The organism is Enterococcus sp. AMC1086 (assembly GCF_058216575.1).
The window spans coordinates 3,228,500-3,286,170 of sequence record NZ_CM177100.1 but is presented as its reverse complement, the minus strand read 5'-3'; the positions used below and the strand labels follow the sequence as shown (position 1 = coordinate 3,286,170).

The window sequence follows — 57,671 nt, the reverse complement described above, 5'->3', positions numbered from 1 at the left end:
AGGAAATGCTAAAAATTATGAAAAAGAAGGAGATATGAGTGATGCTGTCGATGATTTTAATTCATTTAATCCCAATAAAGTGAAGACGATAGATACCAAATATGGTCAAGGTCTGCAAGGGGTACTAGATGATGGCACGACTATATCTGTTAGACCTGGGAGTGGAACAGGCGGGTCTACTTTAGAAATAAAAGTCCCAGGGGTGAAAATTAAAAAAGTCAGATATAATAAATAGAGAAGAGGTCTTTTGGTTGGAACATTGGAGAGAATTTAGTTCAGAAAAAATAACAAATGATGATTATGAAGTTTATGAAATCAAAAGAAATGAAAAAGGCACAATAATTAAACTTACTGGATTTGAAAATGAATTACATTTATATTTTAATTTTGTTGACTCTTTAAGATTTACAGACGAGGGCAGACGAATTGCAACATATAATGATGTCGAAAGTCTACAAAAATATAGAGAAACATTTATAGGGAATCCTTTATTTAAGGTAGAAAAATCCGAATATATAAATTGGTTAAATATAGAAAGTGCAGGTTTCATGGGTGATGTACAACATTTTGCTGTAGTTACCAGGAATGATATTGTTGATATAGTGACTAGTCAGCCACCAAAAATTGTATATGTAGAAGTATAAAAATAGTTATTGGGATAACAGCTAAAATTTGACCTTTTTATACTGTAGTGAGCTTGGGACATAAGTCTTAAGACAAATAAAACAGAAGACCGAAAATCATAAAAATGATTTTTAGTCTTCTGTTTTTTAGTTTCTTGGGAGAATTATTCTTGTTTGATAGCTTATTTAGCCTATATTTTCTCAAATTTACAGCCATTAGCGCAAGCCCAATTTCATTGTGTGCCTGTTGTTTCCCTCGAACAGAGAACCGAGTGAACCCTAAACAAGCCTTCAAATGTCCGAAAGCTGGTTCGACGTCAATTTTTCGTTGACGATAGAGTTTACCTGTTTCTTCTTCTGAAAGCAGCTGTTGAATTCTTGCTTTAAAGTATTCCCAATTCATGTTCTTTTGAATCTCACGATTCTTGTCACTCTTCGCTTTTGTACACTGGCTTCGAAGAGGACAATTCGAGCAGTCTTCACATTCATACCGTTTTAAATAACGTTTAAAGCCATATTTATCTGTACGAATAGAATAGTTTCGAAAATTCATTTTTCGTCCGTTTGGACAAAGAAACGTATCCTCTAATTCTTGGTACGGCCAGTTTGCTGGAAGGAACGGATTTTGTTTAAACTTTTTCTTCTGTTCTTTATGGTACATGGCATAAGTGATGAGTGGTGTTCGCTCGTGATCCTCTAAAACCGCTTGATAGTTTTCTTCTCCTCCATAGCCGGCATCTGCGACAATATAGTTTGGCAGATCAAAGAAACACTCTTTTAAAGTGGTTAAAAAAGGGCGCAATGTTCGTGTATCTGTTGGATTTGAGAAAAGATCATAGCCTAAAATATACTGACTGTTCGTGGCGATTTGAAGATTATAACCTGCTTTCAACTGACCATTTTTCATATGATCGTTTTTCATGCGCATAAAAGTGGCATCTAGATCAGTTCTAGAGTAACTGTTTCGTTGCCCTAAAATCTGTCTATGTTTTTGATAAGCGAGTTTTCGCTCTTTAAAGTCTTTGAAAAGTTTCCTTAATTTTTTTGGAACTTTTCGTTTAGAACGAATTGATTTGCGCGTAATTCCATCCTTTGCTTGTTCGATTTTATCTGTAAACTTTTCTACAACATGCGCGAGATTTTCTTCAATCTTACCTAATTCAGTGACAGATAATTCTTTTTCGGACTCGCGCTCAATTTCAGGAATAATTGTATTTTTCAATAGTTCATCATAAAGAAAGGTTGATTTTTCGGTGAGTTTTTTGTCAAAGTTATCAATGGATTTTCTCCAAACAAAGGTATATTTATTTGCGTTGGCTTCAATCTTTGTGCCATCGATAAAAATAGCTTCTTCATCGATTAATTGTTCCTTGACTAATTGACTACGGAATTGGACGAAGCACTCCCGAAGGAGTGCGTTCACTAAGGGATTCACACGGAAACGATTGATCGTTCGATAGCTAGGCTGATAACTTTGAGTGAGCCACATCATCCGGATACTATCTTTCGTTAGAGCTTCAATCTTTCGACCAGAAAACACGGATTGTGTATAGGCACATAAAATCATCTTCATCATCATTTTTGGATGATAAGAAGAAGGGCCCATTTGATGATGAAAAGGAAGAAAACGTGCCTCGGGGATACTTTCCACTAATTGATCAATAACAAATGCGATATCATTTTTTTCTAACTGAAAACTAAAATCTAGAGGAAGAATGACTTGATTTGTGGTATAATTTTTAAACATAAGAACACCTCACTAATTTATTTGAGTAGTTACTTTTATTTTAGCAAAGGTGTTCTTATTTTTGTACAAAAAAATAATCCAGATGCCAATTAAGTTGATTGGTATCTGGATTTTTCGTTAGGACTTATGTCCCAAGCTCTTTTTTTTGTATAATGCATGGACTGTTTCTATCCCTTTAATTGTAGCTGATGAGGTCCTTATGGACCGGTATAATTTTGTGTCTTTTCTTGATAGGTCGATGGTCCTGTTCAATGATAATATTCATGTATTTACTGGTTCGATGAGTAAGTAGAAGTGGAATTACCTTCTGATTTGAGCTGTTTAAACGCGCAAGAGAGCGAGGGTGCCTTATCCGTGACAAGAACCCCTGGGTTCACCAAATTTTAACTAGCCGTTTGAAAAAGCGTAAGCTGCTTGACTGTCGCGTTTCTTACGTAACCAAATGTCTAGTGTCACCCCAGAAGAATCAATTGCGCGATATAAATAATGCCATTTTTCCTTCACTTTAATGTAGGTTTCATCCATTCGCCAAGAATCGCTTGCCGTGCGATTTCGTTTTTCCCAAAGGTAGTAAACAATTTGACTATATTCTTGAACTCATCGGCAGACAGTTGTATGGCAGCCGTCAATTCTACGTTCAGGAAGGATTTCTGAAACATCAATTGCTATTTTCTGCACGTAAGAACGTTTCTTTGATTTTTAACATGTCACTCACAGCGTTTGCTGAAATGTGTTTTGCTTCCCACTGCTCTTTTGACACAATCCACACCTCTTTATTTAATTTAGCGGTCGAACATAGTCTGGGTCACTCGATAGTCTCTATCGGTTCGGACGTGGCAGGAACGTACACTTCATACGTCAGTTCAAAATAAGACGATTCTGCTCGTGTAACGAGCCAATTTGTTGCCCAAATTTCCGCTAATTCATTTGTAAAGGCTTGTTGCTGACTAATGACTTGCTGATCGGCAACACTCAATTCATTTTTTTAGTTTGAAGAACTTGATCCATTTCTTTAATGGCTTTTTGGTTGTCTTTATATTCTTCAACGGTCAAGTGTTTCTGCTCACTATTAAGAATATGAGGTAAAGTTTATGAATATAAATATTTTAACAATTTCAGAATGGAAAAAAATTATAAGTACAAAAAAAGAATTTGAGGACTTAGATAGCTCATTGAAATGTAAAAAAATAAATGACATTAAATACAAAATTTTATCTAACGAGAAAATTTGTACGGATTAACTTCAATCTAATCAAATTTTCATATTGACTTAATATTTATTATTTGCTATATTTTGATTACAGTATAATCATATTTAATACTGAATGAAAAAAAGGAGTTTATAATTATGAGAAAAAAAGTACTTATTGGTTTAATGGCGTTAGGATTAGTATTTGGGTTAGGTTTGAGCATATTTGGTAATTTGTCGGGTGATAATATTGCTCATGCAGCAACAGACAACAGGACTCGTCGAGTTGAAATTGGTTATGACATAAAATCTGTTTACACAGAAAATGGAAAAAAACTTAATCCACCTAGACATACGAAATACAATGTTAAATATGCAAATGTGAGTATCCATGCACGTTATCAAAAAACTACTTCAAAAGTAATCAGTAATTTTCCTTTAGTTAGTCGTTATACAGTTATTTATAAATAACTATTATTTAAAATTTTATAAAGAGCTTGGGACATAAGTACTAACGAAAAATCCAGATACCAGTCAAATTGATTGGCATCTGGATTGTTTTTTTGTACAAAAATAAGAACACCTTTGCTAAAATAAAAGTGACTAAACAAATAAGTCAGCGAGGTGTTCTTATGTTTAAAAATTATACCACAAATCAAGTCGTTCTTCCTCTAGATTTTAGTTTTCAGTTAGAAAAAAACGATATTGCGTTTGTCATTGATCAATTAGTTGAAAGTATTCCGGAGGAACGCTTTCTTCCTTTTCATCATCAAATGGGGCCTTCTTCTTATCATCCGAAAATGATGATGAAGATGATTTTATGTGCCTACACACAATCTGTATTTTCTGGTCGCAAGATTGAAGCCTTGACGAAAGACAGTATTCGCATGATGTGGCTTACTCAAAGTTATCAACCTAGTTATCGAACCATCAATCGTTTTCGAGTGAATCCTTTAGTGAATGCACTCCTTCGGGAGTGCTTCGTCCAGTTCCGTAGCCAATTAGTCAAGGAACAATTAATCGATGAAGAAGCCATTTTTATCGATGGTACAAAGATTGAAGCCAACGCCAATAAATACACCTTTGTTTGGAGAAAATCCATTGATAACTTTGATAAAAAGCTTACTGAAAAATCAAATTTTCTCTACGATGAATTGTTAAAGAATCAAATTATTCCTGAAATTGAGCGAGAGTCCTCAAAAGAATTATCTGTCACTGAATTAGGTAAGATTGAAGAAAATCTCGCGCATGTTGTCGAAAAGTTTACAGAAAAAATCGAACAAGCAGAGGATGGAATTACGCGCAAATCAATCCGTTCTAAACGAAAAATTCCTAAAAAATTAAGGACACTTTTCAAGGACTTTAAAGAGCGAAAACTCGCTTATCAAAAACATAGACAGATTTTAGGGCAACGAAACAGTTACTCTAGAACTGATCTAGATGCCACTTTTATGCGCATGAAAGACGATCATATGAAAAATGGTCAGTTGAAAGCAGGTTATAATCTTCAAATCGCCACGAACAGTCAGTATATTTTAGGCTATGATCTTTTCTCAAATCCAACAGATACACGAACATTGCGCCCTTTTTTAACCACTTTAAAAGAGCGTTTCTTTGATCTGCCAAACTATATTGTCGCAGATGCCGGCTATGGAGGAGAAGAAAACTATCAAGCGGTTTTAGAGGATCACGAGCGAACACCACTCATCACTTATGCCATGTACCATAAAGAACAGAAGAAAAAGTTTAAACAAAATCCGTTCCTTCCAGCAAACTGGTCGTATCAGGAATTAGATGATACGTTTCTTTGTCCAAACGGACGAAAAATGAATTTTCGAAACTATTCTATTCGTACAGATAAATATGGCTTTAAACGTTATTTAAAACGGTATGAATGTGAAGACTGCTCGAATTGTCCTCTTCGAAGCCAGTGTACAAAAGCGAAGAGTGACAAGAATCGTGAGATTCAAAAGAACATGAATTGGGAATACTTTAAAGCAAGAATTCAACAGCTGCTTTCAGAAGAAGAAACAGGTAAACTCTATCGTCAACGAAAAATTGACGTCGAACCAGCTTTCGGACATTTGAAGGCTTGTTTAGGGTTCACTCGGTTCTCTGTTCGAGGGAAACAACAGGCACACAATGAAATTGGATTCGCGTTAATCGCAGTAAATTTAAGGAAATATAGGCTAAGTAAGCTAGAAAACATGAAGGATTCTCCCAATAATCTAAAAAATAAAAGACTGAAAATCATTTTTTACGATTTTCGGTCTTTTATTTTAAGGTTTTTGGGACTTACGTCCCAAGCTCTTTTTTTGCTTAAACCAATAACAATTGATCATCTTTTAATTCAGTGCCACTATTTTTTTGGAACATGTCCATCAATTCATTAACAGTTAAATCTTTTTTCTGCTCGGCAGGCACATCTACCACGACGTTTCCCTGGTGAAGCATAATCAGGCGATTACCGTAGCGGATTGCATCTTCCATGTCATGTGTCACCATAAAGGCAGTTAGATTTTGCTCTTGAATCAATTTTTCAGTTAAGGCCATAACGGTGATTGACGTTTTAGGATCAAGCGCTGCGGTGTGTTCATCTAACAAAATCAATTCCGGACGAATTAAGGTAGCCATAAGTAAGGTAATCGCTTGACGCTGTCCACCAGATAACAAGCCAATTTCAGCTCCTAGACGATTTTCTAAGCCTAAATTCAAGCTAGCTAGTTGTTCTTTGAAGAAATGGCGGTCATTTTTACGAACACCATTTCCCAAGCCACGTTTTTTTCCACGTTTCATAGCAAGTGCCATATTTTCTTCTACAGTTAAACGAACAGCGGTCCCCATTTTAGGATCTTGGAAAACACGACTGATTTGTTTTGAACGAGCCACTACACGTTGTTTTGTGATGTCTTTGCCATTCAAAGCTACCTGACCTTCTTCAATTGGTAATGTTCCAGCGATACTGTTTAGTAAAGTAGATTTACCAGCACCGTTTCCGCCGATGATCGTAATAAATTCGCCTTTATTGATAGTTAAATCGATTCCTTTTAGGACATGGTTTTCATTGACTGTTCCGCGTTCAAAATATTGATGTAAGTTTTTTATTGTTAATACTGGCTGCATCAATTTGTGCCTCCTTTACGTTTTCCTAGTTTAGAAAAACCTAATTTTTTTTGAATCAGTGGTGAAGATAAACAGATAACTAGAATGATTGCTGAGAATAATTTCAAATCTGCTGGATCAACACGAAGTTCTAAAACGCAAGCCAGGATGAAACGATACAAAATAGCACCGATTACAATCGTGATCAAACGCAAACCCAAGGATTTATTTTTAAAGAGAACTTCAGCAATAATGATTGAAGCAAGCCCGATAACGATTGTTCCAATACCAGAATTTAAATCAGCAAAGTTATTATTTTGAACGAGTAAAGCACCTGCTAATGCGATACATCCGTTAGAAAGCATATAGCCGATGATTTTCATATTGTCTGTTTTAATTCCATTCGCTTCACTCATGTCGATGTTGTCACCAGTCGCTCTAGTTGCTAAGCCAATTTCTGTTTTAAAAAATAAAACAAGTAAAACGATGACTAAAAGTACGATGAGCGAACCAACAAAGATCGTACTGTTGACTTTAGTGAAACCTAACGACTGCGCATGAGAGAAAATAGAATCGGTCCCAATCAAAGAAATATTTGGAGCGCCCATGATTCGTGAATTGATACTGTAAAGTCCGGTCATTGTGATAATTCCTGCTAATAATGCGGGAATTTTTAATTTTGTGTGCAATAGTCCAGAAACAAGACCAGCTAACATACCAGCAATAAAAGCAAAAAGTAATGCGACAATCGGCGCTATCATAGAATGAATATCAAATAAAGACTGGATCGGCGCAGGCCAAGTAGCGGGATCTTTTGTTAAAATAACTGCGGCTACAGCACCACCTAAAGGGAAACTTCCTTCTGTAGTCAAATCAGCAATGTCTAAAATACGGTAAGTCAGAAATACTCCAATGGCAAGTAAGGACCAAAGCAGTCCTTGGGATGTTGACGAAAGTAATATGTCTATCAATAAAATCAGCTTCTTTCAATAAAATTTATGTAGAGCATGAGAAAAAAGCGTTTAGCTTAGAAAAGTCAATTGCTTTTTTCTCACTGTTTATTCAGGTATTAAGGTGCTTTAATGGTATCTGGATCGATATCTAAAGCTTTTGCCATATCTTTATTTACGAAAAGCTTTAAGTCTTTTGCTTTTTCAACAGGCATGTCAGCAGGTTTTGCTTCACCCTTTAGAATTTTCGCTGCCATAACACCTGTTTGCTTGCCTAGTGATTTATAATCGATTCCCACAGTTGCCAATCCGCCTTCTTCTACTTGTTCTATCGAACCTGCAATGACTGGAATTTTGTGTTCTTTGGCTACTTCACCGATGACAGCTGCTGCTGAAGCGAAAGTATTGTCTGTTGGAATATAAATTGCATCAACATCTTTTGCTAAGCTTGTCGTTACTTGCTGTACGTCATTTGTTGAATTAGCTGTTAAAATTTTCGCTTTGATGCCAGCGTCTTTCAAGGCCTTTTCGGCCATATCCGCTTGAATTTTAGAATTTGCTTCACCGGCATTGTACATAATACCTACTGTTTTGGCATCAGGTACGATACTTAATAACAAAGCTATTTGTTTGTCGATTGGGACGATATCTGTGGTTCCAGTCACATTCCCCCCAGGTTTCTCATCTGATTTGACTAATTTTGCACTAACTAAGTCAGTAACTGCTGTGACTAAAATCGGGATATCTGTTGTTTCGTTCAATAATGATTGGGCGGCAGGCGTTGCGATTCCTAGTAGTAAGTCTGGTTTTCCTTTGACTAATTTTTCACTCATACTTTTTAACTGTGCTTGATCATTCTGGGCATTGCTGTATTCAATGGTTAAGTCTTCGCCTTCTTTAAAGCCATTTTCAGCTAGACCTTCTTTGAATCCTTCGAAAGCAGCATCAAGTGAGCCGTGCTCAACGGGTTGCAAAACGCCCACTTTTTTAGTATCACTATTTGTTCCGCTGTCTGTTTTTTTGCCATCTCCACATGCTCCGAGAGCCAATAATGCTACTGCTGATACGATACTTAGTCCGACTAATTTCTTTTTCATTCTGATTCCTCCAATTGTAGTTGATAAAACAAAAAATCCATTCAGACAATATGCCTAAATGGATTGATAAAAGTCGTAGGTAAACACTTCTTCTTTCGCCACTTAGGATTGTCTACGTGGCTGCTTGTTCAGTACAAAGCGCTCTAGCCATCATAGATACAAAAACAGGTTTTTGCTGTTTGTACCCACGATTTCATGAATACAAAACTATCTAAAGTAGCTAAAGTAAGCTATATTCAGTTGTGCGTTGATAGAGTGTGTCATAAAAAGTCCCCCGCAAATTGAATTGTGTTTAGTATAAAGGAAAAGTAAGTCTGCTGTCAACTGATTATTTGAAATTTTCTGAACATTCGTGTAATAGACTAGAAAAAGACGATATAAATGGTAAAAGTTTGTGAATAGCTTAGATTAACAGGAAGAAGTCACACGAAAGTGGATATCTTTGTGAATTTTTACGTGTTCATGCTAAAATTTAGTTGTCTAAATAAATAGTAAATAATTAGGAGGAATTATATGATTTCAAAAAAATTGATTACATTCGGAACATTAGCAGCAACAGTATTAGTTTTAGGGGCATGTAGTAGTGATAATAAAGATTCTAAAGATAGTTCATCTGACAGCAAAATGGAAGAAACATCAATGAGTTCAAGTGTAGATACTGTAAGTGGTGCTTCAATCAGTGACAAACCAGAAGTAATTGAAAAAGCGTTAGGCAAAGATGGAAATTGGATCGTTGCTGCAACAGCAGATATTACTTTTGATAAAGATGTGACTGTTTCTGGAGAATTTCATGATAAAGGCGAAACATCAGGCGATATTTATAGAAAACTAGCATTATACGCACAAGACTCAGATCATAAAGTGACGGATGAATATACACTGACTGTACCTAAAATGACTGTTGAAACAGAAAACTTCAATATCGTGAATGGAACAGTTAAAGGAGATATCTTAGTTAAGGCAAATGGTTTTGTTTTAAATGGAACAAAAGTAGATGGTAAAGTGACATTTGAAAAAGAAGAGTACAAAACTTCTGCTACTTTAGATAAAGAAGGCGCTGAAGTAACTGGCGATGTAACAGTTCAGTAAGTAAGATTAGTTGAATAATCAAAAATGAGGCACTCGATTTTTATTGAGTGTCTTTTTTTTAGGAGATTTAACTGTTTAAAACTTCCGAAAATCCTTGACTTTTACTATAGAAAGAAGTACAATTTATAGATGCAAAAACTATCTGAAAAATGACAAAGCAGGAGCGAAATATTGTCCGTTCCGGTTTTTAATAGGGAAACAAAAATAGAAACGCACGAGAAATTTTCAAGAGCACATTCTATTTTTGGTTTTTTTTTGCCTAAAAACTGCAAAAAATGCTCAGTGTTACGAATATTTAATATTTGTAATATTTATGAAATATTTCGGTTAGTGTTTTGATAGACTTTTAATTAGAGGAGTGAAGAGCTTGGCTGGACACGTAGTAAAATACGGAAAACACCGCGAACGTAGAAGTTTCGCCCGGATCAGTGAAGTGTTGGAATTACCCAACTTGATCGAAATTCAAACAGACTCTTATCAATGGTTTTTAGATGAAGGGTTAAGAGAAATGTTTGAGGACATTTTACCGATCGATGATTTCCAAGGTAATTTATCTTTGGAATTTGTGGATTATGAATTAAAAGAACCTAAGTATACAGTAGAAGAAGCGCGCGCACATGATGCAAACTATTCTGCACCGTTACATGTCACTCTACGATTGACCAACCGTGAATCTGGAGAAATCAAATCACAAGAAGTGTTCTTCGGTGATTTTCCTCTAATGACTGAAATGGGAACATTCATCATCAATGGAGCAGAACGTGTTATTGTTTCTCAGTTAGTTCGTTCACCGGGTGTTTATTTCCATGGAAAAGTAGATAAAAATGGTAAAGAAGGCTTTGGTTCAACAGTGATCCCTAACCGTGGTGCATGGTTAGAAATGGAAACAGATGCCAAAGACATCTCTTACGTACGTATCGACCGTACCCGTAAAATTCCTTTGACTGTATTAGTTCGTGCCTTAGGTTTTGGCTCTGATGATACGATTTTTGAAATTTTCGGTGAAACACTAAGCTTACGTAATACGATCGAAAAAGATTTACACAAAAATGCAAGTGATTCTCGTACTGAAGAAGGCTTGAAGGATATTTATGAGCGTCTTCGACCTGGTGAGCCCAAGACAGCAGATAGTTCTCGTAACTTGTTAAATGCTCGTTTCTTCGATCCAAAACGCTACGACTTAGCAAACGTTGGTCGTTATAAAGTCAACAAAAAATTAGACTTAAAAACTCGTCTATTGAACCTAACTTTAGGAGAAACATTGATCGATGCTGAAACTGGTGAGATCATTGTCGAAAAAGGAACGGTATTGACGCACCAAGTAATGGAAACATTAGGTGAACATATTGATAACGGCCTAAACAGCGTAACCTATTACCCAAGCGAAGACGGTGTGGTTACTGAACCAATGACGGTTCAAGTAATCAAAGTTCTTTCTCCAAAAGATCCAGAACGCATCGTTAATGTAATCGGTAATGGTTATCCTGATACAAGTGTGAAGACTGTTCGTCCAGCAGATATCGTGGCTTCAATGAGTTATTTCTTTAACTTACAAGAAGATATCGGTAATGTGGATGATATCGATCACTTAGGGAACCGTCGTATTCGTTCAGTTGGTGAATTACTGCAAAATCAATTCCGTATCGGTTTAGCTCGTATGGAACGTGTCGTTCGTGAAAGAATGTCGATTCAAGACACTGAAACACTAACACCACAACAATTGATCAATATTCGTCCAGTCGTAGCAAGTATCAAAGAATTCTTTGGTTCTTCTCAGCTATCACAATTCATGGATCAAACAAATCCTCTTGGTGAGTTGACACACAAACGTCGTCTATCTGCCTTAGGACCTGGTGGTTTGACTCGTGACCGTGCCGGCTATGAAGTTCGAGACGTTCACTATTCCCATTATGGCCGTATGTGTCCGATCGAAACGCCTGAGGGACCAAATATTGGGCTGATCAACAGCTTGTCAAGCTATGCCAAAGTCAATAAATTTGGTTTTATCGAAACACCTTATCGTCGTGTTGATCGTGCAACAGGAAAAGTAACTGATAAAGTAGATTACTTGACTGCTGACACGGAAGATCACTATATTGTAGCGCAAGCAAACTCACGTTTAAATGAAGATGGGACATTTGCTGAAGAATTAGTAATGGCTCGTTTGCAAAGTGAAAACCTTGAAGTAACGATTGATAGAGTCGATTACATGGACGTTTCACCTAAACAAGTAGTTGCTGTTGCGACAGCATGTATTCCTTTCTTGGAAAACGATGACTCCAACCGTGCTTTGATGGGTGCCAACATGCAACGTCAAGCAGTACCATTGATCCAACCTCGTTCACCACTTGTGGGAACTGGTATGGAATACAAATCAGCACATGACTCGGGTGCCGCTTTACTATGTAAACATGATGGGGTCGTTGAATATGTGGACGCATCAGAAGTACGCGTTCGCCGTGACAATGGCGCATTAGATAAATATATGGTAACAAAATTCCGTCGTTCAAATTCAGGAACAAGTTACAATCAACGTCCAATCGTTCTTTTAGGCGAAAAAGTTGAAAAAGGCGATACATTAGCTGATGGACCTTCTATGGAAGAAGGCGAAATGGCTTTAGGACAAAACGTCCTTGTCGGATTCATGACTTGGGAAGGATACAACTACGAGGATGCGATCATCATGAGCCGTCGTTTGGTGAAAGATGATGTCTATACTTCTATCCATATTGAAGAATATGAATCAGAAGCTCGTGATACAAAATTAGGTCCTGAAGAAATCACGCGTGAAATTCCAAACGTCGGGGAAGATGCATTAAAAGATCTTGACGAGATGGGTATTATCCGTATCGGTGCTGAAGTTAAAGATGGTGACCTATTAGTAGGGAAAGTAACGCCTAAAGGGGTAACTGAGTTATCTGCTGAAGAACGTTTACTACATGCAATCTTTGGTGAAAAAGCACGTGAAGTTCGTGATACATCTCTACGTGTGCCTCACGGTGGCGGCGGGATCGTTCATGATGTGAAAATCTTTACTCGTGAAGCCGGAGACGAATTATCTCCAGGGGTAAACATGTTAGTTCGTGTCTATATCGTTCAAAAACGTAAAATCAACGAAGGCGATAAAATGGCTGGACGTCATGGTAATAAAGGGGTCGTATCCCGTATTATGCCAGAAGAAGACATGCCTTTCTTACCGGATGGCACACCAATCGATATCATGCTGAATCCATTAGGGGTACCATCACGTATGAATATCGGACAAGTACTAGAATTACACTTGGGTATGGCTGCTCGTCAGTTAGGTATTCACATTGCAACACCAGTATTTGATGGTGCCAACGATGAGGATGTATGGGAAACAGTTCGTGAAGCGGGTATGGCTCGTGATGCGAAAACAGTTCTTTATGACGGACGTACTGGTGAACCATTTGATAACCGTATCTCTGTTGGTGTGATGTACATGATCAAATTGGCCCACATGGTCGATGATAAATTACATGCCCGCTCTATTGGACCATATTCACTTGTTACCCAACAACCACTTGGAGGTAAAGCTCAATTTGGTGGACAACGTTTTGGGGAAATGGAAGTATGGGCACTGGAAGCATATGGTGCAGCTTACACATTACAAGAAATCTTAACGTACAAATCTGATGACGTAGTGGGTCGTGTGAAGACATACGAAGCAATCGTCAAGGGTGAACCAATTCCAAAACCAGGCGTGCCAGAATCATTCCGCGTATTGGTAAAAGAATTACAATCACTTGGATTAGATATGCGTGTATTGGACATTGAAGAACAAGAAATCGAATTACGTGATATGGATGACGATGATGATGACTTGATCACAGTTGATGCCCTAACAAAATTTGCCGAACAACAATCAGCGAAACAATTAGAAAAAGAAGCAGCTGAAGCGAAAGAAGCTGCAGATGCAGTTCTTGAACAAGAAATCGAAACGGCTGAAGATACAAAAGACTAATTGTTTAGAGTCTTATTAAAATTGTCAAGTTAGTTTTGTTTCATACTCACTTTGTAGAAAGAGAGTTGAGACAGTTGGTGGAAGAAAATGAGTATTAAAAAATACTGTATTTTTCTTCTCACCCTAACTTTTCCTATCAAGAAATGGAGGGAATCCCTTTTGATCGATGTAAATAAATTCGAAAGTATGCAAATAGGTTTAGCTTCTCCAGAAAAGATCAGAAGCTGGTCTTACGGCGAAGTAAAGAAACCTGAAACGATTAACTACCGTACGTTAAAACCTGAACGCGAAGGGTTGTTCTGTGAACGCATTTTCGGCCCAACTAAAGACTGGGAATGTGCCTGTGGAAAATATAAACGTATTCGTTATAAAGGTATCGTTTGTGACCGTTGTGGTGTAGAAGTAACTCGTTCTAAAGTTCGTCGTGAACGCATGGGACACATCGAGTTAGCAGCACCTGTTTCACATATCTGGTATTTCAAAGGTATTCCATCTCGTATGGGTCTTGTATTAGACATGAGTCCTCGTGCCTTAGAAGAAATCATTTACTTCGCCTCTTATGTGGTAATTGATGCTGGAGATACATCTTTAGAGAAAAAACAATTATTAACAGAGCGCGAATATCGCGACAAACGTGATCAATATGGTCAAGGTTTTTCTGCTGCAATGGGTGCAGAAGCTGTTAAACAATTATTGGATAACGTTGATTTAGATGGCGAAGTTGCTGGTTTGAAAGAAGATTTAAAATCAGCGCAAGGTCAAAAAAGAACACGTGCGATTCGTCGTTTGGATATTTTAGAAGCATTCCGTGCTTCTGGAAACTTACCAAGCTGGATGGTTATGGATGTTATACCTGTAATCCCGCCAGATTTACGCCCAATGGTTCAACTAGAAGGTGGACGTTTTGCGACAAGTGATTTGAATGACTTATATCGTCGTGTAATCAACCGTAACAATCGTTTGAAACGTTTATTAGATTTAAACGCACCAAACATCATTGTTCAAAATGAAAAACGTATGCTGCAAGAAGCGGTGGATGCGTTGATCGATAATGGTCGTCGTGGCCGTCCTGTTACAGGACCAGGTAACCGTCCATTAAAATCTTTATCTCATATGTTGAAAGGGAAACAAGGTCGTTTCCGTCAAAACTTACTGGGTAAACGTGTCGATTACTCTGGTCGTTCAGTTATCGTCGTAGGACCTAACTTGAAAATGTTTCAATGTGGTTTGCCAAAAGAAATGGCAATTGAATTATTCAAACCATTTGTAATGCGTGAGTTAGTTCAACGCGAAATTGCAACAAACATCAAAAACGCAAAACGTAAAATCGAACGCGGAGAAGATGAAGTTTGGGATATCTTAGAAGAAGTTATTCAAGAGCATCCAGTATTGCTTAACCGAGCACCTACACTGCATAGACTTGGTATCCAAGCCTTTGAACCAGTATTAGTTGAAGGTCGTGCAATCCGTCTTCACCCATTAGTCTGTGAAGCCTATAATGCCGATTTCGATGGTGACCAAATGGCCGTTCACGTTCCGTTAAATGAAGAAGCGCAAGCAGAAGCACGTATGCTGATGTTGGCTGCTCAAAACATTTTGAATCCAAAAGATGGTAAACCAGTTGTAACACCTTCTCAAGATATGGTCTTAGGGAACTACTACCTAACAATGGAAGAAGAAGGACGTGAAGGGGAAGGTATGATCTTCCGCGACATGAATGAAGCTGTTTTAGCATGGCGTAATGGATACGTGCATTTACACTCACGTATCGGAGTTCAAACAACATTACTTGGTGACAAACCATTTACGGATTGGCAAAAAGAACGTATTTTAATTACAACGGTAGGGAAGATCATCTTTAATGAAATCATGCCTATAGAATTCCCTTACTTGAATGAACCAACGGATTACAACTTAACGGTACAAACGCCAGATAATTACTTTGTAGAAGCGGGTACAGACATTCCTACTCACATTAAAGAACAAGAACTAGTCTTACCATTCAAGAAGAAAAACTTAGGAAATATCATTGCTGAAGTCTTCAAGAGATTCCATATCACTGAAACTTCTAAGATGCTTGATAGAATGAAAGACTTAGGGTATAAACATTCTACTCATGCTGGTATGACTGTTGGTATCGCGGATATCATGGTATTGCATGAGAAACAAGAAATCATTGATGATGCGCATAAACAAGTAGAAAATATTACGAAACAATTCCGTCGTGGTCTGATCACAGATGACGAACGTTATGAACGTGTTATTGCTGTTTGGAACAAAGCCAAAGATGAGATCCAACAAAAACTGATTGAAAGTATGGATGCTAAAAATCCAATCTTCATGATGTCGGATTCTGGGGCCCGTGGTAACATCTCCAACTTTACTCAGCTTGCTGGTATGCGTGGTTTGATGGCCGCACCTAATGGCCGTATCATGGAACTACCGATCATCTCTAACTTCCGTGAAGGACTTTCTGTCTTAGAAATGTTTATCTCTACCCATGGAGCCCGTAAAGGGATGACCGATACCGCCTTGAAAACAGCTGATTCAGGTTACTTGACTCGTCGTTTAGTTGACGTTGCACAAGATGTTATCATTCGTGAAGACGATTGTGGAACTGACCGTGGTCTAGTGATTCAATCTATTCGTGAAGGAAATGAAATCATCGAGCCTTTAGAAGAACGTCTACTTGGACGTTACACTCGTAAAGCCGTTATGCATCCTGAAACAGGCAAAATGATTATCGGTGAAGATCAATTGATTTCAGAAGATCTTGCAAGAGAAATCATTGATGCTGGTGTTGAAACTGTAACGATCCGTTCCGTATTTACATGTAATACCAAACATGGTGTATGTAAACACTGTTACGGCCGTAACTTAGCAACGGGTTCTGGTGTTGAAGTTGGTGAGGCAGTTGGTACAATTGCCGCTCAATCAATCGGAGAGCCTGGTACTCAATTAACAATGCGTACGTTCCATACAGGTGGGGTTGCCGGAGATGATATTACGCAAGGTCTACCTCGTGTCCAAGAAATTTTTGAAGCACGTAATCCTAAAGGGCAAGCAGTCATCACAGAAGTAACCGGTGAAGTGATCGATATTTCTGAAGATCCTGCAACACGTCAAAAAGAAGTAACGATCAAAGGGAAAACTGATACACGTACGTATACAGTTCCTTATACAGCTCGTATGAAAGTTGCGGAAGGCGATACGATCCGTCGTGGTGAACCATTGACAGAAGGTTCGATCGATCCTAAGCAACTACTACAAGTTCGCGATGTTTTATCAGTTGAAAACTACCTATTACGTGAAGTACAACGCGTTTACCGTATGCAAGGGGTAGAAATCGGCGATAAACATATCGAGGTAATGGTGCGTCAAATGCTTCGTAAAGTTCGTGTCATGGATCCAGGTGACACTGAAATCTTACCAGGTACATTACTAGATATCGCTGAATTTAAAGATCGTAACTATGACACATTAGTAGCCGGCGGCGTTCCTGCAACAAGCCGTCCAGTCTTACTAGGAATCACAAAAGCATCATTAGAAACAAACAGTTTCTTATCTGCTGCGTCATTCCAAGAAACGACTCGTGTGTTAACAGATGCTGCGATCCGTGGCAAAAAAGACCCATTACTTGGTTTGAAAGAAAATGTTATCATCGGTAAAATCATCCCAGCTGGTACTGGTATGGCTCGTTACCGTAACATGGAACCAAAAGAAGTTGGCGTAGCGAGTGAAAATGTCTACAGTATCTCTGATATTGAAGCACAAATGGCTGCTGAAGATGCTTTGAATGAGTTGAATAAATAGTTAAATAGAAAAAGGCTTGAAATCAATTGATTTCAAGCCTTTTTTACTTAGTTAAGCTCTGAAGCAGCTTCTTGATCTAAAACAAGTGTTAAGTTCGGATGTGTTTGTAATAAAGAAGCTGGAACTTCGTTTGTAATTGGACCAAAGAAAGCACGTTTGATGATATTCGCTTTTTTCTTTCCGGTAGCAAATAGCACAATTTCTTTGGCTTGCATCACGCTTTTTGGACCCATGGTCACATAAAAGTCTGGACGTTCATTCTCATCTCCGCCTACTTCGTTTAGTAGGATATCTTTCATGTTCTCAGTAGCATCTTCTCCAACATAAGAAGTTAAGTCTTCAAACTTGGTTGTTCCTGGTAGATTTCCACAGTAATGGCCATCTGCTCCGATACCTAGCAGAATCAAGTCTAATCCACCGTCTTGTTCAATTCTTTTGTCCTGTGATTGGTAGTTCGTTTCATCTAATGGATGAATCTGGCTTTCAGGAATTTCTGCTGGTTTAAAGAAGAGGTTATTGAGATTTGTCATTGTTACGCCTTGTCCTTTTTTCTTTTTGAATGGGATTTCATCGAAGTTATAATAATGAACATTATCAAAATAGGCCTTATTTTTTGTGTCAGTAACCAAATATTCATACATTTTGACGGGTGTTGAGCCAGCTGTAATTGCCAGATTAACTCGTTTATGTTGATACATTTCTCCTAGTAGAATATTAGCAGCGACACGGCTCATTTTTTCGTAGTTTTCTTCAATGATGATTTTCATAGTATTGACATCTCCTTCTTTTTATTCAATTTATCATGTGGGAACCATCCCATGTCAATAAAATTTTTTTACAAGCAAATCAATATCATTATTTTTTTATTCGGCTTATGATAAAGAAAAAAAGAGGTGACGTAATAATGGAACATAATTATGAGAAAGCAATTTTTGCCGGAGGCTGTTTCTGGTGCATGATAAAACCTTTTGATACGCAAACGGGTATTATATCAGTTGTCGCTGGCTATACAGGAGGACACGTTGAAAATCCAACCTATGAACAAGTCACGACTGGTTTGACGGGTCATACAGAAGCTGTTGAAATAACATATGATCCCACGATGATCCCATATGAAAAACTGGTGGAAACCTATTGGCAGCAAACAGACCCAACAGATGCTTTAGGACAATTTGCTGATCGGGGCGATTCCTATCGTCCAGTCATTTTTTATGCAAATGAGACTCAAAAAGAAATCGCAGAAAAATCGAAAGCTGCATTACAAGCAAGTGACCGTTTTACACAACCAATCGTGACCAAAATCGAGCCAGCCCAAACTTTTTATCCAGCAGAAGACTATCATCAAGATTATTATAAGAAACATAGCGTACATTATAACCTATATAAAGAAGGCTCTGGACGTGCTGGATTTATTCGGAAAAATTGGAAAGATAAATAACTTATAAGTCGAGACAGAAGCAGATTATACTTTTGTCTCGTTACTTATTTACATAAAAACACAAAAAATAATCCGATGCTCAAAAATGGTACAAAGGGAAGTTGCCGTATTTCTTTCTTTAAAATATATCGGGCAACTAAAAGAAAAAGCAACCCACTACTGCTGGCAATGAATAATAAAAGGATAAGAGATTCAGTGCCTAAGAGCGCTCCCCATAAAGTTAGTAGGAGAATATCTCCGCCTCCCACGGAATCAGATAAGATATAGTTTAAGGCATGTAGGCTAAAGAAAATAATAGTACCTGTGAAAAAATAAATCGGCAAAGCTAAATAAATATGCCCGAACCATAATAAAATAGAGAATGGAAAAAAAATTTTAGGCTCAACGATTAAATAGAATATGTCTGTTAAAGATAAGGTAACTGCTGTAAATAAAAAGCAAAGAGAATACAACGGATAAGCAGACTTAAAAGCAACAAAAAAACAAAGCAACCCACAAATCATCTCACTGTGAAAATAAACGGATGATAATTTATACCCACAATAACGACAACGAAAGCGTAGAAAAATTATAGAAATAATCGGAATCATTTCAAAAACGGTCAACTTAGTCTGGCAATAAAAACAATGAGAAGCGGGATATAAGATAGATTTACCTATAGGAATTCGCTCAGCTGCCAAACAAAGAAACGAACCAATCACACAACCAAAGATAAAATAAATAATCGACATAAAAATCTCCTTTCATAATAATAAATACGCATTTAAATGCTTTTTTAACTAGACAAATATTTTTTTATTAGGAATAATGAAAGTGAGAAATGAGGCGAGAAAATGAAAAAAATAGCAATTGGTGTGGATATTGGCACAACGCAGACAAAAGCGGTCGCTTTCAGAGCAAATGGAACAGTTCAGGCATCTGCCTACGTTCGTTATCCACTTATTCAGGAAACAGAAGGCATGGCAGAACAAGATGTGGAGCAAATTTTTCAAGCAGTGATCATGTGTATCCAGCAGGTGGTCAGTGATGTACAGCCTCTTGAAATTTCACTTATCTCTTTTTCTACAGCGATGCACGGGTTGATTGTTATGGACAAAAATAATCAACCGCTGACTCGAGTCATCACTTGGGCAGATAACCGTGCAGAAAAATATGCAGAAGAACTAAAGGATACGTCTTTAGGAAAAATGATGTATCAAAATACAGGATTGCCGATGCATCCAATGACTCCATTTCACAAAATTCGTTGGTTAAAACAAGAATTTCCAGAAATATATGAGCAAGCAGAGAAATTTATTGGTATGAAAGAGTACGTTTTTTATCGATTATTTGATCAATATATCACGGATATCAGTACAGCTTCTGGGACTGGATTTTTAAATATTCATGATCTCATTTGGGATCAACAAGCTTTAGCCGAGATGGGAATCACAAAAGAGCAGTTGCCATTGTTGGTTACACCAACTCACCAATTAATAGGTTTAGGTGCGCAATGGTTAGAGCAATTGGGAATAACCGCAAAAACAGTTTTTGTATTGGGAGGGGCAGATGGTCCGTTATCTAATTTAGGATTGGGTGCTATAGAAAAAGGTACGGCTACGTTGACGGTTGGAACAAGTGGAGCTGTGCGCTATATTGTTGAACAACCTTGTACGCATCCACAAGCGGAGACTTTTTGCTGCGTTCTAGATGAAAACTATTGGGTTATCGGAGGAGCTACCAGTAATGGTGCTGGGATTTTTGATTGGGCATGTGAAACATTATTAAAAGAGGCCCAGACGGAAGCTCGTGAAGCTAGAAAAAATCCTTATGATGCAGTAATGAATCGTGTAATGGAAACCTCGGTAGGTGCCAAGGGATTGATGTTTCATCCTTATTTACTTGGAGAACGTGCCCCGCTATGGGATGCGGAAGCTGCTGGTGGTTTTATTGGATTGAAGCGAAATCATGATGACAAACTCATGATGCGTGCAGTGATTGAAGGGATCTGTTTGAATTTAAAGCGAATTTTGACAGAATTAGAAGAGCTAGGCGGATCAGTAAGAGAAATACGAGCGACAGGTGGTTTTGCTGATTCAAAAGGATTTAAGCAGGTGATGGCAGATGTCTTTGGGTATAAACTTTCATTAACTGAAAGTGTTGAAGCGTCGGCTTTAGGTGCGGTTATGTTAGGCTGGCAAAGTTTAGGCATAATTTCTGATTTAAAGACTGCTTGTGAGCAAGTTGAAATTTATGAAGTAGTAGAGCCTGATAAAGAAAACTATGAAATTTATCAACAGATTTACCCGCTGTTTATCACAACACAGCAGCAATTATCCGCTAGTTATCATCAATTAGCGAAATTGAGAGCAGATTTAGAATAAAATTATTTTGACAAATAGCGCTGAACTTGTTTTACTAGTAGTAAGAGAACGGAGGAAAGGACATGAAAAAGTTATGGATTATCTCTTTGGTTTTAGCAGGGATTTTTCTGACAAGTTGTGGATCTAAAGGGATCTCAGCAGAAGATGCTGGTGCGTTGTTTGTTGATCGTATGATTTATCAAAAAGAAGAAAGTAATTTTACCAAAGAATTTCGCGACGGTGATCAAGTTGGGAAAGAACTAGATGACAATAGTAAAACATTTGAAGAAAATTTTGCTAAAGGATTATCTTCGACAGGAGCAAAAGTTCCAGAAAAACAGGCAGATCAATTAACAAATGAACTTTTGAAGCAAACAAGAGAAAAAGCAACTTATAAGATCGTTCAAATAGATGAAACGAAAACAGGAGCCACAATCACTTATTATGTGACTGGATTAGACTTAGTGAGTGCGATGCAAGAGATGACGAGACAACTAGTAAAAGATACATTGGCAGATCCTGAAATAGTCAAGGATGAACAAAAAACATTGGAAGCAACTTTTTCTATCTTGGAAGAACGAATCAAATCAATAAAAATTAAAACAGATCCAGTTGAAGTGAAATTACGTTTAGAGAAAGAAAAAGGCAAATGGTTTGTACCAAATAATCAAAAAACGGCAGTATCTAATTTATTTATGGCATTTGTTTCTGGTTCAAAAGATATAGATACGATGAATAAGGAATTACAAGAAGCGTTGAATGATGTTGCGAAAGAGATCATTGATTCAATGGATATGATACCGATACCTAGTAATGATCAGTGATCCATTTTATAATTATTATTAAATGAGAAAAGTTTTAAATATGAAGATATTAGTGTACTTTTTTGTTGTTTCGTACTACAATTGTAGTAGATATAAATTTAGGAGGATGATGTATAATGAAATTTGAACAAACTAAAGAAGTATTGAATCAACTAGTTGCAGACTTAAGCCAGTTTTCAGTAGTGATCCATCAAACACACTGGTATATGCGTGGTCCAGAATTCTTGACATTGCACCCTAAAATGGATGAATACATGGATCAAATCAATGATCAATTAGACGTAATCTCTGAACGCTTGATTACATTAGATGGAGCGCCTTACTCAACATTACAAGAATTTGCTGACCATACTGGTATTGCAGATGAAATTGGCACATATGAACGTACGATTCCTGAACGTATGGAAAAATTAGTAGAAGGCTATCGTTATTTAGCAGACTTATATCAAAAAGGTATTGAAGTTTCTGGTGAAGAGGGCGATGATTCTACACAAGATATCTTTATTGCAAACAAAACAGACCTAGAGAAAAACATCTGGATGTTACAAGCAAAATTAGGGAAAGCACCTGGTATTGATGCAGATTCACGTGCTAAAACTCGTTAATCTAAATAATATAAGAGCATATGGAAGATAGTTGGCTATCTTCCATATGCTTTTTTAGCGTTCTTCACTTTCTAGATTTAACTTGCTACGTTTGATTGCTGCATTTACCTGGTCAAAACCAGTTCCGCCATATGAATGACGACGTTCGATGGCGGTCTTTGATGCTAGGGTTTGGTAGATATCTGATTCAATCAACGATGTAATTGCTTGATAGTTTTCCAATGGGACGTCTTGCAAATAAATTCCTTTTTTTGTACAGTCCAAAACTAATTTCCCAACGACTTCATGTGCTTGTCTGAAAGGCATTCCTTTGTTTGCAAGATAGTCTGCCAACTCTGTTGCATTTGAAAAATCTTTTTCAGTTGATTTTTCCATTATTTCTTTATTTAGTTTCATTGTTTCGACCATACCTGCCATGATCTCTAAACTAGTTAAAACTGTGTGAGACGTATCAAACATGCCTTCTTTGTCTTCCTGCAAGTCTTTATTATAAGCTAACGGTAAACCTTTTAAAACCGTTAAAAGGCTGAATAAATTACCATATACGCGACCTGACTTTCCACGAATCAATTCTGCCATATCCGGATTCTTTTTTTGGGGCATGATCGAACTACCCGTTGAAAACGTATCCGTCAATTCAATAAATTGAAACTCATGGCTGCACCATAAGATTATTTCCTCGCAAAAACGTGAAAGATGCATCATCAAAATAGAACTGTTACTAAGGAACTCTAAGATGAAATCCCGATCGCTCACTCCATCTAGGCTATTTTCATAAATCGAAGAAAACCCCAACAACTCAGCTGAATAGGATCGATCTATCGGAAAAGTTGTTCCGGCAAGAGCTGCAGATCCTAATGGAGAAATATCGATTCGTTTTAAGCTTTCCGAAAAACGTTCTTGATCTCGTGTCAACATGCCGTAATAAGCCATCATATGATGAGCAAATGAAATAGGCTGCGCGTGTTGTAAATGAGTGTAGCCAGGCATAATAGTCTCAACATTTTCTTCAGCTTTTTGGACTAAAACTTTACGAAATAAATGGATTTTTTCAATGACTTCTTGAACGATTTCCTTTAAGTAAAGATGCATGTCTGTAGCGACTTGATCGTTTCTACTTCGACCTGTATGCAATTTACCAGCGACAGGACCGATTTCGTCATGTAGATGTTTCTCAATATTTAAATGGATATCTTCGTTTTCTATACTAAATTCAAGGACGCCGGTGACTAATTTTTTTTGAATAGTAGTAAGTCCAAGTGTAATCTGTTCAGCCTCTTCTTCGGTTAAAATACCTGTCTTTGCAAGCATTTTTACATGCGCTAAACTTCCAGTGATATCTTGTTGGGCTAATTTTTGATCAAATGTAATAGAAGCCCCAAATGCATCTATCCAGGCTTCATTTTTTCCTTCAAAACGTCCACCCCATAATTTTGCCATCATAAACACCTCATTATTATTCATTGGAATAAGTAAGTGATCACCTATTTTTCAAAGCAGATGATCTGTTTACTTATGAATTATCTATTAGAAATAGTATTAGCGGACAAGAATCAATTTTTAAGCGGAAATTCTTGTTCTTCGTTGCAACGAGCTTAATTATCGGATGAAGACTTATCGATTTCCTTATTTCGATCCACAAATCGAAAAGAAACTCTCCTAGGATAAGTCGATTGAAATAGGCAAATAACATCAGTATTCCTTATTTTTGTTTAATGCCGCTTGAACTTCTGCGTTGACTTTAGTTGGTAATCCCCAAAGTTTGATAAAACCAACGGCCGCATCTTGATCGAACGTATCGGCAGATGTGTAAGTTGCTAAGTTTTCATTATATAGACTGTTCGGTGATTTACGACCTTCAACAATGGCATGTCCTTTGAATAATTTTACTCGAACGATACCATTGACATATTTTTGTGTAGATTTTAAGAAAGCAATCAAAGCATCAGTTAGTGGGTTAAACCATAATCCATCATAAATAATTTGAGATAATTGATTTTCAATAATTGGCTTGAAGTGTGCTACTTCGCGCACGAACGTTAAATCTTCTAGTTCTTTATGGGCGGTCATCAGCGTAATCGCTGCTGGACATTCATAAACTTCGCGTGATTTGATACCGACTAAGCGATTTTCTACATGATCAATTCGACCAATACCATGTTTACCAGCTAAATCATTCAAATCCAAAATTAAATCAGATAGCAACATTTCTTGTCCGTTGATAGCGGTAGGGACACCTTCGACAAAAGTTAGCTCGATAATATCTGCTTTATCTAGAGTATTTTCTAAACTAGCCGTTAATTCATAAGCGCCTTCTGGCGGAGTTGCCCATGGATCCTCTAAAATACCACATTCATTGGCACGTCCCCAAAGGTTTTGATCAACGGAATAAGGATTATCTAAATCGGCAGGAACTGGCACGCCTTTTTCTTTTGCATAATTGATTTCTTCTTCGCGAGACCATTTCCATTCACGTACTGGAGCAATAACGTTGAGCTCAGGTGCAAGGGCATTGATCGCTACTTCGAAACGTACTTGATCATTCCCTTTTCCTGTACAGCCATGAGCAATCGTTGTAGCACCTGTCTCGTGTGCTAATTCTACTAATTTTTTAGCGATAAGTGGGCGGGATAACGCGGATACTAATGGATACGATTGCTCATAGAATGTATGCCCTTGTAAAGCAATTAAAGCGAATTCTTGCGCAAATTCTTCTTTGGCATCAATGGTATAAGAAGCAGAAGCGCCAACTTCCAATGCTTTATTTTTGATGAAATCTAAATCTTTCTTTTCACCAACATCTAAGCAGCAAGCAATTACATCATATCCTTCGTCAACTAACCATTTAACGGCAACAGAGGTATCTAATCCCCCGGAATAAGCTAAAACAACTTTTTGTTTCATCATGTAACACTCCTTATTTTCTAATTTTCTTTTTTGATTGTTCTCATCATATCACTTGAAAATGCAAAAATCAACACTTTTTATAAATAAATATACATAAAAATGGATTAAAAAGTAAAATTATGCAATTTTTATTTGTGAGATTACATAATATACATTACGTATTTTTTTGTAATTTTCACTTTTTAAATAGACACTATTTTTGAATCAGAAAAATTAGCAAGAAAAAATAGTGGAAAACGTCAGAAATTCATTGACTTTACTAGTGATAGAAGGTATCATGTTAAATGGTATTGTTTGCCCCACAATGAGCCCCGGAAACTCAAGTGAATGTCAAACATCGAATAGAAAATTGGAGGAAAGAATCGTGCGTACAACATATATGGCCAAATCTGGCGAAGTAGAACGTAAATGGTATGTAGTAGATGCAACAGATATCCCAATGGGACGTCTATCAACTGTAGTTGCTTCTATCTTACGTGGAAAAAATAAACCAACATTCACACCACATGTGGATACTGGAGATTTCGTAATTGTAATTAATGCTGACAAAATCAAATTAACTGGTAACAAAGCAAGTGATAAAATTTACTACCGTCACAGCCAATACCCAGGTGGGTTGAAATCTGTTACTGCTGGTGAATTACGCGATAAAAACTCTCGTCGTTTAATCGAAACTTCTGTAAAAGGTATGCTTCCTAAAAACACTTTAGGCCGTAAACAATTTACTAAGTTGAACGTATACGGTGGAGCTGAGCATCCACATGCTGCACAACAACCAGAAGTATTAGATATTACTAACCTAATTTAAGGAGGGAAATTCATTGGCTCAAGTACAATATATCGGCACTGGCCGTCGTAAAAATGCAGTTGCCCGCGTACGTTTAGTACCTGGTACTGGTAAAATTACTGTAAATAAAAAAGATGTTGAAGAATATATTCCACACGCTGACTTGCGTGAAGTTATCAACCAACCATTTGGTGTAACTGAAACTAAAGGCGCTTATGATGTAATGGTAAACGTTAATGGTGGAGGCTACTCTGGTCAATCAGGTGCGATCCGTCACGGAATCGCTCGTGCATTATTAGAAGTAGATCCTGATTTCCGTGCTGCTTTAAAACGCGCTGGACTTCTTACTCGTGATGCCCGTATGGTAGAACGTAAAAAACCAGGTCTTAAGAAAGCTCGTAAAGCTTCACAGTTCTCAAAACGTTAATCTTTGTTATATCAAGGATTTCAAGACACTTTCCAGTTTTTGGAAGGTGTCTTTTTTTGATTTGGTTACGAGTTTGGTTACGACTTTTTTGTACTTCGTAACTAATTACTCTTGATTCGCTTGTCTATATTCTTCCAAACGTTTAAGTGTGTCTATTTTTGTCTGGTCGTTCGTATGTCCGTAAACGTCTCGAATCATGTTTGAGGTTTCTGCATGACCGACAAGAGATTTGATAATTAAACCGTCAATTCCTTGGTTCAGTAAATCTGATACAAAGGTGTGTCTTAAACCATGAGGAATGATATGCGGAAGGTTGTATTTTTTCTCTAAATGATTCAATTTATTGTTTAACCAATCTGTGTGAAGTGGTTGATTAACGTCACCCATTTGATTTACATAAGTGAATAAAAATTGCTTTTGTGTCTGTTTGATATTTAATTGTTTTAACTCAACAGCTTGTTTTTGTTTCCATTCCTTCAATAGATTTACAATGGTTTCATTAATTGGCACGTCACGAAAACGATAGCCATTTTTCATACCTCTTACACGCTCATATCTCTTAGTTTCAGGGTTCTTTACTAACTTGTGAGACAAAGAAACTAGTTGTTTTTTGAAGTCAATGTCAGCCCACACAAGAGGATAAATTTCACCTTTCGTTGCGCCGAGATAGTAAGTTAATGCTAGAAGGACATAATTTTGGAAGCCATGCTCTCTTTTCATTAACTCTAGTGACTGTTGGATAATCTCAACAGAATAGTATTTTTGTTGTCTCTTATTTTCTTTTTTCCGTTTGAGAGCTTCATTTACAGGCATCTCAAGTAGCTCATAAGGATTATTAGAAATATATCCTTTTAGTAGCGCATATTTCATTACTTGCTTTGTGTAAGAGACACAGAATTTGAAATTGGTGTAAGGTTTAATTTTTTTCTCTTTGTCGCCAAAAGCCCACAAAATTTGAAGGCTTTCTAAAGTATCGAAAGATACAGCTTTAATTTTCTTGCTTCCTAAATAGGGGAGAATGTGAAGTCGAAAGATGCTTTCTGTCTGATCTAGTGTACTTTGTTCATGGTGTTTTGTTACAATATATTTTTGCTTCCACCAAACCTTATAAACCTCTTCAAATGTGTAGTCACCTTTTTTCTTTTTTACTTCTCCTTTCAATTTTTGAAGCTTGGCTTCCTGTTCAAGAATCAGAGCTTCATTTTTAGTATCTGCATAGGAGACAAACCTTGAAAAGCCTGCTCCCATGTAGACATTAACTTTGTATTTTCCATTATCCATTTCCTGTATAGCCATGTTATCTTCTCACTTTCTTTTGCACATCAGAATATGAGAACACTATTTTTTGAGTGTAGCATGGTTTAAGCTGATTGAACATAATTTTTTAACCAGCTATCAATTTCTAGTTTATCGTAAAGGATGACTCCGTTAATATTAATTCTAGGAAGTCCTTCTACAATTAATTTATCAATGGTGTTATTTGAAAGGTTGAGATATTGGCATAATTGACACTTTTTGATATAGCGTTTATTTAGTCCCAGCTCGTCTTGAAAATGTGCAATCTCATTCTTCAATAACTGATGAATCGTTTCCTGTAACCCTTGTTTTTGAGTATCAGACAGTAAAATAGTGAGTTCGTTCATTTATGATTTCCTCCATTTTTCTTGATTTTTGTATAACGAACATTTTGTTCTTCAAAGCCTATTTCCTTGTTTGGAATACCTTGTTCATCCCATTCTTGAAAGAAGATAGGTCGTTTGCTTACGTAGGTGTTGGTAAATAAGATTTCTTGGTCTGTTGCATCATAAGGCTGATTCGTCAACCTCTTTATTTCGAGTGGTTGTTTTAGGTTTTGTGATTTAAAGAAGGCTTTTTTCTTATGCTCCTTTAGTTCTAAATCCTTATCAAAGTACTTGCTGACATACGGTCCTCTATTTTCAGCGCTATCCACGTCAATTTTGTTGATTTTGATTAGTCCATGTCCCCATATCTCCGTCAGTTCTGCATGAGGTAAATATGGAAAGCCAAATAAAACAACGTGATAATGAATAGCGCCACGTTTTTGTTTCTCCCACGTAGCTAAATATTTAATTTGGGATTTCTTTGTCTTGTATAAGCTGTTGGCGTCTGATCATGCGTTCACTTGGCTTCCAGTTCAAATACTCATAATACGTAGTTCTTGGTATTTTAAGGACTTTTAAAATACGAGTAATGCGGTGCTTTGCCTCCAAACTGACTCGGACGACTCGTAAGACCGTTGCTCGTCCTTTGCCGATCAATTCTTTGCCAAAAGCACCGCTGCTCGCTTTAAAATGTCAATTTCCTCTTTTAACCGTTTATTTTCCTTCAATAGCTCTCGTTCTTTTATTGAAAGAACATTTCGATCAAATGGATCTGCCTGACGTATCCATTTAGAAAGTGTAGAGACACTGACATTATATTCTTTCGATAGTGAGTTCGCAGACCGACCGGTCTGACTAAGCGATATCATAGATTCTCTAAATTCTTTTGAATATCTTGTCGCTGTGTTTTTTGTCTGCATAATAAAAACTCCTTTAATAGATTATAGCGAACAACTTGTCCGCATTTCTAGTATAGGAGCCATATTTTTCCCTTAAAAAATAATCAATTAGAATCTGAATACTTGCATTAAATCGTATTTTTATTTCTAAAAAACGTTGACAAAAAAACTTAATGACCGATATACTTACTTATGTAAATGATTTTATTATAGAGTAGGAGCAATTTCAGTCACTCCCGAGCAACTGAAATCACAAGCAAAGGTTTATACACAATCGCAACAACAAATTCAAGATGCGATTCGCAAAGTAAACTTAATGACTCAACAGATTGCTCAAGAATGGAAAGGACAAACTTTTCAATCATACTTAGAGCAATAAAATAAGTTAGAAGGCAACGTGAAAAAATGGAAAAATTGCTGATCAGCATTAATAGTCAATTAAACAAATATGGGGATACAGCCACACAACGTGATCAACAAGATGCAAGTTCTTTCGGTTTAAACTAAAAAATATAGTGACAACAAAAGCGTTCGTGCAAAGTTTTAGTAAAGGAGTTTAACGTTTGAATAAGAAAAGAGCAGTTAAACTAGGAATAATTACAGGAATTATCGTACTTTTAGGAACAATAGGTGTGTTAGAAGTGAAAAAAATGACCGAACCAACTGAAAAAGAAAAACAGGTTGCTTTTCTTAGAGAGCATGAAAGTGAAATAACTGATTATATTAAAAGTCAAAGTCCAAAGATTGAGAGCGTACAATTTAATTGGAATAGTGTGAAAACTGAAAAAATTGGAAATGGAACTCCTATGGGAGCAGGAAAATTATTGATACTTGAAGGAGGATTCAATGATATAAAGGATTCTAATTTTGTCTTAAGTTTTGGAATGGATGATGATAATATTTCTAAATTAGATACGATCGGTTTGTTAAATTCCTTGTATGTTGGAGGAATAATTTATGAGTAACTTAGAGAATTTTAATAATATATATGCTGATTTATCACAAGGTGCATATACCGGTAGGAAAAACAACTTTCCTTACAATGAATTAAAGCCTAGTCAACAAAATAAATTAAATTCTAATGAGTCCGTAAAATTTAATTTTTCAGATACAAAAGATGCACATGGAAATAGTATTGATTCCGTCTATTTACAACCAGAAAGTCTTGTGCTAACGCTTTTTTTGTAAAGGAGTCTAACTTGTGAATAAAAAAAGAGCAGTGAAACTAAGCATATTAACAGGAATTATTTTAATTTTAGCAATAATAGGTGTGTTAGGAGTGAAGAAAATGACCGAACCAACAGAGAAAGAAAAACAAATCACTTTTCTCAAAAAACATGAAAATGAAATGAATGAGTACATCGAAAATAGTGTTGAATTTCAAATATCAAAAGTTACTTATAATTGGGATAGTGTAATAGAAAATACGATAGGAAATGGTCTGCCTAAAGGAGCAGGTAAAGTTATTCAAATATTTGGGTTCGTAAATAATAAAGAGAATTTGGATTTTAGATTGGACATTCCAATAGACAATAGTAACCTCCCCGACCTAAATACTATCAAATATGGTCAACAATTAACTGACGAAGGAGAATGACATGGCTAATTTAGAAAAAGATTATAATATATATGCTGATTTATCACAAGGTGCATATACCGGTAGGGAAAACAACTTTCCTTACAATGAATTAAAGCCTAGTCAACAAAATAAATTAGATTCTAATGAGTCCGTAAAATTTAATTTTTCAGATACAAAAGATGCACATGGAAATAGTATTGATTCCGTCTATTTACAACCAGAAAGTCTTGCGCTAACGCTTTTTTTAGTAAAGGAGTCTAACTTGTGAATAAAAAAAGAGCGGTGAAACTAAGCATATTAACAGGAATTACTTTAATTTTAGCAATAATAGGTGTGTTAGGAGTGAAGAAAATGACCGAACCAACGGAGAAAGAAAAGCAAGTTGCTTTTTTGAAAGTGAATAAGAGATATATTGAAAAGGAGGCCTTTGAAATTAATGGTAAAATGACAGTTGAAAATATTCACTTTGACTGGGACACTGTCACTGTTGAATATTCAGGAGTAATAAAATCAATCCCGTATGCCTTAAGTGTTGAAGTTTCTAGTACTATGTTATCTAATGGAAAAAAATATAATGACATTTTAGTTGTTAAAACAGATGTAGATAAATTGGACACTATAACAAGTGTTGCATTCAGATAACTACAAAGGATGGGAGAATTAATTAGATGGCAGATTTAGATAACTATAATAATATTTATGCTGACTTGGCACAAGGAGCATACACTGGAAGACCAGAAGGAAAGTCTTTTGCTGATAAGACACCTGACCAAAAAAATGAGTTAAAAAATGAAGGCTGTGCTACATACGAGTTTCCTAATGCAAAAGATGCACATGGGAATAGTATTGATCCCGTCTATTTACAACCCGACAATACCGTTAAAACAGTGACTGAAAAGAAGTTTTTTGGCAAAGATAAAGAATACCAAAAAGGCTTATTAACCGATGAAAAAGCGGGGTATAACTCGTATTATGTTATGGATACCCCTACCCTAAATACAGACACCAAACATACATATTTCACTACTCGTGGAAGTGATGGTGCTTCTACAGATGTAAAAAAAGGGTGGGCAGGCAATAATTTAAACGATTGGGTGAACAATAATGCGTCCTTTGCAGCAGGAGATGCCCATATCCCCCAAGCAAAATTAGCAACAGAAGCGATGCACCAAAAAATTAAAGAAATGGGAATTAAAGCGCCGAATGCCACCATGTCTATGACCGGACATTCATTGGGAACAATGGTCACGATTCAAGCTGTAGCCAATCTACCGGCAGGAGATATTGAGAAGATTGATAAGGTCATTTTATTTCAAGGTCCGATGCGAGAGAAAGCATTAATAAGATGTCAAAACAAGCACAAGCGAATATTCAACGGCTAGAAGAACAAGGGAAAATCGAATATTATGTGAATGCTTTTGATATTGTTTCTATGTTGAATCGAAACAAAAAAGGCATTGATGAAATCGGAAAGGTTCATTATTTATTGCCAAAATCATTTAACACAACGTTTGATGGTGGTAAAAATGGTTCCAGTCATGATTTCGGACAGTATCAATTAAATCCAGACGGGACACCTAAAGAAGCCAATTTAAAAGACCATGGCTATATTTTCACTGCAGGGATCAAATTATCTGCACTTATCGATAAATATATGAACAAGTTATTGGCCACTACAGGAGCAGGAGTGGACTCTGGAGCATTTTGGGCAGCAATCGCAGGAGATGCGTACCTCTATAAAAAATTTATGAAAGAATACGACAAAATTGTTGCCGATGCTAAAGTTGCAAGTGAATGGCAAGGAGACGTAGCTAGCTTACAAGGACGTATACGTGGGGCTTCTGGCAGTAAAAAAATTGAACTTCGAGGAGAACTTGCCACAGAAGTCGCAAATAAAGCGAAAACAGTTGGCGACGACTATGTATTAATTCAAAAAAATGACCAACAAGAAGCAGAAGATGAAGTAGATTTGGTTGTAAAAGAAATTGAAAGTGGTGCAAAGGACATTCAAAAATATTTAGAAAGTTATGAAGTTGAAGCCCTGATTGCTCCCTATAAAAAAACTAACTTGTGGGATAGTGGCCAAGCAACAAGCAATACCAACGAAGCAAAAAAATACAAAGAAAAATTGACTGCATTCAGTAAAACGTTAACGACTGTCGCAAAGAACATTCAAGAATATGATGGCAATGCAGGGAAAAATATATTCACGAATAAGTAACAAAGGAGTTTTAGTATGGAGGAAGAAAAAGCCTTGCAATTAAAATTAAAGCAAGAACGAAAAAATCAGGAACGAATCGCTATAAAAGCAATAATCACCGCAAAAAAAGCACGTTTAAGTACAACCAGACAAAATTCAACTAGTACGTTAAAAGAACTAGCAGAAGCCATGTACCAACAAAGTAACAGTGTCCTTCCGGGCGCACTAGAAGGAGCTTTACAGGGAAACAGTGCAACGTCTGCCAAACAGAGTTTGACCCAGTTAGCGAAACCATCCTTTAAAACCCCTGTAAAAGAGGTTTAATCGAATGAGTCCAGAAGAACGAAAAAAGAAACAACGACAAGCAACAGAACAATACGAGCAGGAAAAACGCGCTCTTCAACAAACACAGAAAAAAATGGAAGAAGAAGTGGATCGCTTCAAAAAAGACACCGAAAAGTTGATGGATAAAGTTCTCTATCTAACAAAGAATGATTCCTGGGATAAACGAGTGTTTTATAGACAAATGGAAGAAAGTCAAGCAACGATTCAATCTGAAAATCGACGATTCACGCAAAAAGTGGAAGAAAAACAAATCGAATTAAAACGAACCTACCAACGAGATATAGAAAAAATAGATCAGACCGAAGGAACAACCTGAAACTTTGACTTATAACAGAATCAAAACCTATTCCTGTTTTAGAGAAATGGGAGTATAGATGTATAAGAAATATTTCAAAAATTATCGAATGACCATCGATATTCTTTCACTTCAGTATTATTTATTAAGGTTGTCTAAATCATCATCAGAACTTATTTTAATAGAATATATGCTGAAAGAGAAGCTATTAAGCATGAATCTATCAGAACAGATTGATAGTATTTTATAAAGATCAATTATATCAGTCACTTGTTTTCTGATATAAAGCTGAGTGAGTTTTATCTACAAGCAATTAGTTTATGTTTAGATTGATTACATAAAAGGTTACAATTAAATAATATATTTTACCTTTAAAAAAATAAAAATATTCAATTAGGGTTGAAGAATTTCCTTGGGATTGTATTTTATTTCTAAAAAACGTTGACAAGTATACTTATTGACCGATATACTGTTTATGTAAACAATTTTATTACAGAGTAGGAGAGATTATAATGGCAGGAGCAATTTCGGTCACACCCGAGCAACTGAAATCACAAGCAAAGGTTTATACACAATCACAACAACAAATCCAAGATGCGATTCGTAAAGTAAATTCTATGAATCAACAAATCGCACAAGAGTGGAAAGGTCAAGCGTTCCAATCGTATTTAGAACAATACAATCAATTAGAAGGTAACGTTAAAAAAATGGAAGAGTTGTTGATCAGTATCAATAGTCAGTTGAACAAATATGCTGACACAGTAGCACAACGTGACCAACAAGATGCAAGTTCTTTCGGTTTAAACTAAATTAATTTTTGAAATAAAAAAGCGTCAGTGCAATTCATTGCGCGGACGTTTTTTATTTAGGAGAGAAGAGCAAATTGAAAAATAAACTAAAAAAATACATTCCTATTATTTCGATTATTCTCGGCAGTATATTGTTCTTATCTATTCTTTCTTATATTGGGTTTAAAAGTGATAATATCCAACAAAACTCTAATGAAAAGGTAACAAAAATGCAGTATGTATTGGTAAATGAAGATAGAGGAACACTTTTTGATGGGAAAAAATACTCTTTAGGAACGGACTTTGTCACATTGATCAATCAAGATACTGCTAACCGTTGGGAGACCACTACCAGAGATATTGCTAGCCGTGGAGTTGCAGATGGACAGTTTGATGCACAGATCATTATTCCGCAGGATTTCTCTGAACGATTGCTTTCTTTGCAAAGTATAAATCCTGAAAAGGCTTTAGTAGAGTATCAAGTAAGAGAAGGTCAAAATGAGATAACCAATCAGGCGATTCAGGTAAAAGTGAATGGTATTTTAAAAGATTTCAATCAAAGAATTGTACAAATGTATTTTTCAAGTATTGTAGGAAATCTGTCAGAAGCCCAACAAAACGTCAATCAAATTGTTGGATTGGAAACAGATCACAAAAATAATTTGGAGAAAACAATTTACTTACCATTTAAAGAAGTACCAACTAATTTCTCAAATGTTATTGATACGGCAAGTATCTTTGATGAAGACAATAAAATGTTTACATCGGAACAAAAAGCATTTGTTGAGTCAGTGAAGCAGTTGATGGAAAGTAACAATACTGGTTTGGAAGCAAATAGCCAATCAACAGAGGAAGTACAGAAATCTGTGGATGATTATGCAGATGAAGCAAATGAAAAATTGGAAACATCTATTAAACAGTTTAATGAGCAATTTGAGCTACAAAAAGAACAATTAGAAAATCAATGGCAAAACGATTTGAAGGGATACAAAGCTCAATATGATGATTTTGATGATAGTATAAAAAATCAATTGGGACTGTTTCTTACAAAAGGGTCTGAAGAATCTAAGGATACTGGTGTTTACGCGAATTTTTTAACGAATGCTTATGCGTTTAAAGATACGCAAACTAAGAGAATTGAAGAGCTAACAAGTGAAATAAAAGAATTGGAAAAACAAGTAACGGAATTAACAGTTTTAAAAGAAGATGTTGCTGAAAAGTACTACAACGATAGAGGTGCTAATCCAGAAACTGCGATAGAAGATCAAGTGAAATTAGCTATTTCAAAGTTAATCTCACCTGTGGATAAAGAATCAGAAATTAAGGAAGACGGGGAATATTTAACCGCTGTAAAGAACGAACTTATGCAATTACAGAATCTTGCTCTTCCATCAAGTGCTGATTTTCCTATTCTTTTAAATACGCTTTTAAATAAAGGGTTACTGACACGAGCGGCAAGTGATAAATTAAATGCTTCATACAATATTATTACACATTACGAACCAACTCTGACTGGTAATGGGAATCAATTCAATATACTCACGACAACACCAAAAGAAGATCTTTCATCTGTATTCACTGTAACGAATACAGTAGGAGTAAATTTGAATCCTGGAACCAACCAATATTTACAATTCTCACATACTTTTGGTTCTGAGAGCAGTGGTATAGTTGAAGTCATTAATTTGGAAATGATTAGAGCAAATTTAGAAAGAAATATCATTGCAAATTTAACTGGTTCAAGCTATACAGCAACTGTTTCTATTAATGGAACACAACTAAACATAGCTATTATACTTAAGGACACCGAGAGTAGCGCACCGCCAAAAGCGCCTACACAATCTCAGATGTCTTACACATTTGATTCTGAAATAAAATGGACTTATCCAAATGACTACAGTAACAATGAGTATGTTCAATGTAATTACTCTTGGAGTTTAAATCGTTCAAGAACATCTGGGCAATTAGCTGCTTATATAGATAAAGATCAGCCTCTAAAGCAAGATTTACCTGAACTTTTTAACCTATTCACAACTCTGACTTCAGCTGCTGATAAATTGACAACAATCTATGCTGACCCGACTCAACAAGATATCATTAGTTTTGCTGGCTATGTCACAAGTAATCCAGATAAATCATTCAAGGAGTTAGCTACACCTAATTCTGTTTATTGGTTGTATGATAATATTACGGATACTAAAAAAGTTTCACAAATTTCGGAGTCACTTTATAAAAATTATAGTGCAAACGGAGATAGCCTATATAACGATATTGTAGCGCAAATCGACAAATTAAACGCCACAATCGGAACAAGCACCGATAAAAATGAAGGCGAAGCCATGACGTTATATGGGACGTTAAATCTAATGACTATTCCAGATATGATGTTACAAGAAGCCTCTATATTAGGAGATTGGTTCGAGAAAGCAAATCAAGAAATTGATGGGACTTATAATTCATGGACAGAAACAGAACGAGTAGCACCAGAATCTGTTATCACGGAGACAAATGCACATCCTGATAAGAATGATACGGCTGCAATTAACTCTACTACGGAAAACTTGGTGAAAAGTATTCAGACATTAGCAAGTAGTTCAAGAGAAACGGCTAAAGCAACAGAAGAATCCGCAGCACAGGTCAAAGACGTTGCACCGATTATTCAAACCTTGAAAGAATCGACAAACAAAGTACAAACAAATGCAAATGACATTTTAACGAACTTAGATAAAACTGTTACTAAAGTGGATGAAAAAACAAATGACAATGCGAAGTATGCAGAAACATTTGATAAAGTTCTTTCTAATACAAGAAATGGCGGTTCGGATAATTCAACGGTCTTTAACTTCCTTTCAAATCCAATTCAGGAAAAAGGCGATTTTGGTAAAACCAGACAAAATTCTTTGATTCCATATTATGCAACGATCATCGCTGCATTTATTATTATTTTGGTCGCAACAGCGATGCAAAAATACATGAAACGAAGAAAAGTGTCTAAAACTGACTTGCTGATGAATCCATCAAGAGCTTGGTACAATACGTCAAATGTGCTCGTGATACTACTGAGCAGTGTTGCTTTGTCGATTGCATTTGCTCTTAATTTGAGTCTAGTTGTTGGGATGAATGCGAAAATTGCTTGGTTTAGTTACGCCTTTTTAGTTTTACTTGCAGGACTACTGCTGACACTTGGTTGTATGAGACAATTCAGATTACTGACACTTTATCTTAGCGGTGCAATCTTAGGACTATTCTTCATGCTGACACCGCTATTGGGAGTAGCCACTAAAACAGGTACATTCGCCAACATATTGTATCGAATATCACCATTACAAAATATTCAAAACGGCTTCACTGCATTGCTAAATGGAGGCAGCATCGGCTGGGTAAGTTATCTGTTTCTTGTAATCCTAGCAGTTAGCGGTATTCTATTGAATTTCTGGGTGAAACCAGAAGACAAAAAAGTGAAAGCATGATCTTTTCTATTATTTGCAAGGGAGAAAAACGATGCAACATAGAGTGAAAATTGATTTTAAAACGAGTTTAAAGGGATTGCTTCTTCCTGTCCTGTTCATTTTCTTACAAAGTGTTCCTGTTCATGCAGATACTGGGGACTTAAAAATAAATAACCATGTAATCTACGATAAAAATGAAGGTAGTCAGAGTAATTCTGCTACCTTTACGATTAATCAATTATTTATGAAAGATATGTCTGAGCAGGATAAACAATTAGACGAAGAAAAAATGAAGCAAATTACAAATGCGCAAAAAGAAGTTTTTATGAAAGAAACACCGGCTCAACGTACAGTTAGCCAACAAATAACACCCCATCTTTTCTCAAGCGGATATGTCTTGAATGATCGTTTAGATTCTGGAGATTCAGGGTTAAAGCAAGGAAATAACATTGGATTTATTGTATTTTGTGTAGTCGGTGGACTCCTTGTTATAGGTCTCGGAATTTTATTAGGTCGAGCATTTCCTGCATGGGTAAAAAAAGGATAGGAAGGTAGAATTTTATGAGGAAAGATACATCTATTGGTATTGGGTTACATGTAGGTAAACAAATTATTGATTTACAGATTCCTATAAAAGTTTCTGGAAATCGTTTAAAAGAACTATTGAGAGAATCACTAGAATTATTGAACATCTCTTTACCAGATACATTTGAGTTAGAGATATTGAATAAAGCAATTAAGTTAAACGGAGAAGTTCTTCTAGCAAACTATGCACTAGGTGATGGGGATCAATTAATTGTTAGAGAAACGATGAAAAAGTAAAGGGGCCTAAAACGTGAGTGAAGTAAAAGATATATCAGAAAAAATAGATATCCAAGTTCAAAAAGACAAGGTACTAGTCACATTACAAGCGAATCAATACCGCTTAGCAGAGCTGGATCAATTTCAAGCCGTTCTCCAAAAAAGAGACGCATTATTAGCTGGAGAACTGTTGGAGGCAACAGAAGAGAAATTAGTCTTATCTTATGATAAAGATAATTATGCCGTATCGATCGAAGAAGCGGTAAGAAAAATGTCATCATTTAATCGACTGCTCTTAGCGCAAAAAATTCGTTTCATTGAGCCTTTTATCCATTCAACGATTCAACCATTTATCCACCCGAGAAATATTTTTCTTTTTGGAGAAGAGTTATCGATTGCACATAGAGGATTTATGAATCTAGTTGTACCACATGTAACAAATGAAGAAGACTTTTTAAAACAATATCGTGCACTGATTCTATTTATTCTTCATCCAAAATTAGATTATGAACGGTTGATCGAAGGCGCTGGAACATTGCAAGATCCTCTGTCTAAAAATATTCAAGCCGCACTTTCACCAGAAGAAATCGATCAAATGATTAGTGAACAAGTCGTTATCCAAAAAATGAAACAAGAGAAGCAAAATCAACTTGTAAACAAAAAAAGCTATACGCTGTTTAAATGGGGCAGTCTTGTATTGTTGGTTGCAACGCTTATTTTAGGTTTCTTTGTGGGAAATTATGCACTGAAAGAAGTTCCTACGCAAGAAAGAATCATTACAGCAGAAGCAAATTACATTGCTAATGATTATTCAGGCGTATTAAGCACGCTGAAAGAAGATACACCAGAGAATCTACCTAAAAGTGCACAATATGTCTATGCAGTAAGCTCGATACAACTGGATAATTTATCCAATGAGCAAAAAGAGATGATTTTAAATAATATTTCACAAAAATCAAATGAAAATACACTTTTATATTGGATCTATATCGGAAAAGGCGCGTTCGAAAAAGCTCTTGATATTGCGCAAAACGTAGGAGATAATCAATTTATTTTACATGCTTATACAAAACTGTATGACGCAACAAAATTAGATACAAAAATGAATGGTGAAAAGAAACAAGAGCTATTAACGAAATACGAAGAAGCCATTGCTAAATATATGAAACTATTAGGAGGAGCAACCGATGATTCTGAAAACGAATAAAACAGAAGATGAGTCAATTGTTCCTATCGATGATCAAATGCAGCCAGCTGCGGATGTTCTTTTTGATGTTTTCTATTTTGGCGATGTCTTTTCTCATCATCAGTTGACAACAGCAAAACAAGAACGAATGATCGACGGACATTCAGTGTCTTATGATGGACAGAAGATTTTATTTGATAACAAACCGTTTGAAAAAAATAATCCTCAATTTATTATTGTAAAACCAACCGAGTATCAAACGATTGCTACAAGTAAACCTAAAAAAGATTTTACGATCTCTTCTACGGCTTCCTCCGCAATTAGTTTACCAACTGCAGCATTTGTTTTAGTTACAGTTGAGGCAAAAACGACTAATTATACTGTTGATATTTACGCAAATGAAGAAACGATTTATTTCAACGGACAACGAATTGCTAAAGGAAAATTTGACTTTGGTACTGGCGATCAGCTAGTGATTGATAAACTGATTATAGAAGTACGAGAAAATCAGCTGAAGCTCACAAATTTAGGTACTGACTTTAAATTAAATCCATTTGAAATCATTGAACAAAGCTACCAACCTGAATACCCATCAGAATTTCCATTATTCAGACGAAGCCCACGCATCCATCTAAAAGAACCGAAGATGGATGTAGAAGTAATGACACCGACACCGAAAGAAAAAGAAGGAAAAAATGAACTCTTAAGAACGTTGGTTCCTCCTTTAGGAATGGTGGTTTTAAGTGGTGCTACAAGCTTTTTAAGTGGCGGAAATCCGATCATGATGCTGAGTATGGGGGGCGCTAGTTTATTAACGGCAGGTTTTTCTGTTTCCAGTTATTTTACCAATAAGAAAGAAACCAAAGAGAAAAATGAACGTAGTGAAGGCTCTTATAGACAATACCTGATTCAGAAAAAAGGGGATATTTCTCTTTTACAACAAGAACAAGAGCATGCTCTGACGTATATGTATCCTTCAATGAATGATCTTGCCTTGATGGCCAAAGACTACCAAGCACGGATCTATGAGCGCATGACAACCAACGAAGATTTCTTAAAAATCCATGTTGGAACTGGCGAAATCAAATCAAGTTTTTCTGTAAAATATCAAGCGAATGAAGAAAGCGAATTGAGTTCGTTAGCGGAGAAACAGCTTGTTTGGCCGTATCAACAATTAGAAGCGGCACCGATCGTGATTCCTTTAATGGATCAAACGGTTGGGCTAGCCGGGAATTATCCAGTATTACGAACAGCGATTCAAACGCTCTTATTCCAAATTTCAATGCTGCATTCGTATCGAGATGTTGAATTTGTAACGCTGGTTCCTGAAAATGATTATGATGCTAATTGGCATGCGTGGCGTTGGCTGCCTCATTTGAAGATTCGTAGTTTGAATCTAAGAGGAATCATCCACAATGCCCAAACACGGGATATGGTGCTTAACTCGTTTTACCAAATTTTAACGAAAAGAAGACAAGAACTGAAAGAAAATAGCAATGAAAAGATTCGATTCCAGCCGCATTATGTATTCTCTATTTTAGAAGAGAGCTGGTTATCTGGACATGGGCTAAATGAATTTTTAGCAGAAGACATGAGTCCCTATGGTGTGACGGTGATTTGGGGGAAAGATGCCTTACCGATGTTGCCTGAGACAACGACGACGTTGATTGATTACCAAAGCAGTGAAGCGGCGATCTTGATTAACCAAAATAATGAATATGTGAATCAAGCGTTTGTACCGACTCATTTACCAACGGCTTATCCAATTGAAGAAGCGTTGCAGAGATTGGCGAATTTACATCATGTTGAAGTGGAGAAAAATGCTGTTCCTGAAAGTTTAGATTTATTAGAGCAATATGAAGTGAAAAGAATCGAAGAATTACAGATTAACAACCGTTGGTTAGAGGCAGAACCAAACAAATCTATTCGCTCATTGATTGGTTGGAGAGGAAAATCTGATTATGTGTATTGGGATCTACATGAACGAGCACATGGACCACATGCATTAGTTGGAGGAACAACTGGTTCAGGGAAATCTGAATTTTTAACAACTTATTTAATTGGTTTAGCAATCAATTTTTCACCAGAAGATATTGGAATGCTGATTATTGACTGGAAAGGTGGCGGAATTGCCAATACCTTAGATAAATTACCTCATTTTATGGGAGCAATCACAAATTTAGATGGCGCAGGAACTGCCAGAGCTTTAGCGAGTATCAAGGCAGAATTAAATAAGAGACAAAGAGAGTTTGCCAAATATGGTGTGAACAACATCAATGGTTACATGAGTTTATACAAACAAAGACATACTCCAAAAGAAGATATCATTTATCCTGAAAAACCATTACCACATCTAATCCTAGTTTCAGATGAATTTGCAGAGTTAAAGGCTAATGTTCCAGAATTTTTAGATGAATTAACGTCTGTTGCCCGAATTGGTCGTTCGTTAGGTGTACATTTAATCTTAGCTACACAGAAGCCATCAGGTGTGGTTAATGATCAAATTGAAGCAAACAGTACTAGTAAAATTGCGCTGAAAATGGCTAGTGTTCAAGATTCTAATGAGCTTCTAAAAACACCAGATGCGGCACAAATTACTAATCCTGGTCGAGGGTATCTTAAGGTTGGAGAAAATGAAGTATATGAACTTTTCCAAAGTGGTTACGCAGGTGTTCTTTATGATCCTGATAAGACTATGGAAGAAGTTGTAGATGAACGTATTTTTAAAATTAATGATTTAGGTCAAACAGAACTACTTTATGATCCAGACGAGAATATCGTACAAGGAAAAGATACGAGTGATTTGCCAACACAATTAGAAGCGGTGATTGAAACAATAGGACAAATTTTTGAACAATCAGAGTTCACAATTCCTGATAAACCGTGGTTACCTAATCTTAGTGAACAAATAACAACACCGACTATCGAAGAAGCGAAACAAAGAAATGTAACTATTCCGCTAGGCTTGTTGGATATTCCATCTGAACAAGCACAGAAGGTTTATCATTACAATTTAGAAAAAGCAAGTCATACTGCTATTTTTTCAAGTCCTGGTTATGGTAAATCGACACTTTTACAAACATTAACTATGAATTTAGCACGTCAAAATACACCAGAACAAGTTCAATTTAATCTACTGGATTTTGGGAATAATGGATTGTTACCATTAAAAGATTTACCTCATGTAGCAGATATCGTCACGCTAGAAGAGGATGAAAAATTACAAAAAATGCTAGATAGAATCTCTGACTTGCTTGCTGAACGAAAAGGTTCATTTAAAAAGAATGGTGTTGCAAGTATTGTACAGTACGAAGTAAAAACTCAATCGAAGTTACCGATTGTTATTAATATCTTAGATGGGTATGATGGATTGAGTGTAGAGGACAATCGGAAAGATAAGATTGATGAAGTATTACTTCAACTATTAAGAGATGGTGCAAGCTTAGGAGTCTATTTAATTATGACGGCAAGTCGCTCTGGTAGTATTCGTATGAATATGATGAGTAACATTGCAACTAAAATTGCGTTATACTTAAATGATGAAACTGAACTAAGTACATTATTGGGTAGAGAGACTCTTGCTGCTCAGGCAATTAATGGACGAGGACAAGTGATGCTTGATACGCCAACATCAGTGCAATTCTATCTTCCGATTGAAGGAGAGAATAGTTCTGATGTATTAGAAAATCTGGAAAAAGAAGTGACTCGTATGGATCAAGACTGGACAGGTGAACGTCCAGAGAAGATACCGATGGTTCCAGAAGAATTAACCATTCAAAATTTTGTTTCATTCGTAAAAGAAAGAGAAAACAATAATCTGTATCTGGGATTAAATAAATTATCTTCATTAGTAGAAAAATTTCCGATATTCCAAGGAAAGAGTTTAGGAATATTTACCTCATCGAATAAACAATTTAGATTAATGATGCCTTGGATTATGCAACAAATCAATGAGTGGAAAGAAGAAAATGATATCATTTTAATTGATGCAGCAGGAACATTGGAAGAAAAAGCAACATATGTGTCGACATATATTGATCGAATGAAGGTTACCCAACAAAACTATGAATTAAAAGAATCTTTAGAAGCGATGTTGTTAAATGATTCAAGTCAAAGAATCGTAATAATCAATGGCATTGCAGAATTAGTAGACAAACTTTTCTTAAATCCAGAAGAAGTCGCTTTTCTTTTAAATGGTGGGAATGATCACTTGCAACTTGTATTTATAGATAGCTTAACAAAAGTTGGAAATACGTATGGTGGATTGACGAATATGGTGAAAGAAAGTGTGTATCAAATCCTATTTGGCGGTAGTTTACAAAATCAATTATTCATAGAGAATTTACCGTACACACAAAAAAATGTTGTTGTTCCTCGCAATGTACTTCATAGTTTGAAGGATGATCTATTCGAAGATATTGTTATACCGATGGAGGTAGGAGAATGAGAGAAGAAATGAGCACGCCCTTTTTGCCTCTAGGGAGTATTTTACGATTAGAAGAACCTGAAAATGACCAAATACTTTATGTAGTAGTTGCTCGAGCCATTGCAAAAAATGAAATGGACGCAATTTTTTCAAGATATAAAGTTGCGCCCCACCCATTTGGGGATGTACCAAGCCAAGAAGTATTCACGATCAGTGCTGATCAAATTGCTGAGGTTATTTTTGAAGGTTATTCAGATCAAAATGATCAAGAATTTTTAGAGGATTTGTTAGTAAAAATGGCTAACGGTCCTATAGTTGTTCCAGAAGCACCCGAGCCAGAAGTGATTCAAGAACCTGAACCGATTTTAGATGAAGCAGAACAATTACAAGAAGATCCATTTTATAAATTTAGAGAGTAAGGAGAGAGAGTATGGGGAAGATCGCATCAAATGAAGGAGCGGCTCAAAATGCAGTTGCTGGAATTAGCAAAGTTTCTGTTAAAAGTGGAAAGACCTGTTCTTTGGGAAGAAGTAACATTTCTAGTATGAAGCAGGGAGCTAAAGTAAGTAATCAGATTTTATCCGATTTATCGAAATTAGTTAGTTGTGTAAATGAACAAGCCAATAAATTCCCTAAACTTGCGGCAGTTATTGCTTCTCGTGATAGTCAAACGAGATTTAAGTAGGGAGGAAAACGTATGGCACAAGATAAAAATGAGAAGTTAAGATCGGAGTATACGCAAAAAATTGTTGAGAAAGAACGTCAAATTGACGATTTGAATAGTGAAAAACGACAGATTCAAGAAGTATTTGAGTCATTAGAGACGGAACTAACTCGAAATTTCCGACAACTACAAGAATTAAATGATGAATTAATAAAAGAAGGGAGTTCTTCTGCTCGATGGGAGCAAGAAGAACTTCATGGAAAAAAGAAGCATTTCGGACAATTTTTCAAGGAGCAAAAGCAAGAATTAGCAGAAATGTATACAAAATCAGCTGAAGAACTAAATGAAGAACGCTCAGAAATCCAGAAAGAAAGGAATGAATTAACATGGGATTAGTCTATTCAAGCGGAGACTCTTCAAAATTGATGAGTGCCATGTCGAGCAATTTATCGACGGCAAAAAGCACCGTGAGTGACTTACGTTCAGGAAGTCAGCGCTTAACTGCAGCCGTGGATGGACGTACCTTGTCCGGTGCGGCATATAATGCGGGAAAAGGATTATTTTCAGAATTAATCCTTCCAACGATAAGTCGTGTTACCACATCAATGGACGGTATACAAAATGATTTAGTAAAATATACAGGAGCGAATGCAGCAATCTCAAGTGAAGGTTTTCTGGATGAAGATAAGTTGAATATGCAGATGCAACTTTTGAAAGCATCCAAAGCTGCTCTAGCAGCTTCAGCAAATACCGCTGGAAATCTAGCGGCAGGGAATCCAGTGCCAGGATTGAAAGATATGTTAAAGCATGCGCAAAATCGATTGAACCGCATGGCAAATAGCATGCAAGATGATATCGACAAGGTACAGAAAAAAATTAAGAAGTTACATGATTTTTCGAGTCAGACGAATGGACTTTTTAGTAATAGCTTAAATGAGTTAAGTATTGCGATGCAAGGTGTGCTTGTATTGAGTGGAACAGTTGTTAATAGTGACGGTTCTTATTCATTGCCAAAAGGAACGGATAAAAGTTGGTTTACTAAAATACAATCTGAAAAAGCGAAAAGTGAACTTGATAAACAATACGATGAAGTAAAAGAGTGGAACAAACTATACAAAGAATTTATCAAAACAGGAGATAAGTCGTTTAAAAGTGTTTGGTACGGTGCGCGTGTAAGTCGATTATCAGATGGAACCTTGATTGTAACGACTGTCACTGGTATGTCGAAGCGATTGGATGAATTTACAGGATTTAGTAAATTTGTTAAACAGCATAAAAATTTTAATCGGATATCTTCTGGTGGGAAGTTAACGAAAGATGGTTTGAAAATACTAGAAGAAGCGAAAATTCGTGATGCTGGAATGTTAACAAAAGGAACATCAGGACGCTTTGGTGATATAGCTAAAGCTACATGGGGCGCAATTAAATCTGATGTATTATCTGCAGTAAAAAAACCAATATCATTTGGTTTAAACACGATAGTAAAAGATGCAAAAAACTTGAAAACAGCTAAAGGATTTGGAAGAGTTATTCCTGGCTTGAATATTGTTTCAGGTGTTATTGATGTTGGTACAGGAATTAAAGATAGTTATGATTTAGCAAAAGAGGATGGTCTAAAAGGAGGTCAAGTTATTGCAAGTCAAGTAGGTGGTGTTGTTGTTGATGTTGCTAAAGTAGCTGTGACAACAACTGCGGCTACAGTTGCAGCGACCGCTGGTGCTGCGGCTGCCACTGCCGCATTAGGCGCATCTGCACCTGTTTTGGCTGTAGCTGCAGGTGCAGTAGCTGTAAGCTACGTTGCGGTTAAGGGTGTGGAATTCATTGATAAAAAACTTGGTATAACTAAAGGATTAAAAAAAGGTGTGAATGGAATAATTAAAGGAGTAGGAGGGTGGTTCAAATAAATAAAGTAGCACCATTCCAATTGAAAAATTTTGATACAATGATAAAAACTTACGGAACATTTTTTTTAGTAGGTTTATTTCTACAAATATTTCCAGTGTTAGCTATTCAAAAGAAAAGACTTATATTCTTTGCAATATTTTTTTTGACTCTAATGCTAATGGCTTTAATTGGAAAAATTTTTTTCAAAAAGAAAAAAAATGAAGTGATTGGGTTATGGTTATTATTTATAACAATGATACTAGCCAATTTTGGAATTCTTTTAGTTCCATTTATTGGGTATGCTGAACAAACGATAGGAGAGTTACTATATTATTATATGCTAACAATCTTGGTAACCCTTCTTTTTATGGTATATGTTCATCTAGTTTATAGATATGGTCGTAAGAGGTTGTCAGATAAAGTAATAGGTATCATGGTAGGAGTTCCCTTTGTCTTGGTAATGATATTCTCTATATTTATGATAGAAAAATATGGAAATTTTTCAGTAGGATTAATTGGTATAGGAATGCTATTTTTATCTGGAACATTGAAACAATACCCAAGAATAGGTGCATATTTTGAACAGAAAAATATGAACAGATATGGAAACTCATTAGACATAGTGAATAAGAAAAAAGAAGGAGAAAAAAAATGAATGAGCAACGATTTACGATGATGAATTTAGCTTCAAGAGAGATGGTCGGAAACATTCAAGATATTATTGAAATTGTGAGCACGGTCGAATTAAATAATTATGGTGAGGGGCGGTTTCAAAATGGCCCTACGATGGTAGAATTCAAACCAACCGAAATAGAGAATGAGGAACAAACATTTAAAGTGTATCTACCAATAAACGAAGAAGTTTCAGGTGAAGGAAACGATGGCGTAAATTGGAAATGGATACCCGAGTTAGACATTAAAAAGGTATTAAGAAGTCGTGTTCCTTTTGATGAAGGCATCGAAACTAAATTGGAAGAGATGAAAAGCTATTTACAAGAAAACTCTATTCCATATGAAGACCGTCTCATACTATTGTTCTCTAAGATTTATGAAGAATACTGGGTAGATTTGGTGATTCCGTATGTTTAACAAAAGAAAAGAAAAAAAAGAAATCAGAGTGGGATTTAATCAAACTATTCATTTTGAAAATGTAGTAAGCCGATATTATCAAGTAGATTTAAAAGATTTTGCTAAGGTATTTGAAGACTTTATAACGACTGTTGTACAGAGTGGTTACACGCCAACGAGTAATTTTTTCTACGCTATTAATTCTGATTTAGAAGATCCTATAGATATGCTTTTGCAAGTGTTTATCCCTGTAGAAGAAGAAAAATCGTACGAGTTGCCCGAAGAGTATCGATACCAGTCCTACTATGAAATTATCAATATGCTAGGTGTAAGAGTGGAAGGGGACAGTGAAGATCAATTTTCAGAAGGCATAAGAATGCTAGTTGAGCAAATTGTAGATATGGATGCTGAATTGGCAAGTCCACCATTTTACTTTGTAAATCAAATAGACGGTAAAACATTTACAGATATTTTAATAAAAATATCTGAATAGAATGTGTAGTCCATAAATTTGTAGAGATAGGTTAGATAATGTAATCAAAGAACGCCTATTTAAATTAGTACAGGTATGAAAAAGTAGAAATCAAATAAAAATACTGTTAGTTAGACTACTTATTTCTTAGAATTAACAAGATATAGGTAGTCTAATTTTTGTTAAAATATTAAAGGACTGTTTGCCCTGTATGTATTTTGAATTCAAAGATTTCTATGATGAAAATTCTGATGTTGGAATTAGTATTGATGTATATAGTTTTTTATTAACAGGAGCGGAAGTTAAAACTGTATAAATTTTCATTATTTTATACTACAAATGGTGGATTCGGAGGTTAATTTAGTGGAGAAAAATAAATCGCCAGAAGAGATGAACAAAGAATATTTTAAATCATTTGTAGCTACTAGAGGAAGTATTAGTTCGCTATACATATCCTGGGCGGGCTTAGTCATTACTTTTCTTTGTTTACCTATAACATGGAATGTTGCTATTTTAGGTTATGGAATAAATCCGCTACAAAGTAAGGTTAATATCTTTATTATATTTATAGCAATCTTTATGTTGTTAACATTTTTAACTGTTAGACTCAGGTTTACCAGAAAATTTTTGTTCCGACATCAAGGTTTTGCGAGCATTTGGTTAATATTTTTTTCAGTTTTACTTACGTCAGTTTTAATGTTTATATTTTATATGATAACGCAATGGGATAAACCAAACGAAATTTGGTATGAATCTGAGTTTTCAATTATTGTTCTGTTACTATTCGGATTAACATATCTAGGTTCTCTTTTTTATAATTTTTATTGGTAAAAAAAACAATTAAAAATTGGGTTTTCAGAGAAACGTACAACTGCTAACTATTTTGCACGAGCTAAGGTTTACGAGTCAAAATCACTATGGATAATCTTTGGTTTTTCAATGATAGGAGCCTTTTTAACAGGGAATTTAGCGAGAGTGTTTGGCTTGGTGTTTGGTATGTTTTTAGGCGCTGCTTTTTCTAGATTAACAATAGAGCTTGCCTACTCTGCATTTCTACTAAATACAGACAAAGAATATTGGGTCAATTATATTGATGAGCCAGAAAAACCATGGAAAGAAGTTCTAAAAAAACGTTTAAAAAAGACATCCACGTATGTGATTATGGGTGTTCTACTAATTGTTGCCATGGTAGAAATAGAAGATAGATACAAGGTGCCTAAAGGCCTGCAGATTACATTTTCATATGTTCTCATGGCGATCCTACTCTTTTTTGTGGTAGCTTTCATAATGTGGATTATAAAAAAAGTGAGGGATAAGCGCGATAGAAAATAAAAAAAGTCCAGAATCATTAAATAAAAAGTACTTTATTTTTTTAGCGAATACCAGAGGTTCAGTGGGAATGTTGCGTATCCAATCAATATGTTTATTCGTTCTATCAATTATAGGATTAATACCAGGAGTGGAAATCCATTCCTGGTATCACAACATAATAAGTACGCTATTATATGGAACGTTGAAATTTTATGTAGTTTATGCTATTTTACTGAACTTATCACTTTTTCTAGTTCCTCAAAAAAGTATATACAAGCATCAGATATTGACTTCTATATTACTATTTTTCACTTTATTAGCTGAATTAGTTATTTTGGTATCACTCTCATTTATGATTAGTAACGGAAAATCGACTGGCTATAAATCAAATATTGCTGATTTTAACGCAACCTATTCAACTATGTATTTGATTATAATTGGAGTAGTTGTTCTATTAACTACTTGTTATAATATTTTTTGGATCAAAAAGGAAATAAGTAGAGGTTTTTCTGAACAAAGAGCTGTTGCTAATTATGTTGCTTTTTCAAAAGTATTTAGCTCTAGTTCAATTTGGATTATTTTTGGAATAGTTAGCGTGGTTGGAATAATCTTTACGAATTCTTTATTTGTTTTAGGTCTCATACTTGGCTTGATTTTTGTACTAGTCTTTCCAAGACTGCTTGTAGAGATTGGCTACCTAATTCATTTGAAAATTGTGGATAAGGATTACTGGGAAGAAAATAGAGAACAAAAGTCCTTTTCCTTCAAAAAAAGGTTGCTTTCAATACTTAAAAAAAAATCAATATATGTTTTAATAGGTTTTTTTATAATAATATTTATGGTGCAAATAGATGAGAAATATAATCTATCTAGAACAACAAAAAATATATTCGGAGTTATTGTAAGTATAATTTTAATTGGATTTGCGGTTATTTTTATACAGTGGATGATAAAAAAAGTAAAGAATAAAAAACGGAGGAATGAAAAATGAAGCTAAAGACAAAACAACTTAGCTTAAATAATGTTATTGGATTCAATGCAATAATTGATTCTGATGAGGATATATTTGATCAGGTTGCCAAAATGGGTAAAGAGTTCAAAGAATTATTAATCCAAAATGGATACTATTCAGATGTACCTGTTATCTTTGAGTATAATCCGTTTGATAAAGGAAACGAGATAACTGTTTTTTCGGCTGTTGGTAATAAAATAAATATTATTGGTGAAAATAAGTCACAGTTCTTTTATAAAGAACATTTAGATTTTACTACAAATTATTTTTATCGTCATTATAACCAAGAAGAAGCCATACCTTATGATAAACTCAAGGAAAAGATTGAAGAGGATGGAGGTATTTTATTAACAATTTATCATGTTTTGCTTGATCTAGATGGCGATGTTGTTATTGATCTATATTGTGAGGTAGACAAACTATGAGGTTGTTACCAAAAGTTTTTACAGTAGAAAAAATCGGCTTTCAAAATGTTGTAAGTAAGCGGACCAAATTTTATTATTCTGAAATGGAAAAGCATTATCAAGATTTTGTCTCAGGTATTACTTCTGAAGGTTATAGTTTGAAAGGACCATATTTTTATAGTATTAATAATGTTCCAACAGATGAAATGATAGATATAGAAATGTTTTTTCCAATTATTGAAGATACCTTTGAGATCAAGGGGTATCAATTTTCTTCATATTTTGAAATCAATCAATTAGTAAAAACAATAATTGTTGGAGATTTTGATATTAAGACAGAACAAGCTTATGCGGAATTATTAGCAACTTTAGAAGAAAATAATTTAAATGTCGCAACACCGTTTTATCATGTGTTTCCTAAAAATGGAAGCGAATATGTTAACTTATATCTTGGTTATTATACAGATTCAAGCTGCTAATAGATAAATGGAGTTTTAGAATGATTGAGAAAAAGCAGTGTAAGTACCTGTATTGGTATTTATACTGCTTTTCTTATTCATTTCAACCGAATTATTTCAGTTATATCATCAATATCCAAAGCATCCGCTATCCTCTCAATATGAGGTAAATAAATTTTCTCTCTTTTATTATTAGCCAACTTATTAACAATTGAAGGCTCGATATCTGATAAACGAGCAAGTTCTCTTAAGGATATTCCTCTATCATCAACTAGTTGTTTCAAACGAATTTCTACTTTTCTTTCCATAGAATTCTCTCCCTTTTTAGTGTTGTTTGTAAGAACATCATATAGTATAATGAAAAAAGAAGTGGTGTTCGTATAGGCATCGTTCATGAAAAAAGAGGAGAATTATGGAAAAGCAAAGTATAAAGACAAAAAATAATCAACCGATTAAAATGATAAGTTATCAGGAGGTATATTATCTGCATGATATGTTGGAACAACTAAATTCATGGGAGAGTGCTTTAAAACTACTAAATGAATTCTTTAGCGATCAAAAGCGTCCTGTTAATAAAAAGAAAATAGCGAATGAATACCATGCTTGCTCTCAGATATTTACTACTTTCCAAAATGATTTTTCACAAACCTTACAAAAAATGGAAAGCCAGATTATCATTTTGAGAGGCAAAGAAAAAATTTAATTAAATAGAAATGTTGTTTAAAAGCTTAGAACAAATTAGCAAGTAAACCAAAAAAAGTTAGGCAAAAAAATCTAACTTTTTTTGGTTTATTACAAGTTGATTTGTAGATCTAAGCTTTTTTATTTTGTCTCAAAAAATAAAAATTATACGAGTTAAGTAGTGGAAGAAGTTCGTCAGGACGCTATTGATCCTGAACCAATGTTTGTCTATATTTCAGAAGCACATCTGTTTTGGGATAAGATATTCCTTAATAAATTGCTTCTATTGATTCAATAGATTTAGTGTTTTTCCATCAAGTATAATACTTCTATTTGATGCTTTCGACTTCGGTTTTTGTAGGATGTCCTCTTTATTTATGTTGACAAGAGTTTTAGCGATTCTTAATTCTCCAGTTACAAAGTCACTGTCATTCCAATGTAGAGCAGGTAACTCTCCGTTTCTCATTCCTGAAAATAGTAAAATACGAAACATTACATAGTCAAAAAACTTTTAGTTCTTTTGAAATATTGAAAAAATAGCTATAGCGATAGAGATATTTTCGTATGAATTATTATTAACTAATCCATAGAGTAATCAAAAAAAATGTTATACATAATTTTTAGTCTGAATTAAATTTCATATTGACTTGAAAAAAGATTGACAATAAAAACGTTCCATAATATAATTGTTTTCTAATGAAAATATTAAGGATTTATCATTTGTGAAAAAACTTATGTTGTTGTTGTTTGTTGCTGTATTTTTACTCTCATCTTCAAAAAAAGTATATGCCAATGATTTAAGTAGTTTTATGGATAAGTACGCTTTAACTGGAAAAGAGCTAGATGAGTTTGAAAAAAATGAACAGAATGTATCACGTTTTTCTCGATCATCAGCCCCTCAAAAAACGGAATCTGAGTTAAAAGAGCAATACGCTTCTTTGCTAGAGAGCGGGTACTTAGGTTCTGATGTAACCCTTGAAATGTATAGAGAATTAGCCGCTGCTGTACCGCCAACTGATCCTGTAGCTTCAAATGCACGCTCAGTTGCTGGCAATCCACAACCTGGAGATATTATGATTACAAATGGGACTTCATTCGGGGGGATAACTGGGCATGCAGGAATCTTTCTGAACAATGGAACTATTTTAAGTATACAAGGTGGGGGATAGACGCCTGCTGCAATGTCCATTATTGATTGGGCAAAAAAATATATGAGTAAAAAAGGACAATGGACTAAAATTTATAGACCTGCCGCTAAATATAAACCCAACGTAGCTTATCAGTGGGCTATAAATAATTATAGAGGAAAAAATTATTCATATGGAATAAATACAAATATATGGTCTAAAAATCCAACCTATTGCTCTAAAATAGTTTGGCAAGCTTATTGGTATTCTTCTGCTGCCGCTCAAGTAGGAGGTATGAAACAACCATTAATAGTAAGTCCGTATGATTTACCAGCATACTTTAACTCAAGACCTGCTCATGTAGGAACATGGTCTGCATAGTTCATAATCGATGTAGTTAAAAATAAGAATGAAAAAGGATAGTTAAACGATGAATATATTAAGATCTTTTTTTATTATAGTTTGGGGAGTTTTTGCTTTTTTTATTTCATTTAGCGTATTACGCGTAATAACTAAAGCAAGTTATCATGATTTTTCTGGTAACGGAACAATTATTTATGCTACTACTGGTATAATTTATGTGATTATAACAATCATTTTATCTATACTCTATTCAAAAAAATATTTATATTTTTTAGTTTTGCTATCCATACTTTGCATTGTTTCACCTTTTCTATTAATTTACTTGCTCAACAATTCCAAGATGTAATATAAAATCAATCGTCTGAAATTATAGTTAAGTTAATTTCAGACGATTGGTTTTTACAGAAGTTAATATAATTTATTCAGTACTTTTTTGAAATTATAGATATCTGTGATGTTAACACTTTGATAACAGTCTATAAAAAACTCTTCATTCAAATCAATCTTCCCTTTGAGAATCTTAGCTTATTTTTGTTTCTACGAAAAATGCTCTAGGATTTAATACTAACACTAAAGCCGTTTTATTCTTTGCTTTGTATCAGTCAATTAGTGATAATCAAATAAAAATAAGTATAAAATGTAATTTTTATCCGATTATGTAATATAATAAAAGAAATACATCATGATGGGGGAGAAGTAGAATGAAAAAAAGTGTTTTGGTAATAGGGTTGTTGTTACTTACGTTAGCTGGATGTACAGAGGAAGTAAAATCAAAAGTAAGTGTTGATAGTGGAGTAACTAGTTCAGAACGATCCACAGAAAAAACAAGTGAAACCGATAAGGAAATGGAAAAGTACGATGAAATTGTAAAAAAAGCAAAAGAATTAAATATAGAAGGAGAATTTAAAGAATCTGAACTAAAATTAGCTACTATTCCAGTAAGCGTTTTAAGTAACGAAAAGTATGAGGCGTTAAAAGAAATAGTAGAAAATTTGTCTAGCTCAAATAATAAAGGTTTACAAGCACAAAGTGAAAACCAAAAATCAGAGAATCAAGCAAATCAATCTGCGACAACAACACAAGATAACACGTCTTCAAATTTTACTGGAGATTTAGCAAAATGGGCGAATACGTATGTATTCTATTATTTGCAAGAGGGTCAAAAACAGAGCCGCCTAACGATTGCAGGCAATGGAGGAGTCACTCAAAGTAACTACGATGGCACGCAGTATTTCGGGACGGCTTCAATCACAGCCTATTCAACAAGTGCGTTAAGTTATAACACTGACACAATGTATCCATCAAGTATGCCAGCAACGAAAACAATTAATTCCAATGTGAAAATTGATATTCAATGGGATAATGGCGGTGGTAGCCAAGTTTATTATGGTTATCTATCCAATTCATCTCGACTAATAATAACGGATGGAATCAGTCAAAATAACGGTGTTCACGAAGTTTGGGTAACATACTAGACAATCACTAGAGTTGTAGACTTGGATCAAAAAATAAATAGGTTTTATTATTATGGAGATCAATCGTCTTAATGGGTGGTTGATCTATTTTTATTTCCCAAGGAAGAAATAAAATGGTGGATAACAAAGAAATGCGTATATCAGGAAAAGAGAGAACGAACAAGTACAAAAAGAAATTAAACGCTATTGTTGGTAGTTGATAAATCAAAAGTGAAGTCAAATCGATGAATTGAATCAAGAAAATCAGCGCCGAGCAACTATAAGTATTCCGTCTAGTGAATTCGCAGTAGGAGGGTTGATTATTGGTAAATCAGATATTGTTTCTGTTCAAAAAATGGTTGAAATTGCAAAGCGTTTGCTGGTTCCTTTGGATGAGATAAGTAATAACTATTTTGAAAATGGTATTTAGTATAAAACGTTGTGACAAAGTTGTTTAAGAGCGAGTAATTTGAACAGAAGACGAACTCTACGTTTGTTGTATTGATCGTCTTCTGTGAAATTATCGAGAGACTTGATTTTTTAATAAACTTTCCTTTTTGAGTAGGAAAATCAAATAAACGTATTGTTGCATTTCAAGTTTAGCCTAATACTATTTTTTCTTTCTTATATGGGAAAGCTATTTTTTGATTGGTAAGGATAGTATGTTTTCGTTTATTAATTTCTAATTCTACGGGTTTACTCAATAGGTTTTCAAAGGTTATATCCTTATTATCAACAGTGATCTTGATGTGATAGCCTTTCCAATAGAGTGGGAAGGAGACTTGATTCCAGTTCATTGGTAGTTTTGGCTGAATTTCCAAATGGTGATGGCGTAACCGTACCCCTGCAAAACCAAAGACAATTGATTGCCAAATACCACCTAAGGAAGCAGAATGAATGCCATGATCGCTAGAATGTGGATTTTGTCCCATATCAATACGGCAAGCCTTCTCAAACATATCATACGCTAAGGTCGCATCATCCATATCAGAAGCCAAAATACTATGAGTGGACATACTCAATGACGAATCATGCATAGTTTTTGGCTCATAATAGTCCCAATTGGCTCTTTTCACTTCATTACTAAAATAATCATCTAAAAGGTACAGCAAGATTAAAACATCAGCTTGTTTTGTAATTTGCATCTCGTTAACTTGATCAAGATTGTATTCTAAAAATAGTGAACCAACGTTAGCATCATTTTTGTATTTGGTTAAATCGATGACTGCTTTTGCCAAGTAATCATCATCTTGTGGAATAATAAGTTCTGCATTTGGTTTTGGTAGATAAATCTTCTCTTTTTCTGATTGCCATAAAGCAACGTATTTTTCTAAAGGCCACTTTTGATTGATCGTCTTCAATAGATCTGGTTTTTCCTGAGCAAGTTCGTTGTAACAATGTAAAGCTGTTTCGATATTCCAATAAGCCATATAGTTGGTGAACGCATTATTATCGACATGTTCTTTGTACTCGTCAGGACCAATCACTTCATTGATTTCATAACGTTGTAAATCTTTGTTCCATTCAAGTCGTGATTGCCAAAAGATAGCAGTCGCCATAATCAATTCATATCCATATTTTTCCATAAAATCAATGTCACCAGTGCGGCCACTTTTGGAAGAAACGACCTCCTATTTTTTTAATGAAGAAAAAGGCTTTGATCATCATTTTTTCAAATCAAAACAAAATAGTATATTTATTTTTAATCACGACGCTCAGGTTAAACAAGTCTCAATGATCGATCTAGCTAAACGGTATGGTGGAACGATTACTCAGATCTATTTAGATGACCAACTTGAGCTGGATTTAAATAAGCTACCTGAAACCGTCAGTGTGGAACAATCATTGATTGTTATAGTAGAGCCAGTAATAGAATAACTGACCTAAAAATTTCTTTCAGTAATAGAAGATCTGTTTTGATGGGCTTTCTTTTAAATCGACTATTATTTAAGACACTCTCCAATTTTTGGAAGGTGTCTTTTTTGATCATTTAGCAGCTGAAATAATTTCTTTCTTTTAATCAGATTCAATCTTTTAATAGAGTAAAACGCGCATAAACATCTCTTTTGATAGGATCATTGTTTTTCTATATAGACGTTTATTGATTGTTATTTAATACTTGAAAATCGCTATCCAAGCTATTTTTCGATAAAATGTAGTTCGGTACTATGATGCAGAATCAGAAAAAAAAATTTGGGAATCAATCCTCATAGAAATGTAAGCGGTTTTCGTGTAAATTTATATCAAGGAGTAGATGT

At 35.4% G+C, this 57,671-nt stretch carries 59 protein-coding genes and 6 pseudogenes (1 of these 65 cut by a window edge); 47 read left to right on the top strand and 18 right to left on the bottom strand.

Annotated features, from left to right (window positions below; genetic code table 11):
- Positions 1-235 carry the end of a T7SS effector LXG polymorphic toxin gene (locus tag AC4BC4_RS15375; protein WP_490476289.1) on the top strand. It extends 1,046 nt beyond the left edge of the window, so 235 of the gene's 1,281 nt are visible here — the last part of the coding sequence; its start codon lies beyond the left edge, outside the window; it ends in the stop codon at positions 233-235.
- Positions 236-251: 16 nt separating this feature from the next.
- Entirely contained in the window at positions 252-644 is a 393-nt protein-coding gene (locus AC4BC4_RS15370; protein WP_490476288.1) for a hypothetical protein, read from the top strand.
- A gap of 67 nt (positions 645-711) precedes the next feature.
- On the opposite strand, the gene AC4BC4_RS15365 is transcribed toward AC4BC4_RS15370, so the two are convergent.
- The 3 genes and pseudogenes from AC4BC4_RS15365 to AC4BC4_RS15355 all read right to left on the bottom strand — a co-directional run bounded on the left by AC4BC4_RS15365 (position 712) and on the right by AC4BC4_RS15355 (position 3,346).
- The gene (locus AC4BC4_RS15365) at positions 712-2,370 is read right to left on the bottom strand and encodes an IS1182 family transposase (RefSeq protein WP_490476287.1); all 1,659 of its coding nucleotides are present in this window, start codon (positions 2,368-2,370) and stop codon (positions 712-714) included.
- Between the two features lie 141 nt (positions 2,371-2,511).
- Positions 2,512-3,030: pseudogene (locus AC4BC4_RS15360) on the bottom strand (IS6 family transposase); the annotation flags it as partial.
- A gap of 145 nt (positions 3,031-3,175) precedes the next feature.
- Positions 3,176-3,346: a hypothetical protein gene (locus AC4BC4_RS15355; protein WP_490476286.1), complete on the bottom strand. Its 171-nt coding sequence runs from the start codon at positions 3,344-3,346 to the stop codon at positions 3,176-3,178.
- A 372-nt stretch (positions 3,347-3,718) separates the two neighbouring features.
- Here AC4BC4_RS15355 and AC4BC4_RS15350 point away from each other — a divergent pair, with 372 nt between their 5' ends.
- Together AC4BC4_RS15350 and AC4BC4_RS15345 are read left to right on the top strand one after the other, a co-directional pair.
- Entirely contained in the window at positions 3,719-4,030 is a 312-nt protein-coding gene (locus AC4BC4_RS15350; protein WP_438757854.1) for a hypothetical protein, read from the top strand.
- A gap of 161 nt (positions 4,031-4,191) precedes the next feature.
- Positions 4,192-5,847: pseudogene (locus AC4BC4_RS15345) on the top strand (IS1182 family transposase); the annotation flags it as partial.
- A gap of 31 nt (positions 5,848-5,878) precedes the next feature.
- Here AC4BC4_RS15345 and AC4BC4_RS15340 read toward each other — a convergent pair.
- The 3 genes from AC4BC4_RS15340 to AC4BC4_RS15330 all read right to left on the bottom strand — a co-directional run bounded on the left by AC4BC4_RS15340 (position 5,879) and on the right by AC4BC4_RS15330 (position 8,708).
- Entirely contained in the window at positions 5,879-6,682 is an 804-nt protein-coding gene (locus AC4BC4_RS15340; protein WP_438757855.1) for an ABC transporter ATP-binding protein, read from the bottom strand.
- Positions 6,682-7,632: an ABC transporter permease gene (locus AC4BC4_RS15335; protein ID WP_438757856.1), complete on the bottom strand. Its 951-nt coding sequence runs from the start codon at positions 7,630-7,632 to the stop codon at positions 6,682-6,684. Before AC4BC4_RS15335 ends, AC4BC4_RS15340 begins: the two co-directional genes overlap by 1 nt.
- A gap of 98 nt (positions 7,633-7,730) precedes the next feature.
- A complete protein-coding gene (locus AC4BC4_RS15330; protein ID WP_438757857.1) occupies positions 7,731-8,708 on the bottom strand; it encodes an ABC transporter substrate-binding protein in 978 nt (325 codons plus the stop codon).
- A 513-nt stretch (positions 8,709-9,221) separates the two neighbouring features.
- Here AC4BC4_RS15330 and AC4BC4_RS15325 point away from each other — a divergent pair.
- From AC4BC4_RS15325 to rpoC, 3 genes are all read left to right on the top strand, one after another.
- The gene (locus AC4BC4_RS15325; RefSeq protein ID WP_490476285.1) at positions 9,222-9,797 is read left to right on the top strand and encodes a polymer-forming cytoskeletal protein; all 576 of its coding nucleotides are present in this window, start codon (positions 9,222-9,224) and stop codon (positions 9,795-9,797) included.
- A 367-nt stretch (positions 9,798-10,164) separates the two neighbouring features.
- On the top strand, positions 10,165-13,782 hold the full coding sequence (gene rpoB / locus AC4BC4_RS15320; RefSeq protein ID WP_438757859.1) for a DNA-directed RNA polymerase subunit beta: 3,618 nt from the start codon (positions 10,165-10,167) through the stop codon (positions 13,780-13,782).
- Between the two features lie 159 nt (positions 13,783-13,941).
- A complete protein-coding gene (rpoC, locus tag AC4BC4_RS15315) occupies positions 13,942-17,595 on the top strand; it encodes a DNA-directed RNA polymerase subunit beta' (RefSeq protein WP_438757860.1) in 3,654 nt (1,217 codons plus the stop codon).
- A gap of 47 nt (positions 17,596-17,642) precedes the next feature.
- Here rpoC and AC4BC4_RS15310 read toward each other — a convergent pair whose 3' ends face one another.
- On the bottom strand, positions 17,643-18,362 hold the full coding sequence (locus AC4BC4_RS15310) for a glucosamine-6-phosphate deaminase (RefSeq protein ID WP_490476284.1): 720 nt from the start codon (positions 18,360-18,362) through the stop codon (positions 17,643-17,645).
- A 137-nt stretch (positions 18,363-18,499) separates the two neighbouring features.
- Here AC4BC4_RS15310 and msrA point away from each other — a divergent pair, with 137 nt between their 5' ends.
- Positions 18,500-19,033 (top strand): peptide-methionine (S)-S-oxide reductase MsrA, encoded by a 534-nt coding sequence (gene msrA / locus AC4BC4_RS15305; RefSeq protein ID WP_490476283.1) that lies wholly within the window; start codon positions 18,500-18,502, stop codon positions 19,031-19,033.
- Between the two features lie 44 nt (positions 19,034-19,077).
- Here msrA and AC4BC4_RS15300 read toward each other — a convergent pair whose 3' ends face one another.
- Positions 19,078-19,764, bottom strand: a complete 687-nt coding sequence (locus AC4BC4_RS15300) for a prepilin peptidase (protein ID WP_490476282.1) — start codon at positions 19,762-19,764, stop codon at positions 19,078-19,080.
- A gap of 102 nt (positions 19,765-19,866) precedes the next feature.
- On the opposite strand from AC4BC4_RS15300, the gene AC4BC4_RS15295 reads away from it, so the two are divergent.
- The 3 genes from AC4BC4_RS15295 to AC4BC4_RS15285 all read left to right on the top strand — a co-directional run bounded on the left by AC4BC4_RS15295 (position 19,867) and on the right by AC4BC4_RS15285 (position 22,804).
- A complete protein-coding gene (locus AC4BC4_RS15295) occupies positions 19,867-21,396 on the top strand; it encodes a gluconokinase (protein ID WP_490476281.1) in 1,530 nt (509 codons plus the stop codon).
- 62 nt (positions 21,397-21,458) lie between these two features.
- Positions 21,459-22,199: a DUF5105 domain-containing protein gene (locus tag AC4BC4_RS15290; RefSeq protein WP_490476280.1), complete on the top strand. Its 741-nt coding sequence runs from the start codon at positions 21,459-21,461 to the stop codon at positions 22,197-22,199.
- 116 nt (positions 22,200-22,315) lie between these two features.
- A complete protein-coding gene (locus AC4BC4_RS15285) occupies positions 22,316-22,804 on the top strand; it encodes a Dps family protein (protein ID WP_490476279.1) in 489 nt (162 codons plus the stop codon).
- Positions 22,805-22,858: 54 nt separating this feature from the next.
- Here AC4BC4_RS15285 and argH read toward each other — a convergent pair whose 3' ends face one another.
- Positions 22,859-24,244, bottom strand: coding sequence for an argininosuccinate lyase (argH, locus tag AC4BC4_RS15280; RefSeq protein WP_490476278.1), 1,386 nt, complete (start codon positions 24,242-24,244; stop codon positions 22,859-22,861).
- A gap of 252 nt (positions 24,245-24,496) precedes the next feature.
- Positions 24,497-25,708: an argininosuccinate synthase gene (locus AC4BC4_RS15275; RefSeq protein ID WP_490476277.1), complete on the bottom strand. Its 1,212-nt coding sequence runs from the start codon at positions 25,706-25,708 to the stop codon at positions 24,497-24,499.
- Positions 25,709-26,072: 364 nt separating this feature from the next.
- Between AC4BC4_RS15275 and rplM the strand changes: the two genes are divergently transcribed.
- Positions 26,073-26,519, top strand: a complete 447-nt coding sequence (gene rplM, locus AC4BC4_RS15270; RefSeq protein WP_303393681.1) for a 50S ribosomal protein L13 — start codon at positions 26,073-26,075, stop codon at positions 26,517-26,519.
- 13 nt (positions 26,520-26,532) lie between these two features.
- Positions 26,533-26,925 carry a 30S ribosomal protein S9 gene (gene rpsI, locus AC4BC4_RS15265; protein ID WP_010762225.1) on the top strand — a complete coding sequence of 131 codons (393 nt, stop codon included), beginning with the start codon at positions 26,533-26,535 and terminating at the stop codon, positions 26,923-26,925.
- Positions 26,926-27,030: 105 nt separating this feature from the next.
- Here rpsI and AC4BC4_RS15260 read toward each other — a convergent pair whose 3' ends face one another.
- The 5 genes and pseudogenes from AC4BC4_RS15260 to AC4BC4_RS15240 form a co-directional block, all read right to left on the bottom strand.
- Positions 27,031-28,206 (bottom strand): tyrosine-type recombinase/integrase, encoded by a 1,176-nt coding sequence (locus AC4BC4_RS15260; protein ID WP_490476276.1) that lies wholly within the window; start codon positions 28,204-28,206, stop codon positions 27,031-27,033.
- An 80-nt stretch (positions 28,207-28,286) separates the two neighbouring features.
- The gene (locus AC4BC4_RS15255; protein ID WP_490476275.1) at positions 28,287-28,568 is read right to left on the bottom strand and encodes a DNA-binding protein; all 282 of its coding nucleotides are present in this window, start codon (positions 28,566-28,568) and stop codon (positions 28,287-28,289) included.
- Positions 28,565-28,876 (bottom strand): hypothetical protein, encoded by a 312-nt coding sequence (locus AC4BC4_RS15250; protein ID WP_490476274.1) that lies wholly within the window; start codon positions 28,874-28,876, stop codon positions 28,565-28,567. The genes AC4BC4_RS15255 and AC4BC4_RS15250 overlap by 4 nt, the downstream gene beginning before the upstream one ends.
- A 6-nt stretch (positions 28,877-28,882) precedes the next feature.
- A pseudogene (locus tag AC4BC4_RS15245) lies at positions 28,883-29,017 on the bottom strand (rolling circle replication-associated protein); the annotation flags it as partial.
- A 10-nt stretch (positions 29,018-29,027) separates the two neighbouring features.
- Positions 29,028-29,467 (bottom strand): annotated as a pseudogene (locus tag AC4BC4_RS15240) (transposase); the annotation flags it as partial.
- Between the two features lie 202 nt (positions 29,468-29,669).
- Here AC4BC4_RS15240 and AC4BC4_RS15235 point away from each other — a divergent pair.
- The 28 genes and pseudogenes from AC4BC4_RS15235 to AC4BC4_RS15100 all read left to right on the top strand — a co-directional run bounded on the left by AC4BC4_RS15235 (position 29,670) and on the right by AC4BC4_RS15100 (position 51,809).
- Positions 29,670-29,953: pseudogene (locus AC4BC4_RS15235) on the top strand (WXG100 family type VII secretion target).
- 56 nt (positions 29,954-30,009) lie between these two features.
- A complete protein-coding gene (locus AC4BC4_RS15230) occupies positions 30,010-30,411 on the top strand; it encodes a hypothetical protein (RefSeq protein WP_490476273.1) in 402 nt (133 codons plus the stop codon).
- On the top strand, positions 30,404-30,634 hold the full coding sequence (locus AC4BC4_RS15225) for a hypothetical protein (RefSeq protein WP_490476272.1): 231 nt from the start codon (positions 30,404-30,406) through the stop codon (positions 30,632-30,634). The genes AC4BC4_RS15230 and AC4BC4_RS15225 overlap by 8 nt, the downstream gene beginning before the upstream one ends.
- 13 nt (positions 30,635-30,647) lie before the next feature.
- The gene (locus AC4BC4_RS15220; protein ID WP_438757873.1) at positions 30,648-31,043 is read left to right on the top strand and encodes a hypothetical protein; all 396 of its coding nucleotides are present in this window, start codon (positions 30,648-30,650) and stop codon (positions 31,041-31,043) included.
- Between the two features lies 1 nt (position 31,044).
- Positions 31,045-31,293: a hypothetical protein gene (locus AC4BC4_RS15215; protein WP_490476271.1), complete on the top strand. Its 249-nt coding sequence runs from the start codon at positions 31,045-31,047 to the stop codon at positions 31,291-31,293.
- The gene (locus AC4BC4_RS15210) at positions 31,290-31,667 is read left to right on the top strand and encodes a hypothetical protein (RefSeq protein ID WP_490476270.1); all 378 of its coding nucleotides are present in this window, start codon (positions 31,290-31,292) and stop codon (positions 31,665-31,667) included. Before AC4BC4_RS15215 ends, AC4BC4_RS15210 begins: the two co-directional genes overlap by 4 nt.
- Positions 31,668-31,693: 26 nt before the next feature.
- Positions 31,694-33,246: pseudogene (locus tag AC4BC4_RS15205) on the top strand (cutinase family protein).
- Positions 33,247-33,261: 15 nt separating this feature from the next.
- Entirely contained in the window at positions 33,262-33,549 is a 288-nt protein-coding gene (locus AC4BC4_RS15200; protein WP_490476269.1) for a hypothetical protein, read from the top strand.
- A gap of 4 nt (positions 33,550-33,553) precedes the next feature.
- Positions 33,554-33,886 (top strand): hypothetical protein, encoded by a 333-nt coding sequence (locus AC4BC4_RS15195; protein ID WP_490476268.1) that lies wholly within the window; start codon positions 33,554-33,556, stop codon positions 33,884-33,886.
- Positions 33,887-33,944: 58 nt separating this feature from the next.
- On the top strand, positions 33,945-34,115 hold the full coding sequence (locus AC4BC4_RS15190) for a hypothetical protein (RefSeq protein ID WP_490476267.1): 171 nt from the start codon (positions 33,945-33,947) through the stop codon (positions 34,113-34,115).
- A 262-nt stretch (positions 34,116-34,377) separates the two neighbouring features.
- Entirely contained in the window at positions 34,378-34,674 is a 297-nt protein-coding gene (locus tag AC4BC4_RS15185; RefSeq protein WP_010761887.1) for a WXG100 family type VII secretion target, read from the top strand.
- Between the two features lie 74 nt (positions 34,675-34,748).
- Positions 34,749-38,123 carry a type VII secretion protein EsaA gene (gene esaA / locus AC4BC4_RS15180; RefSeq protein WP_490476266.1) on the top strand — a complete coding sequence of 1,125 codons (3,375 nt, stop codon included), beginning with the start codon at positions 34,749-34,751 and terminating at the stop codon, positions 38,121-38,123.
- A gap of 31 nt (positions 38,124-38,154) precedes the next feature.
- A complete protein-coding gene (locus AC4BC4_RS15175; protein ID WP_490476265.1) occupies positions 38,155-38,649 on the top strand; it encodes a hypothetical protein in 495 nt (164 codons plus the stop codon).
- Between the two features lie 14 nt (positions 38,650-38,663).
- Complete coding sequence (locus AC4BC4_RS15170) at positions 38,664-38,924, top strand: type VII secretion protein, YukD family (protein WP_438757879.1); 261 nt, start codon at positions 38,664-38,666, stop codon at positions 38,922-38,924.
- A gap of 13 nt (positions 38,925-38,937) precedes the next feature.
- Positions 38,938-40,110, top strand: a complete 1,173-nt coding sequence (gene essB, locus AC4BC4_RS15165) for a type VII secretion protein EssB (RefSeq protein WP_430602925.1) — start codon at positions 38,938-38,940, stop codon at positions 40,108-40,110.
- Positions 40,091-44,536, top strand: coding sequence for a type VII secretion protein EssC (essC, locus tag AC4BC4_RS15160; protein WP_490476264.1), 4,446 nt, complete (start codon positions 40,091-40,093; stop codon positions 44,534-44,536). Before essB ends, essC begins: the two co-directional genes overlap by 20 nt.
- Positions 44,533-44,934 (top strand): DUF4176 domain-containing protein, encoded by a 402-nt coding sequence (locus AC4BC4_RS15155; RefSeq protein WP_010761881.1) that lies wholly within the window; start codon positions 44,533-44,535, stop codon positions 44,932-44,934. The genes essC and AC4BC4_RS15155 overlap by 4 nt, the downstream gene beginning before the upstream one ends.
- Positions 44,935-44,945: 11 nt before the next feature.
- Complete coding sequence (locus AC4BC4_RS15150; RefSeq protein ID WP_010761880.1) at positions 44,946-45,200, top strand: hypothetical protein; 255 nt, start codon at positions 44,946-44,948, stop codon at positions 45,198-45,200.
- Between the two features lie 12 nt (positions 45,201-45,212).
- Positions 45,213-45,575, top strand: a complete 363-nt coding sequence (locus tag AC4BC4_RS15145) for a hypothetical protein (RefSeq protein ID WP_069654184.1) — start codon at positions 45,213-45,215, stop codon at positions 45,573-45,575.
- Entirely contained in the window at positions 45,566-47,083 is a 1,518-nt protein-coding gene (locus AC4BC4_RS15140) for a T7SS effector LXG polymorphic toxin (protein ID WP_010761878.1), read from the top strand. The genes AC4BC4_RS15145 and AC4BC4_RS15140 overlap by 10 nt, the downstream gene beginning before the upstream one ends.
- Positions 47,071-47,718, top strand: coding sequence for a hypothetical protein (locus tag AC4BC4_RS15135; RefSeq protein ID WP_010761877.1), 648 nt, complete (start codon positions 47,071-47,073; stop codon positions 47,716-47,718). The genes AC4BC4_RS15140 and AC4BC4_RS15135 overlap by 13 nt, the downstream gene beginning before the upstream one ends.
- Positions 47,715-48,152: a hypothetical protein gene (locus tag AC4BC4_RS15130; protein WP_010761876.1), complete on the top strand. Its 438-nt coding sequence runs from the start codon at positions 47,715-47,717 to the stop codon at positions 48,150-48,152. Before AC4BC4_RS15135 ends, AC4BC4_RS15130 begins: the two co-directional genes overlap by 4 nt.
- Positions 48,145-48,624 carry a DUF5085 family protein gene (locus AC4BC4_RS15125; protein WP_010761875.1) on the top strand — a complete coding sequence of 160 codons (480 nt, stop codon included), beginning with the start codon at positions 48,145-48,147 and terminating at the stop codon, positions 48,622-48,624. Before AC4BC4_RS15130 ends, AC4BC4_RS15125 begins: the two co-directional genes overlap by 8 nt.
- 342 nt (positions 48,625-48,966) lie before the next feature.
- Complete coding sequence (locus AC4BC4_RS15120) at positions 48,967-49,434, top strand: hypothetical protein (protein ID WP_490476263.1); 468 nt, start codon at positions 48,967-48,969, stop codon at positions 49,432-49,434.
- Positions 49,435-49,542: 108 nt separating this feature from the next.
- Positions 49,543-49,935 (top strand): hypothetical protein, encoded by a 393-nt coding sequence (locus tag AC4BC4_RS15115; protein WP_490476262.1) that lies wholly within the window; start codon positions 49,543-49,545, stop codon positions 49,933-49,935.
- A gap of 67 nt (positions 49,936-50,002) precedes the next feature.
- Positions 50,003-50,905: a hypothetical protein gene (locus AC4BC4_RS15110; RefSeq protein WP_490476261.1), complete on the top strand. Its 903-nt coding sequence runs from the start codon at positions 50,003-50,005 to the stop codon at positions 50,903-50,905.
- Positions 50,902-51,351, top strand: a complete 450-nt coding sequence (locus AC4BC4_RS15105; RefSeq protein ID WP_490476260.1) for a hypothetical protein — start codon at positions 50,902-50,904, stop codon at positions 51,349-51,351. The genes AC4BC4_RS15110 and AC4BC4_RS15105 overlap by 4 nt, the downstream gene beginning before the upstream one ends.
- Positions 51,348-51,809: a DUF5085 family protein gene (locus AC4BC4_RS15100; RefSeq protein ID WP_490476259.1), complete on the top strand. Its 462-nt coding sequence runs from the start codon at positions 51,348-51,350 to the stop codon at positions 51,807-51,809. The genes AC4BC4_RS15105 and AC4BC4_RS15100 overlap by 4 nt, the downstream gene beginning before the upstream one ends.
- Positions 51,810-51,886: 77 nt before the next feature.
- On the opposite strand, the gene AC4BC4_RS15095 is transcribed toward AC4BC4_RS15100, so the two are convergent.
- The gene (locus tag AC4BC4_RS15095; RefSeq protein ID WP_069654199.1) at positions 51,887-52,096 is read right to left on the bottom strand and encodes a helix-turn-helix domain-containing protein; all 210 of its coding nucleotides are present in this window, start codon (positions 52,094-52,096) and stop codon (positions 51,887-51,889) included.
- 104 nt (positions 52,097-52,200) lie between these two features.
- On the opposite strand from AC4BC4_RS15095, the gene AC4BC4_RS15090 reads away from it, so the two are divergent.
- A complete protein-coding gene (locus AC4BC4_RS15090; protein WP_490476258.1) occupies positions 52,201-52,491 on the top strand; it encodes a hypothetical protein in 291 nt (96 codons plus the stop codon).
- 261 nt (positions 52,492-52,752) lie between these two features.
- On the opposite strand, the gene AC4BC4_RS15085 is transcribed toward AC4BC4_RS15090, so the two are convergent.
- Positions 52,753-52,962: a site-specific integrase gene (locus AC4BC4_RS15085; RefSeq protein ID WP_490476257.1), complete on the bottom strand. Its 210-nt coding sequence runs from the start codon at positions 52,960-52,962 to the stop codon at positions 52,753-52,755.
- 229 nt (positions 52,963-53,191) lie between these two features.
- On the opposite strand from AC4BC4_RS15085, the gene AC4BC4_RS15080 reads away from it, so the two are divergent.
- The 4 genes from AC4BC4_RS15080 (at position 53,192) to AC4BC4_RS15065 (ending at position 55,843) form a co-directional block, all read left to right on the top strand.
- Positions 53,192-53,638 carry a CHAP domain-containing protein gene (locus tag AC4BC4_RS15080; protein ID WP_490476256.1) on the top strand — a complete coding sequence of 149 codons (447 nt, stop codon included), beginning with the start codon at positions 53,192-53,194 and terminating at the stop codon, positions 53,636-53,638.
- 12 nt (positions 53,639-53,650) lie between these two features.
- Positions 53,651-53,977, top strand: a complete 327-nt coding sequence (locus AC4BC4_RS15075) for a hypothetical protein (RefSeq protein ID WP_490476255.1) — start codon at positions 53,651-53,653, stop codon at positions 53,975-53,977.
- A 683-nt stretch (positions 53,978-54,660) separates the two neighbouring features.
- Positions 54,661-55,434: a tropomyosin gene (locus AC4BC4_RS15070; RefSeq protein WP_490476254.1), complete on the top strand. Its 774-nt coding sequence runs from the start codon at positions 54,661-54,663 to the stop codon at positions 55,432-55,434.
- 229 nt (positions 55,435-55,663) lie between these two features.
- Positions 55,664-55,843: a hypothetical protein gene (locus AC4BC4_RS15065; RefSeq protein WP_490476253.1), complete on the top strand. Its 180-nt coding sequence runs from the start codon at positions 55,664-55,666 to the stop codon at positions 55,841-55,843.
- Between the two features lie 169 nt (positions 55,844-56,012).
- Here the strand turns inward: AC4BC4_RS15065 and AC4BC4_RS15060 are convergent, their stop codons facing one another.
- Positions 56,013-56,999 (bottom strand): glycosyl hydrolase family 65 domain-containing protein, encoded by a 987-nt coding sequence (locus AC4BC4_RS15060; protein WP_490476252.1) that lies wholly within the window; start codon positions 56,997-56,999, stop codon positions 56,013-56,015.
- A 7-nt stretch (positions 57,000-57,006) separates the two neighbouring features.
- Here AC4BC4_RS15060 and AC4BC4_RS15055 point away from each other — a divergent pair, with 7 nt between their 5' ends.
- Positions 57,007-57,291 (top strand): hypothetical protein, encoded by a 285-nt coding sequence (locus tag AC4BC4_RS15055; protein ID WP_490476251.1) that lies wholly within the window; start codon positions 57,007-57,009, stop codon positions 57,289-57,291.
- The last annotated feature ends 380 nt before the right edge of the window (positions 57,292-57,671 follow it).

Bases quoted from the DNA above. Each gene is read 5' to 3' on its own strand.
- AC4BC4_RS15365 (WP_490476287.1), bottom strand. From the start codon at position 2,370: ATGTTTAAAAATTATACCACAAATCAAGTCATTCTTCCTCTAGATTTT.
- AC4BC4_RS15350 (WP_438757854.1), top strand. From the start codon at position 3,719: ATGAGAAAAAAAGTACTTATTGGTTTAATGGCGTTAGGATTAGTATTT.
- AC4BC4_RS15340 (WP_438757855.1), bottom strand. From the start codon at position 6,682: ATGCAGCCAGTATTAACAATAAAAAACTTACATCAATATTTTGAACGC.
- AC4BC4_RS15330 (WP_438757857.1), bottom strand. From the start codon at position 8,708: ATGAAAAAGAAATTAGTCGGACTAAGTATCGTATCAGCAGTAGCATTA.
- AC4BC4_RS15325 (WP_490476285.1), top strand. From the start codon at position 9,222: ATGATTTCAAAAAAATTGATTACATTCGGAACATTAGCAGCAACAGTA.
- AC4BC4_RS15310 (WP_490476284.1), bottom strand. From the start codon at position 18,362: ATGAAAATCATCATTGAAGAAAACTACGAAAAAATGAGCCGTGTCGCT.
- msrA (WP_490476283.1), top strand. From the start codon at position 18,500: ATGGAACATAATTATGAGAAAGCAATTTTTGCCGGAGGCTGTTTCTGG.
- AC4BC4_RS15300 (WP_490476282.1), bottom strand. From the start codon at position 19,764: ATGTCGATTATTTATTTTATCTTTGGTTGTGTGATTGGTTCGTTTCTT.
- AC4BC4_RS15295 (WP_490476281.1), top strand. From the start codon at position 19,867: ATGAAAAAAATAGCAATTGGTGTGGATATTGGCACAACGCAGACAAAA.
- AC4BC4_RS15290 (WP_490476280.1), top strand. From the start codon at position 21,459: ATGAAAAAGTTATGGATTATCTCTTTGGTTTTAGCAGGGATTTTTCTG.
- AC4BC4_RS15285 (WP_490476279.1), top strand. From the start codon at position 22,316: ATGAAATTTGAACAAACTAAAGAAGTATTGAATCAACTAGTTGCAGAC.
- argH (WP_490476278.1), bottom strand. From the start codon at position 24,244: ATGGCAAAATTATGGGGTGGACGTTTTGAAGGAAAAAATGAAGCCTGG.
- AC4BC4_RS15275 (WP_490476277.1), bottom strand. From the start codon at position 25,708: ATGAAACAAAAAGTTGTTTTAGCTTATTCCGGGGGATTAGATACCTCT.
- AC4BC4_RS15260 (WP_490476276.1), bottom strand. From the start codon at position 28,206: ATGGATAATGGAAAATACAAAGTTAATGTCTACATGGGAGCAGGCTTT.
- AC4BC4_RS15255 (WP_490476275.1), bottom strand. From the start codon at position 28,568: ATGAACGAACTCACTATTTTACTGTCTGATACTCAAAAACAAGGGTTA.
- AC4BC4_RS15225 (WP_490476272.1), top strand. From the start codon at position 30,404: ATGAGTAACTTAGAGAATTTTAATAATATATATGCTGATTTATCACAA.
- AC4BC4_RS15215 (WP_490476271.1), top strand. From the start codon at position 31,045: ATGGCTAATTTAGAAAAAGATTATAATATATATGCTGATTTATCACAA.
- AC4BC4_RS15200 (WP_490476269.1), top strand. From the start codon at position 33,262: ATGGAGGAAGAAAAAGCCTTGCAATTAAAATTAAAGCAAGAACGAAAA.
- AC4BC4_RS15195 (WP_490476268.1), top strand. From the start codon at position 33,554: ATGAGTCCAGAAGAACGAAAAAAGAAACAACGACAAGCAACAGAACAA.
- AC4BC4_RS15190 (WP_490476267.1), top strand. From the start codon at position 33,945: ATGTATAAGAAATATTTCAAAAATTATCGAATGACCATCGATATTCTT.
- AC4BC4_RS15185 (WP_010761887.1), top strand. From the start codon at position 34,378: ATGGCAGGAGCAATTTCGGTCACACCCGAGCAACTGAAATCACAAGCA.
- AC4BC4_RS15175 (WP_490476265.1), top strand. From the start codon at position 38,155: ATGCAACATAGAGTGAAAATTGATTTTAAAACGAGTTTAAAGGGATTG.
- AC4BC4_RS15170 (WP_438757879.1), top strand. From the start codon at position 38,664: ATGAGGAAAGATACATCTATTGGTATTGGGTTACATGTAGGTAAACAA.
- essC (WP_490476264.1), top strand. From the start codon at position 40,091: ATGATTCTGAAAACGAATAAAACAGAAGATGAGTCAATTGTTCCTATC.
- AC4BC4_RS15155 (WP_010761881.1), top strand. From the start codon at position 44,533: ATGAGAGAAGAAATGAGCACGCCCTTTTTGCCTCTAGGGAGTATTTTA.
- AC4BC4_RS15150 (WP_010761880.1), top strand. From the start codon at position 44,946: ATGGGGAAGATCGCATCAAATGAAGGAGCGGCTCAAAATGCAGTTGCT.
- AC4BC4_RS15145 (WP_069654184.1), top strand. From the start codon at position 45,213: ATGGCACAAGATAAAAATGAGAAGTTAAGATCGGAGTATACGCAAAAA.
- AC4BC4_RS15140 (WP_010761878.1), top strand. From the start codon at position 45,566: ATGGGATTAGTCTATTCAAGCGGAGACTCTTCAAAATTGATGAGTGCC.
- AC4BC4_RS15130 (WP_010761876.1), top strand. From the start codon at position 47,715: ATGAATGAGCAACGATTTACGATGATGAATTTAGCTTCAAGAGAGATG.
- AC4BC4_RS15125 (WP_010761875.1), top strand. From the start codon at position 48,145: ATGTTTAACAAAAGAAAAGAAAAAAAAGAAATCAGAGTGGGATTTAAT.
- AC4BC4_RS15115 (WP_490476262.1), top strand. From the start codon at position 49,543: ATGATAGGAGCCTTTTTAACAGGGAATTTAGCGAGAGTGTTTGGCTTG.
- AC4BC4_RS15110 (WP_490476261.1), top strand. From the start codon at position 50,003: ATGTTGCGTATCCAATCAATATGTTTATTCGTTCTATCAATTATAGGA.
- AC4BC4_RS15105 (WP_490476260.1), top strand. From the start codon at position 50,902: ATGAAGCTAAAGACAAAACAACTTAGCTTAAATAATGTTATTGGATTC.
- AC4BC4_RS15100 (WP_490476259.1), top strand. From the start codon at position 51,348: ATGAGGTTGTTACCAAAAGTTTTTACAGTAGAAAAAATCGGCTTTCAA.
- AC4BC4_RS15095 (WP_069654199.1), bottom strand. From the start codon at position 52,096: ATGGAAAGAAAAGTAGAAATTCGTTTGAAACAACTAGTTGATGATAGA.
- AC4BC4_RS15090 (WP_490476258.1), top strand. From the start codon at position 52,201: ATGGAAAAGCAAAGTATAAAGACAAAAAATAATCAACCGATTAAAATG.
- AC4BC4_RS15085 (WP_490476257.1), bottom strand. From the start codon at position 52,962: ATGTTTCGTATTTTACTATTTTCAGGAATGAGAAACGGAGAGTTACCT.
- AC4BC4_RS15075 (WP_490476255.1), top strand. From the start codon at position 53,651: ATGTCCATTATTGATTGGGCAAAAAAATATATGAGTAAAAAAGGACAA.
- AC4BC4_RS15070 (WP_490476254.1), top strand. From the start codon at position 54,661: ATGAAAAAAAGTGTTTTGGTAATAGGGTTGTTGTTACTTACGTTAGCT.
- AC4BC4_RS15060 (WP_490476252.1), bottom strand. From the start codon at position 56,999: ATGGAAAAATATGGATATGAATTGATTATGGCGACTGCTATCTTTTGG.
- AC4BC4_RS15055 (WP_490476251.1), top strand. From the start codon at position 57,007: ATGTCACCAGTGCGGCCACTTTTGGAAGAAACGACCTCCTATTTTTTT.